57 protein-coding genes and 2 pseudogenes are annotated in these 56,284 nt (G+C 69.7%); 39 read left to right on the forward strand and 20 right to left on the reverse strand.

The window, feature by feature from the left end; genetic code table 11:
* Positions 1 to 478: 478 nt before the first annotated feature.
* The 6 genes from MTF69_RS24785 to MTF69_RS24810 all read right to left on the reverse strand — a co-directional run bounded on the left by MTF69_RS24785 (position 479) and on the right by MTF69_RS24810 (position 5,743).
* Positions 479 to 928, reverse strand: coding sequence for a hypothetical protein (locus MTF69_RS24785; RefSeq protein ID WP_243337864.1), 450 nt, complete (start codon positions 926 to 928; stop codon positions 479 to 481).
* Positions 929 to 1,027: 99 nt separating this feature from the next.
* Positions 1,028 to 1,591: a helix-turn-helix domain-containing protein gene (locus MTF69_RS24790; RefSeq protein WP_243337865.1), complete on the reverse strand. Its 564-nt coding sequence runs from the start codon at positions 1,589 to 1,591 to the stop codon at positions 1,028 to 1,030.
* Positions 1,592 to 2,083: 492 nt separating this feature from the next.
* Positions 2,084 to 2,302 carry a DUF397 domain-containing protein gene (locus MTF69_RS24795; RefSeq protein ID WP_243337866.1) on the reverse strand — a complete coding sequence of 73 codons (219 nt, stop codon included), beginning with the start codon at positions 2,300 to 2,302 and terminating at the stop codon, positions 2,084 to 2,086.
* 174 nt (positions 2,303 to 2,476) lie between these two features.
* Positions 2,477 to 3,340 carry a helix-turn-helix transcriptional regulator gene (locus tag MTF69_RS24800; RefSeq protein WP_243337868.1) on the reverse strand — a complete coding sequence of 288 codons (864 nt, stop codon included), beginning with the start codon at positions 3,338 to 3,340 and terminating at the stop codon, positions 2,477 to 2,479.
* Between the two features lie 450 nt (positions 3,341 to 3,790).
* Positions 3,791 to 4,285, reverse strand: a complete 495-nt coding sequence (locus MTF69_RS24805) for a TrmO family methyltransferase (protein ID WP_243337870.1) — start codon at positions 4,283 to 4,285, stop codon at positions 3,791 to 3,793.
* A 72-nt stretch (positions 4,286 to 4,357) separates the two neighbouring features.
* On the reverse strand, positions 4,358 to 5,743 hold the full coding sequence (locus MTF69_RS24810; protein WP_243337872.1) for a Tat pathway signal protein: 1,386 nt from the start codon (positions 5,741 to 5,743) through the stop codon (positions 4,358 to 4,360).
* Between the two features lie 354 nt (positions 5,744 to 6,097).
* On the opposite strand from MTF69_RS24810, the gene MTF69_RS24815 reads away from it, so the two are divergent.
* From MTF69_RS24815 to MTF69_RS24955, 30 genes are all read left to right on the forward strand, one after another.
* The gene (locus tag MTF69_RS24815; RefSeq protein WP_243337873.1) at positions 6,098 to 6,490 is read left to right on the forward strand and encodes an ATP-binding protein; all 393 of its coding nucleotides are present in this window, start codon (positions 6,098 to 6,100) and stop codon (positions 6,488 to 6,490) included.
* Between the two features lie 202 nt (positions 6,491 to 6,692).
* Positions 6,693 to 6,836: a hypothetical protein gene (locus MTF69_RS24820; protein WP_243337874.1), complete on the forward strand. Its 144-nt coding sequence runs from the start codon at positions 6,693 to 6,695 to the stop codon at positions 6,834 to 6,836.
* A 30-nt stretch (positions 6,837 to 6,866) separates the two neighbouring features.
* Positions 6,867 to 7,790: a Scr1 family TA system antitoxin-like transcriptional regulator gene (locus tag MTF69_RS24825; protein ID WP_243337875.1), complete on the forward strand. Its 924-nt coding sequence runs from the start codon at positions 6,867 to 6,869 to the stop codon at positions 7,788 to 7,790.
* A 267-nt stretch (positions 7,791 to 8,057) separates the two neighbouring features.
* Positions 8,058 to 9,263 carry a hypothetical protein gene (locus MTF69_RS24830; protein ID WP_243337876.1) on the forward strand — a complete coding sequence of 402 codons (1,206 nt, stop codon included), beginning with the start codon at positions 8,058 to 8,060 and terminating at the stop codon, positions 9,261 to 9,263.
* A gap of 170 nt (positions 9,264 to 9,433) precedes the next feature.
* Positions 9,434 to 9,994: a hypothetical protein gene (locus MTF69_RS24835; RefSeq protein ID WP_243337877.1), complete on the forward strand. Its 561-nt coding sequence runs from the start codon at positions 9,434 to 9,436 to the stop codon at positions 9,992 to 9,994.
* 974 nt (positions 9,995 to 10,968) lie between these two features.
* Positions 10,969 to 11,349: a hypothetical protein gene (locus MTF69_RS24840; protein WP_243337878.1), complete on the forward strand. Its 381-nt coding sequence runs from the start codon at positions 10,969 to 10,971 to the stop codon at positions 11,347 to 11,349.
* A complete protein-coding gene (locus MTF69_RS24845; RefSeq protein ID WP_243337879.1) occupies positions 11,346 to 12,446 on the forward strand; it encodes an HAD family hydrolase in 1,101 nt (366 codons plus the stop codon). The genes MTF69_RS24840 and MTF69_RS24845 overlap by 4 nt, the downstream gene beginning before the upstream one ends.
* Before the next feature lie 4 nt (positions 12,447 to 12,450).
* The gene (locus MTF69_RS42995; RefSeq protein WP_279346213.1) at positions 12,451 to 12,573 is read left to right on the forward strand and encodes a hypothetical protein; all 123 of its coding nucleotides are present in this window, start codon (positions 12,451 to 12,453) and stop codon (positions 12,571 to 12,573) included.
* Positions 12,574 to 12,708: 135 nt separating this feature from the next.
* Complete coding sequence (locus MTF69_RS24850) at positions 12,709 to 14,532, forward strand: glycoside hydrolase family 15 protein (protein WP_243337880.1); 1,824 nt, start codon at positions 12,709 to 12,711, stop codon at positions 14,530 to 14,532.
* Positions 14,529 to 14,720 carry a hypothetical protein gene (locus tag MTF69_RS24855; protein ID WP_243337882.1) on the forward strand — a complete coding sequence of 64 codons (192 nt, stop codon included), beginning with the start codon at positions 14,529 to 14,531 and terminating at the stop codon, positions 14,718 to 14,720. The genes MTF69_RS24850 and MTF69_RS24855 overlap by 4 nt, the downstream gene beginning before the upstream one ends.
* Positions 14,717 to 15,169 carry a hypothetical protein gene (locus MTF69_RS24860; RefSeq protein ID WP_243337883.1) on the forward strand — a complete coding sequence of 151 codons (453 nt, stop codon included), beginning with the start codon at positions 14,717 to 14,719 and terminating at the stop codon, positions 15,167 to 15,169. Before MTF69_RS24855 ends, MTF69_RS24860 begins: the two co-directional genes overlap by 4 nt.
* Before the next feature lie 14 nt (positions 15,170 to 15,183).
* Positions 15,184 to 15,486, forward strand: a complete 303-nt coding sequence (locus tag MTF69_RS24865; RefSeq protein WP_243337884.1) for a helix-turn-helix domain-containing protein — start codon at positions 15,184 to 15,186, stop codon at positions 15,484 to 15,486.
* 92 nt (positions 15,487 to 15,578) lie between these two features.
* Positions 15,579 to 16,109, forward strand: coding sequence for a DUF6624 domain-containing protein (locus tag MTF69_RS24870; RefSeq protein ID WP_243337886.1), 531 nt, complete (start codon positions 15,579 to 15,581; stop codon positions 16,107 to 16,109).
* Positions 16,110 to 16,395: 286 nt separating this feature from the next.
* Positions 16,396 to 17,250, forward strand: a complete 855-nt coding sequence (locus tag MTF69_RS24875) for a 2-keto-4-pentenoate hydratase (RefSeq protein WP_243337888.1) — start codon at positions 16,396 to 16,398, stop codon at positions 17,248 to 17,250.
* Entirely contained in the window at positions 17,240 to 18,166 is a 927-nt protein-coding gene (locus MTF69_RS24880; protein ID WP_243337890.1) for an NAD(P)-binding domain-containing protein, read from the forward strand. Before MTF69_RS24875 ends, MTF69_RS24880 begins: the two co-directional genes overlap by 11 nt.
* Before the next feature lie 7 nt (positions 18,167 to 18,173).
* Positions 18,174 to 19,178, forward strand: coding sequence for a 4-hydroxy-2-oxovalerate aldolase (gene dmpG, locus MTF69_RS24885; protein WP_243338203.1), 1,005 nt, complete (start codon positions 18,174 to 18,176; stop codon positions 19,176 to 19,178).
* Positions 19,175 to 20,203: a beta-ketoacyl-ACP synthase 3 gene (locus MTF69_RS24890; protein ID WP_243337892.1), complete on the forward strand. Its 1,029-nt coding sequence runs from the start codon at positions 19,175 to 19,177 to the stop codon at positions 20,201 to 20,203. The genes dmpG and MTF69_RS24890 overlap by 4 nt, the downstream gene beginning before the upstream one ends.
* Positions 20,200 to 20,427 carry a phosphopantetheine-binding protein gene (locus tag MTF69_RS24895; RefSeq protein ID WP_243337895.1) on the forward strand — a complete coding sequence of 76 codons (228 nt, stop codon included), beginning with the start codon at positions 20,200 to 20,202 and terminating at the stop codon, positions 20,425 to 20,427. The genes MTF69_RS24890 and MTF69_RS24895 overlap by 4 nt, the downstream gene beginning before the upstream one ends.
* 5 nt (positions 20,428 to 20,432) lie before the next feature.
* Positions 20,433 to 21,320, forward strand: coding sequence for a CoA ester lyase (locus tag MTF69_RS24900; protein ID WP_243337897.1), 888 nt, complete (start codon positions 20,433 to 20,435; stop codon positions 21,318 to 21,320).
* Positions 21,317 to 21,862: a MaoC family dehydratase gene (locus tag MTF69_RS24905; RefSeq protein ID WP_243337900.1), complete on the forward strand. Its 546-nt coding sequence runs from the start codon at positions 21,317 to 21,319 to the stop codon at positions 21,860 to 21,862. The genes MTF69_RS24900 and MTF69_RS24905 overlap by 4 nt, the downstream gene beginning before the upstream one ends.
* Before the next feature lie 14 nt (positions 21,863 to 21,876).
* The gene (eis, locus tag MTF69_RS24910) at positions 21,877 to 23,061 is read left to right on the forward strand and encodes an enhanced intracellular survival protein Eis (protein WP_243337903.1); all 1,185 of its coding nucleotides are present in this window, start codon (positions 21,877 to 21,879) and stop codon (positions 23,059 to 23,061) included.
* A gap of 120 nt (positions 23,062 to 23,181) precedes the next feature.
* The gene (locus MTF69_RS24915) at positions 23,182 to 24,582 is read left to right on the forward strand and encodes a sporulation associated protein (protein WP_243337905.1); all 1,401 of its coding nucleotides are present in this window, start codon (positions 23,182 to 23,184) and stop codon (positions 24,580 to 24,582) included.
* A 151-nt stretch (positions 24,583 to 24,733) separates the two neighbouring features.
* Positions 24,734 to 25,636, forward strand: coding sequence for an aminoglycoside phosphotransferase family protein (locus MTF69_RS24920; protein ID WP_243337907.1), 903 nt, complete (start codon positions 24,734 to 24,736; stop codon positions 25,634 to 25,636).
* A gap of 70 nt (positions 25,637 to 25,706) precedes the next feature.
* Positions 25,707 to 26,810, forward strand: coding sequence for an Ldh family oxidoreductase (locus MTF69_RS24925; RefSeq protein ID WP_308401447.1), 1,104 nt, complete (start codon positions 25,707 to 25,709; stop codon positions 26,808 to 26,810).
* Between the two features lie 35 nt (positions 26,811 to 26,845).
* Complete coding sequence (locus tag MTF69_RS24930; protein WP_243337912.1) at positions 26,846 to 27,973, forward strand: LLM class flavin-dependent oxidoreductase; 1,128 nt, start codon at positions 26,846 to 26,848, stop codon at positions 27,971 to 27,973.
* Positions 27,970 to 29,508 (forward strand): Gfo/Idh/MocA family protein, encoded by a 1,539-nt coding sequence (locus MTF69_RS24935; protein WP_243337915.1) that lies wholly within the window; start codon positions 27,970 to 27,972, stop codon positions 29,506 to 29,508. Before MTF69_RS24930 ends, MTF69_RS24935 begins: the two co-directional genes overlap by 4 nt.
* On the forward strand, positions 29,505 to 30,518 hold the full coding sequence (locus tag MTF69_RS24940; protein ID WP_243337918.1) for an aminoglycoside phosphotransferase family protein: 1,014 nt from the start codon (positions 29,505 to 29,507) through the stop codon (positions 30,516 to 30,518). The genes MTF69_RS24935 and MTF69_RS24940 overlap by 4 nt, the downstream gene beginning before the upstream one ends.
* Complete coding sequence (locus MTF69_RS24945) at positions 30,515 to 31,819, forward strand: hypothetical protein (RefSeq protein WP_243338225.1); 1,305 nt, start codon at positions 30,515 to 30,517, stop codon at positions 31,817 to 31,819. The genes MTF69_RS24940 and MTF69_RS24945 overlap by 4 nt, the downstream gene beginning before the upstream one ends.
* Entirely contained in the window at positions 31,816 to 32,475 is a 660-nt protein-coding gene (locus tag MTF69_RS24950) for a PIG-L deacetylase family protein (protein ID WP_243337919.1), read from the forward strand. The genes MTF69_RS24945 and MTF69_RS24950 overlap by 4 nt, the downstream gene beginning before the upstream one ends.
* A gap of 313 nt (positions 32,476 to 32,788) precedes the next feature.
* Positions 32,789 to 34,585 (forward strand): IS481 family transposase, encoded by a 1,797-nt coding sequence (locus MTF69_RS24955; protein WP_243337921.1) that lies wholly within the window; start codon positions 32,789 to 32,791, stop codon positions 34,583 to 34,585.
* Between the two features lie 558 nt (positions 34,586 to 35,143).
* On the opposite strand, the gene MTF69_RS24960 is transcribed toward MTF69_RS24955, so the two are convergent.
* Positions 35,144 to 36,640, reverse strand: coding sequence for an FUSC family protein (locus MTF69_RS24960; RefSeq protein ID WP_243337923.1), 1,497 nt, complete (start codon positions 36,638 to 36,640; stop codon positions 35,144 to 35,146).
* Position 36,641: 1 nt separating this feature from the next.
* The gene (locus MTF69_RS24965; protein ID WP_243337925.1) at positions 36,642 to 37,214 is read right to left on the reverse strand and encodes a hydrolase; all 573 of its coding nucleotides are present in this window, start codon (positions 37,212 to 37,214) and stop codon (positions 36,642 to 36,644) included.
* A 547-nt stretch (positions 37,215 to 37,761) separates the two neighbouring features.
* Here MTF69_RS24965 and MTF69_RS24970 point away from each other — a divergent pair.
* The 4 genes from MTF69_RS24970 (at position 37,762) to MTF69_RS24985 (ending at position 42,705) form a co-directional block, all read left to right on the forward strand.
* On the forward strand, positions 37,762 to 38,655 hold the full coding sequence (locus MTF69_RS24970; RefSeq protein WP_243337926.1) for an RNA polymerase sigma-70 factor: 894 nt from the start codon (positions 37,762 to 37,764) through the stop codon (positions 38,653 to 38,655).
* A gap of 59 nt (positions 38,656 to 38,714) precedes the next feature.
* On the forward strand, positions 38,715 to 39,194 hold the full coding sequence (locus MTF69_RS24975; RefSeq protein WP_243337928.1) for an NAD(P)H-binding protein: 480 nt from the start codon (positions 38,715 to 38,717) through the stop codon (positions 39,192 to 39,194).
* Between the two features lie 377 nt (positions 39,195 to 39,571).
* Positions 39,572 to 40,198 (forward strand): nucleotide disphospho-sugar-binding domain-containing protein, encoded by a 627-nt coding sequence (locus MTF69_RS24980; RefSeq protein WP_243337929.1) that lies wholly within the window; start codon positions 39,572 to 39,574, stop codon positions 40,196 to 40,198.
* A gap of 554 nt (positions 40,199 to 40,752) precedes the next feature.
* Complete coding sequence (locus MTF69_RS24985; protein ID WP_243337937.1) at positions 40,753 to 42,705, forward strand: ABC transporter permease; 1,953 nt, start codon at positions 40,753 to 40,755, stop codon at positions 42,703 to 42,705.
* 240 nt (positions 42,706 to 42,945) lie between these two features.
* Here MTF69_RS24985 and MTF69_RS24990 read toward each other — a convergent pair.
* From MTF69_RS24990 to MTF69_RS25010, 5 genes and pseudogenes are all read right to left on the reverse strand, one after another.
* A pseudogene (locus tag MTF69_RS24990) lies at positions 42,946 to 43,311 on the reverse strand (LLM class flavin-dependent oxidoreductase); the annotation flags it as partial.
* Positions 43,312 to 43,445: 134 nt separating this feature from the next.
* The gene (locus MTF69_RS24995) at positions 43,446 to 43,769 is read right to left on the reverse strand and encodes a hypothetical protein (RefSeq protein WP_243337939.1); all 324 of its coding nucleotides are present in this window, start codon (positions 43,767 to 43,769) and stop codon (positions 43,446 to 43,448) included.
* Positions 43,766 to 44,134: a DUF6247 family protein gene (locus tag MTF69_RS25000; RefSeq protein ID WP_243337941.1), complete on the reverse strand. Its 369-nt coding sequence runs from the start codon at positions 44,132 to 44,134 to the stop codon at positions 43,766 to 43,768. Before MTF69_RS25000 ends, MTF69_RS24995 begins: the two co-directional genes overlap by 4 nt.
* A gap of 34 nt (positions 44,135 to 44,168) precedes the next feature.
* Complete coding sequence (locus tag MTF69_RS25005) at positions 44,169 to 44,366, reverse strand: type II toxin-antitoxin system prevent-host-death family antitoxin (protein ID WP_243337942.1); 198 nt, start codon at positions 44,364 to 44,366, stop codon at positions 44,169 to 44,171.
* A 759-nt stretch (positions 44,367 to 45,125) separates the two neighbouring features.
* A complete protein-coding gene (locus MTF69_RS25010) occupies positions 45,126 to 45,407 on the reverse strand; it encodes a hypothetical protein (RefSeq protein WP_243337944.1) in 282 nt (93 codons plus the stop codon).
* A 669-nt stretch (positions 45,408 to 46,076) separates the two neighbouring features.
* Here MTF69_RS25010 and MTF69_RS25015 point away from each other — a divergent pair.
* The gene (locus MTF69_RS25015; protein WP_243337945.1) at positions 46,077 to 46,439 is read left to right on the forward strand and encodes a helicase associated domain-containing protein; all 363 of its coding nucleotides are present in this window, start codon (positions 46,077 to 46,079) and stop codon (positions 46,437 to 46,439) included.
* A 273-nt stretch (positions 46,440 to 46,712) separates the two neighbouring features.
* Here the strand turns inward: MTF69_RS25015 and MTF69_RS25020 are convergent, their stop codons facing one another.
* The 7 genes and pseudogenes from MTF69_RS25020 to MTF69_RS25050 form a co-directional block, all read right to left on the reverse strand.
* Positions 46,713 to 47,966 (reverse strand): Vps62-related protein, encoded by a 1,254-nt coding sequence (locus tag MTF69_RS25020; protein WP_243337946.1) that lies wholly within the window; start codon positions 47,964 to 47,966, stop codon positions 46,713 to 46,715.
* A gap of 488 nt (positions 47,967 to 48,454) precedes the next feature.
* Positions 48,455 to 48,658: a hypothetical protein gene (locus MTF69_RS25025; protein ID WP_243337947.1), complete on the reverse strand. Its 204-nt coding sequence runs from the start codon at positions 48,656 to 48,658 to the stop codon at positions 48,455 to 48,457.
* A gap of 409 nt (positions 48,659 to 49,067) precedes the next feature.
* Positions 49,068 to 50,156, reverse strand: a complete 1,089-nt coding sequence (locus MTF69_RS25030; RefSeq protein ID WP_243337948.1) for a TerC family protein — start codon at positions 50,154 to 50,156, stop codon at positions 49,068 to 49,070.
* A gap of 212 nt (positions 50,157 to 50,368) precedes the next feature.
* Positions 50,369 to 50,638, reverse strand: coding sequence for an STAS domain-containing protein (locus MTF69_RS25035; protein ID WP_243337949.1), 270 nt, complete (start codon positions 50,636 to 50,638; stop codon positions 50,369 to 50,371).
* Positions 50,639 to 50,796: 158 nt separating this feature from the next.
* Positions 50,797 to 51,245: pseudogene (locus MTF69_RS25040) on the reverse strand (SRPBCC family protein).
* 203 nt (positions 51,246 to 51,448) lie between these two features.
* The gene (locus MTF69_RS25045) at positions 51,449 to 51,628 is read right to left on the reverse strand and encodes a hypothetical protein (RefSeq protein WP_243337950.1); all 180 of its coding nucleotides are present in this window, start codon (positions 51,626 to 51,628) and stop codon (positions 51,449 to 51,451) included.
* A 159-nt stretch (positions 51,629 to 51,787) separates the two neighbouring features.
* Positions 51,788 to 52,063, reverse strand: coding sequence for an isoamylase early set domain-containing protein (locus MTF69_RS25050; protein WP_243337951.1), 276 nt, complete (start codon positions 52,061 to 52,063; stop codon positions 51,788 to 51,790).
* A 209-nt stretch (positions 52,064 to 52,272) separates the two neighbouring features.
* Between MTF69_RS25050 and MTF69_RS25055 the strand changes: the two genes are divergently transcribed.
* The 4 genes from MTF69_RS25055 to MTF69_RS25070 all read left to right on the forward strand — a co-directional run bounded on the left by MTF69_RS25055 (position 52,273) and on the right by MTF69_RS25070 (position 56,063).
* Positions 52,273 to 52,479, forward strand: coding sequence for a hypothetical protein (locus tag MTF69_RS25055; RefSeq protein WP_243337952.1), 207 nt, complete (start codon positions 52,273 to 52,275; stop codon positions 52,477 to 52,479).
* Between the two features lie 155 nt (positions 52,480 to 52,634).
* Complete coding sequence (locus tag MTF69_RS25060; protein WP_243337953.1) at positions 52,635 to 53,195, forward strand: hypothetical protein; 561 nt, start codon at positions 52,635 to 52,637, stop codon at positions 53,193 to 53,195.
* A gap of 53 nt (positions 53,196 to 53,248) precedes the next feature.
* Entirely contained in the window at positions 53,249 to 53,761 is a 513-nt protein-coding gene (locus tag MTF69_RS25065) for a hypothetical protein (protein WP_243337954.1), read from the forward strand.
* Between the two features lie 754 nt (positions 53,762 to 54,515).
* On the forward strand, positions 54,516 to 56,063 hold the full coding sequence (locus tag MTF69_RS25070; RefSeq protein ID WP_243337955.1) for a sodium:alanine symporter family protein: 1,548 nt from the start codon (positions 54,516 to 54,518) through the stop codon (positions 56,061 to 56,063).
* Positions 56,064 to 56,284 lie beyond the last annotated feature (221 nt).

Here is a 56,284-nt window from a genome sequence, read left to right on the forward strand (position 1 = left end):
CTACGTCTACCTCGGGACCGTCACGGTCGCAGCCCTCACGATCTGGCTCCGCACCTGATCCAAGAAACAGAACCTAGGCCGTTTCCTTCGGATCAGGCGGATGCGGACTGCTCCGTCTCTCTCTTCGATGTGGTCGACGGTGAGGCGGGAGATCGCTGCGGGCCACTGGGCATAGAGGAGCAACAGCAGGTCGGCGAGGCGATCCTCGGACTTGATTGTCTCGTCATGGAGCAGGCGGCGGGCTGGGGCCCAGCGTGCCTCACCGTCGCCGGAGATCGACAGCGTGGGCCGAACTCGATTTCGTCGAGCGGCATGCTCCGAAGTACAGCCGGCCGCTGGAGACGATCGAGGAGTACCGGGTGCAGCAGGCTTCAGGAGTAGACGTCAGAGGCTTGACCAGCCTAGGAGAGACAGAACCCCGTGAACGCGCTGTCCACGAGGTTCTGCCTTGCTAATTCGGCCGAGCGCGACGTCGACGCTACTTCCCACACTTGTTTTTGAAGCCGTCCAACAGAGCTTTGCCAGCTGCGGAGTTGTCACGCACGTACGGGCTACCGCTGATGCTGATCGAGGTGTCGCTGGTTGAGATGGACTCGCTGCCCGTCCGCTTGTTGCGGCTGTCCTCTCCTGCGACCGTCCAAATGATCTGGGACTGATCTTTGTTGAACTCGCCGGTGCTGGTCACGTCCGGCTTCTCGTAGACACCATCGCAGGTGTACTCATGATGCGAGACACTGTTGCCCTTGACGACCAGCTGGCCAAGCTCGGACGTGCCGTTGACGTCCTTGACGTAGTAGGTACCGTCGAGCTTGCTGCCGCTGTCGCTGCTTCCGCTGCAGGCGGTGAGTATGAGTGAGACCGCGGCCAAGGCTGCGATGGACACGGCCAACTTGGCCCGCGTCCTATGTGCGGTCCTGGTGATGCTCATGACGTTCCCCCCTTCGTTCGTTCTGGATAGTCGGTTTGAGATAGAAGGTCAGTCAAAATAACCTACGTATAGGTGACTTTGGCTGACCGGCACCGCCTGTCAGGCGCCTTCCCGGAGGCTGTCGAGCCGATGCTCAGTCAGCGCCAGCGCGACCTCGGATTGGTTGAGCGCGTGTTCGCCGTCCTGAATGCGCCACTGCAGAAGCTGCACGGGCGGGGCGTCTGCTTCTTGGTCTGCCAGGTCGCCGAGCTCGCGCAGTTCTGCGTATGCACCTTGCAGCTGTTCTTCGTGGTGTGCTGCACGGACCCGGAGACGGGCGAGTCGCTCTTTCCACCAGCTCACCCGCGACTGGTGGTCGAGCGTCGTCTTCCCCTCGAGCCAGGCACGGAGCTCGGTCTGGTCGACATCGCTCGGAAGCCCGGTGGCAAAAGGCCCCTCGGGTTCCGGCATGTCGATGGGGATGTGGGACAGCAGCACGGCGGGGGTCGTGTCGAGCACATAGGCGATCGCGACGAGGTCGTCGACGGTCACGGAGCGAGTACATCGCTCCATCTCCGCGAGTGCGCCGGCCGAGATCGGGTGACCGAGCATCAAGAGCACGTAGGCCAGCTCGTCGATGGTCAACTCGCGCAGCTGGCGGTAGTGCGTGATGGCGTCGGACACGGCAAGAGATGTGGGAAGGGGCGACGGCATGCATCGATCATAGGCGTGCTCGGCGCGGCCCCAGGTGGGTTGTCGCGTACTCCCTAGGCGTCGCCACATAGACAGTCATAGAGGCCCGGGGCAATGCTCGATGCGGCGAGGTCAGCGGGCTTGCGGATACCTGTGACGATTACTAGCTCGGCCCTGACCGGCAGCGCACGGCGGACGCTGGGCACGACAGCGGCGAGAAGCGGTCAATGCCGGATCTCGAAGGCTCACGCAGGGCGCTGCGCTCCCAGGACCCAGGTGCCGTTGCTGGGACTGTGGACGCAGCCTCGCCAGCCCAAGGGCCCTACGCGGTTGCGCAGTCGGGCTGTGGGTTCGCTGAGGCTCAGGGCCGCCCTGTTGCCACAAGGGTCAGCGGAGGTAGAAGGTAGAACCGAAAGCGTCCCTCCTCATCTGGGTTGAGGAGGGACGCTGTCGCGTTGTCAGTTCGCGCGTCTGCCAGGCGGGTTAGACGACGGGACCGAAAGAGTTCGCGGTCACTGCCCCGACGAAGTCCCTCCACGTCTGCGCTGTGAAGCCGAGGTGTGGCCCGTCAGCGTTCTTCGAGTCACGGACGAGGACCTCCCGAGAGACCCGGACGGCGCACTCGATGCAGTCACCTCCGTTCTGACCGCTGTAGCTGCTTTTCCACCAGATCAGCTCATTCTCCAAGGGGGACGCTCCCATCAACTTGTTTCACATCCGCCAGGACGGCGGCTACCAGGCATCGGACCTGGAGGTCTTACAGTCAGAGTCTCCCCTAGGCCCATGCAGGGCCATAGCCGAGGCGGTCAGGGCCGGCGGGCCTGCGACCCTGCTGTACTTGCCTCCGGCACGCCCCATTTGATGATCGCTTCGGACTTATAGGTTCGATATGGCCGACTGGATCATCTGCTCAGACTCCTCTGCGGAAGCGGCAATCTCGCGGAGCTTCTGGAACGCGGCGCTGAACGGAGCAACGGCTGAGATGTCCGACAGCACGCCGCCATCTACGAGGTTCTCCAGGTAGGCAAGGTCCCCAACCGTCTCATCCTCGAAATCGAGGAGGGTGAAGGGGCCATGCATCGCAGGGTGGGCTCCAACGCCGAACGGCAGGACGTGCACGCTGACATGATCAGTGGCCCCGAGTTCGAGCAGTCGCCCGAGCTGTCCCTGCATGATCTCCGAGCTGCCCACCGGCCGTCGGATCACTGCTTCATTCAGGACGATCGTTACGGAAGGAGGCTGCGGTCGACCGAGGATGCTCTGACGCTTGAGCCTGACTTCAGCCTGAACTTCCTGGGTCTTCTCGTCGGCATCCGAGAGGCCCAAGATCACCCGTGCGTACTCGGGATCCTGGGCAAGTCCAGGGACGAACTCCGACTGGTAGATGCCGATGGTCTTAGCGGCGGCCTCCAGACCCAGGTATGCCTGGAACCAGGCAGGGATCGTGCCCTTGAAAGGCTTGAGATCCCACCAGTCCTTCCGCGTCTTCGTGATCTTGGCGTAGTTCTCCAGCTCCTCACGCAGCTCGAGTGGAGCCTCGTACAAGTCGCAGAGGAGCCGGACGTCGCCGATCTCGACTGCAGTGTCCTTGGTCTCCAACCGCGTCATCCGGGCCGTCGACCAACCGAACTGCTTGGCTACCGACGACGCTGTCAGGCCCCTGGCATCCCGCAGCCTGCGAAGCTGCAGCCTGAGCAGGATGCGGCACAAGGCGACCGACCTGTCGTCTGTCCCAGCCATCTTGTCTCCCTCATCCGTGACTTGTCGTCAGTCTGACGGTTCATGAGGCGTCCATCAACGCCCGGCGGTTCGAAGTGACGATAGTCGCCACCCTGAGCGCCAGACGCCAAGAAGAAAGCGACTCTGCGAAATTTTCGCAGAGTCGCTTTACGGAGCGAAGAAACCGCTGCAATACTCCAGATGTCGCAACAGTTGGCAGTTGATCGCTCACGGTTGGTAGGCGCTGACGTGCGCCGACCGTGCCATCTCGACGCGAGGACTCCCGTCATGCCCCTCAGCTTGCATGCCCCCGCTCAGTGCGGTGAGCGGACGTCGCCCACTGAGTTAGTCCGCCTCACGGACTCGGCAATCGGACATCAGCGTTCCGTGCGCTTGGCCCCGGAGGCGCCCGGCGTAATGAGTATGCGTGCTGACCTTTTGGATCCGCTGGCGCCAACCCCCCCTCCGGGGCTACGGGCGGGTACGATCGTCCGCACTCCGCCAGTAGTCCTGAAGCATGTCGGTGGGCCAGGCCGGCTGATGGACCGGGCCGCGGGGCAGCATCTCGCGGAAGACGGGCGCCAGGTCGATCACAGGAGTGCCGTCGTCGGCGTCCAAGTCTGTGACGTGCAGATCTCGCCCTACGACTCGGAGCAGTCGCGGGTAGGAGATGCCGATCCGGGCCGGGCGCCGGTGGTTGCGGTGGACAAGGCCCCCGGTGGCCGGCCAGTCCGGATTCCCCCGGGGGCTTCGCGGCTCGAGCTCAATGTCCTGGTCCGATCCAAGGCTGAAGTGCCACACCACTTCCAGGTGACTGAACTCCGCAATGCCCTGCATGGCACTCTCCGGGATGCTCGACGCCAGGCGGATGATCGACTCGACTCCGCCCTTGAAATCGTCAAGACGCCCGGTCTGGCCTCCTACGACTACGGCGATCACCGGCAGCTGGATGTGCTGGTCGAACACGCGTCACCTCTCCTGGGGCTTCCCCGGCGTCAGCGAAGTCGCCCTCCGCTCCGGGCTTCCTTACCGTACGGGTCACCTGTCTGCGAGGACCGCCCGGGCCCGGGCGTCGAGGTCGGCAGCGGGGCCGCCTCCTCGGCGGAGCACAGGGCTCAGCGCGCGGCGCATCTGAACCACGGTCTCTCGGGCTCGCCCGGACTGAACACCGGTCACCGTGTCGAGTGCCTGATGCCACGTAGCGCAGGCCGCGTCGAGCTGCCCCTGCCGGACCTGGACCTCGCCGAGGTATCCGAGGGTGACGGAGTGGGTCCGCTTGAACGGCGTCTTGCGGGTGCGGACGCTCCGTTTGAACTGCTCCTCAGCACCCTTCAGATCACCCATGTCCCGCAGCGCGGCGGCGGTCTCATGCGCGAGGCTCGCCTCGGCGAAGAACCACACCCGGCCGGGCTCGTCACCGTCCCCGCTAGCGCGGGCAAGATCGGCCTCGGCACGGTTGAGCGCTTGCGCGGCCTGCTTCTTGTAGCCGGCGGCAGCCAGCCCGCGGGCGTGGACGACGCCGAGGAGGGCCTTCTCCCGCCAGCAGGCTTCGGCGTAGCGGCGGCTGGAGAGGGATCCCTCTGCCAGGCGTACGGCTTCTGCCGGCTGGTGCAGGTCCACGGCCTGGTGGGCCATGGCCCTCAGCACGTGCCCGGCGAGCGGCGCGTCTCCGGCTTCCTCGGCCAGTTGGGTCGCGAGGGTCAGCCATTGCAGCGCGATCGGGTGCTCGCCGGCGTCGAAGCTCGTCCAGCCCGCGAGGTAGGCAAGTTCGGCAGCGGCCGACGTCATGTCCCGGCGCAGCACGTCGGACGGGAAGCGTCCGCCCAGGAGTTCGGCGACGTCGGTTCGCAGGTAGGCGACCAGGGAGGCGCGCCCCACGCCGCGGCCGCCGCGCTGCTGGTCTCGCTGGGACAGGAAGGCGGTCATCTCGCGCACGCTCGTGACGTCCTCGTGCGTGACCGTGTGCTTCGACAGGGGCTTGCGGGTGCGGGCACGTTCGGCGGCGTCCTGCCACCAACCTTCGGTGGGCAGGGCCAGGCCGGCGACCGAGTAGGCCGACCGTGCCAACACCTGGCGCCGAGCTATGTCCATGTCCGTACTCCCGAGGGTCGCCAGCGTCGCGAGGGTGTCGATGCTCCACGCCGGCGTCTGCGGGTCTGCGGCGTCGTCCGGTGTCAGCCCGATGTCGGTCAGCGTGATAGTGCGACCGAGGCCGCGAGAGAGCGTCTCGGCCAAGATATGCGCTGCGCGGCCTTCCGGTGTGGCGCCGCCGATCCAGCGGGCGATGCGGGATTGGTCGTAGCGCAGGAGTTCGGTGGCGCCGTTCTCAGCGGCGACGGCGCGGAACCGAGCAGCGAGTTGCCGCTGCGACAGGCCCCATTCCTGGATGACGGCTTCCAGCCGGGTGTTGCGTGTGCGCGCCATGGGTGTGCGCCCCTGTCCCTGAAACGATCTCGCATCACGTGCATCGCATCACTGCGCCTGCCGGCATTCCCGTCGGTCCTCGCACGCGGTTGTCTCGTACGGACGATATTCCTCCAACCCCCGCGCGGCGTAACGGAATCGGGCATGTCTTGCCCACGAGCTCGGTTGGTGACCGGAATTGGCTCCCTCGGGGGCCGGGAAGGGCAGCTGATGAACATGCAGTACCCGATGGCCGGCCTTCGGTGGGCGTGCACAGTGCCGTTGGTTCGCCGTGACCGAGGACCGGGCGGTCGTCCGCCCGGAGAGGGCGCCGTTGCGGTCTGTCGTCCGCGTGACTTCCAGATGGCGGCGGAGGTGTCCGCTCGGCCGGAGGCAGTTGCTGGAGCCCGCCGTCAGCTCGTCTGCCTGCTCGAGAGCTCGGGGCTGTCCGAGTGCGCGGACAGGGTCATGCTCGTCGCGCAGGAGCTGATGGTGAATGCCATGACGCATGGGTGCGAGAACAGGCCGGAGGGCTTCTTCTCCGTCAGGGCGATGCACGCGTGGGGGCACCTGCGGGTGGAGGTGGAGGACCCGTCGACCAGGCAGCCTCTTCCCCGGTCGGCGAGCGCGGATGAGGAGGGCGGCCGAGGGCTGCACCTGGTCGACGCCCTGGCCACGCGCTGGGGAACGGACCTGCCGGCGCCGGGCAGTACGGGCAAGACGGTGTGGTTCGAGCTGGACCTGCTCGGAGAGGCGGTGTCGTCGTGAGTCTCGTCCGTGTCCGCTCCGGCCGACTCCGGGCCCCCTCTGCTTTTGCTGCCCGGCCTGTCATCTTCTCCACGCAGGAAACCGTGTCGATGGTGCTGGCTGACGGCGCCCCCACCCCCGAATCCGATCAGGGCATCCGAGTTCCGACGTTCGTCCCCGCGGTGATCACCATCCCTTATGGCGGATCCGTGCTGAGGCAGTGGTGACCGCCACCGGACTGGTCTTCACCGTCCTGATCGTGCTGGCCATGGCTGCCCTGGTGCTCCTCGGCCCCCGGCTGACCGGTCGGCTGTCCCCGCCGGCGACGGATGACCCAGCTCCGTCCCTACCTCACAACCTGCCCTGACCACCCGTAGACACGCGAGGACCTTTCCCCATGCTTCACGCTGTTCCGTCGCCGCTGACCGAGGTGCTGCAGGCACCGGCCCGGATCCTGACGGGCCTCTACCTGCGGTGCCTGCGCGAGGCGCAGTACATGGGGCTGGAGCACGCCGCCCGCGCCGTCCGGGTGTCCGCATCGGCCGTCAGCCGGTGGGAGCGGGCTGAGTCCCCCATCCGGCCGGACGCGCTTGGCACGCTGCTCCGGCTCTACGGCGTGGCAGACGACCATGCTTTCTTCCTGGTGGGGAGTCTGCCGCCGCAGGGCTACGACCGCAGGGAGCACGAGGAGCGGGGTGAGGGCCGGCGCGCCCCGCACGACTGTTGGGTGGACGTGGCCTGCGAGGAGGCGACGGCCCGCCATATCGCTGTGATGCGCTTGGCGAGCGAGGTCGTCCAGTACTGCCTGCTGGTGCCCGCCGGTCTGCGCACCCAGGCCTACCAGCGGGTCGTGCTGGACCCGGGTGTGTGCGGCGACCCTGATGAGCCGGTGCTCGGGCTGCCGTCGTGGGTGCACGGCGTGGACTGGGCCGAGCGGCAACGGCGGACCGTCCTGCTGGACGAGACCGTGCTGACCCGGGGCCGGGGCGATCACCCCGCGACGATGGCTGGCCAGCTGCGGCATCTGGCCGATCTCGTGAGCCGGGAGAGTTCCGACGGGTCGGGCCTGACCATCCGCATCCTGCCGCTGGGCGAGGTGCTGTTCGTCCACACGGTGGGTGCGGCCGCCGAGGTGAATCTCCACGGGCACCGCATGGTGGTGCGGGTCGGCCTCTTCCCTTGCTACGAGACCGGCTCCGGCGCCGCCCGGGTCATCAGCGCCGGACTACGCGAGGCCGTCGACGCCGCGTGGAGCCGTGAAGCGACGTACGAGGCGCTCGTGAGCGCGGCCGAGGGCATGGAGCGGAGGGCTGCCTCATGATCGCCGTGTTGCTCGCGCTCCTGCCCGGTGCCACACCGCCGGAGCAGCCCATGACCCAGCTCCTCGCTCTCGACGCAGCGGCCTTCACCCGCCGAGCCCGGGTCAGGCGGCAGCCCGGCGGCACGGGCCACGCGGTCTCGGTCACCGGACACGACTGCGCGCGTACGGGGGGCGAGAAGGTGAACTCCGGTTTTCCCGAGGAGTACTTCAAGCAGCCTCCAGCTCTAGGTCCCGCGATTTCCCCTTCAACATCTGTGAGGAGCTGACATGGCAGTCCTGAGCGACGTGATTCTGGCCGTGGCGCCTGCCGGTGCAGCTGTCGCATCCATGACCGCCTGGCGCTTTCGGCGGGCCGCGATCCGGGCCAACACCGACGTCCAGCAGAGCCGGGAGCAGAACGCGGTCCTCGGCCTGCAGATCGAGTCCCGAGACCAGGAGGTGGCCCACTTCGCGGCCGTCCGCCTGCCCGCCCTCACCGCGGTCTCTTCCGGAAACCCGGCACAGGCTGGGGCCTTACGCCACCCGCACTTGGCCACCACAGACTTCGGCCGCTCCCTGCAGGCGGCGCTGCGGCACAGTGCCGACTTCGTCACCGACTTCCGGGCCCAGACCGAGGCGTCGGCGAACGCGCAGATCCAGGCCCTCTTCGCTCCGCTGGCGGCCCATGCCGCAGTGCAGCAGAGCGCGATGGTTCAGCTGCTGCGGAAGGCCGGAGACGAGGAAGTCCTCCAGCACGCCTTCGCCGTCGATCACGGCGTGATGCTGCTGGTCCAGCGGATGCAGATCATCGGGGTCCTGGCGGGGCGGGAAGTGAGCAGTCGCCGCCCGGATGCCGCCCTGATGGAAGTGCTGGTCGGTGCGCAGTCGCGTGTTCAGGACTACACGCGCGTCAAGGTCACCAACAAGGCCAGGGGCCTCGTCAAGGGTCCGGCGGTTGAGCCGGTCGTCGTCGCTCTGGGCGCGCTCGTGGACAACGGGGCTCGGCACTCGAGCCCGGCGAGCACCGTGGCGGTGTGGAGCATGCCTGTGCAGGGCGGCATCAACATCGTCGTCGACAGCGTCGGCCCGATGCGGGATCCGGGCGGGTACGCCCACGCGGCCGCGGTACTGCCGGGGCAGCAGCGGGTGTTGCTCACGTCGCTCGGTGCGCAGCTGGGCCTGGCCGCGGTGGGTGTCCTCGCCCGCCGCAGCGGCTTTCAGGCGTGGCTCGACCCCCACCAGCAAGACGGCGTCCGTGCCGTCCTCCACCTTCCCGCGAGGCTCCTTCTCCCGGAGCCCGTCGCCGATGAGCCGCAGCACCATGACCAGGCCGGTGACGCGGTCGTGGCCAGGGCCGGTAGTGCGGGACGGATGGCGGCATTCAGTCACGGGGTTCGCGCGGGCGGCCAGGCGGGCACCTCCGACTTCCGGGGCTCGCTCGGCGCCACCATTGATGCCGAGTCGACGGAGCACGGTCTGCGGAGCTCGCGATGACCGGAGGACACCGGCGTCGACCGCACCACAAGTCCATGCGGGCCTCAGGAGGATTGCGGCCGTTCGCCTCTCAAGACTGCGGGCTGCCTGTAACCGCACGACCGGCAGCGCCCCGGCCTCGCGCTGCCGGGCCGGAGGACAACGAGGGCCACCTTCGCGCGCGGCGTGCGGTGGAGCTGCGCCGTCAGCTGGCGACCGTGCTGTACTCCATCGACACGGTCCTCCCGCTCCTCACGCCGGAGGTGACCCAGGCGGTCGACGGGGCTCGGCAGTGGCTGGACGAGATCACGCCGGCCAATCCCGTAGACCCCGCGGACACATACATCCGGGCCCTGGAGCACACGGTGCGGATCACCCGGGAATTCCTGGCCCGGCACACGGTCGCGGCCACCTACCTCCACCTGGACAGTGAGCGCCCCCCATGGGCTGACCATCAGCGGCTGGAGATCGCGAGTGCACCGTACTGCCGGCATGTAGCCGTACGTCAGCACGACGTGGCGACCGGCGGCTGGACTCTGGAACAGCGCCCCGGCTTCGCACGGCTGCGCGGCGACATCGAGGACGGACGGGTGCAGCTCCTCGTGGTCCGCTCAGCCGCCGACCTCTCGCCCCTCGGCACCTCGCTGGCCGACCAGGGCCAGGCAGCCGAAACCCTCACCGCGTGGTTGACCCGGCGCCGGGCCCGGCTGCTGGTTGTCGACCAGGTCGCCCGACCGCCGGGTACCCCCTAGAACGCCGGTCCCGTGCGGTTGACCTGACACCGCCGCACGGGACCGGCACCCACGATGCTGCACCCCGACGACGGCCCGCAGCCCGGCGCCACCGTGCCGCCCCGGCAGCACCGACTCGCCACCCCCGCAGCCCCTTTGACCGACGCCCCGGAGACCCTCATGCCCGCGATCGCGACGTCCCACCTCAACCTGCTGGACGAGCGGGTCCTTGAGGACCCCTACCCGGTGTACGAGGCGATGCGACGGATGGGTCCCGCGGTCTACCTGGAGCGCCACGGCGTGTGGGCGGTCCCGGGGCACCACGAGATCGCCTCGGTCCTGGGTGCCGCCGACGTCTTCCGTACCGAGGGGCCGCGAGCCCTTACGCCCCTGGCCGGGGCGATCCTGCCGTTCGACGGTGAGCAGCACGCACGGCTGCGTCAGGTCCTGGCCCACCGGCTGGGAGCCCGGGCGATCGCCCGCCTGCAGAGGGACCTCGATGTGAGGGCGAGGCGGCTGATCGCGGAGCACTGCGAGGGCGGGTTCGATGCTGTGGCGCTGGCCCGGGACATGGCCGCCGACACGGTGATGGACCTGATGGGCCTGCCGCAGCACGCCCAGCCGGCTGTGCTGGAGGCGATGACCACGACCCTGGCCGCCTCCGATGCCCTGGGGCCGCCCGCCGCCGGGGCGTTGGCGTCGTTCCTCGCTACGGCCCTCACCCGCGACAACGTGCAGGGCGGGTCGTGGATGGAGACCATCTTCCAGGCCGTCGACTCCGGGAAACTCGATGAGCGCGAAGCGATACCGCTCGCCGCCGTCTATGTGTCCGCCGGGATCGACTCGAAGGTCCTCGGGCTGGCCCAGGTGATCGTCCAGCTCTCCCGTCACCCCGAGCAGTGGTCCGAGCTCCGCTCGGTGCCCGCCCGTGCGGAGGCGGCCTTCCACGAGGCGCTGCGGCTCGACGCCCCGATCCAGGCACTCGGCCGGCTCGCATGGAGAGGGTCGACCTCGACGGTGTCCAGCTGGAGGCCGGTGAGCGGGTGTGGCTGCTGCTCGGCTCCGCCGGCCGGGACCCCAGCAAGTGGGGGCTGCACGCCGACCGCTACGACCTATGGCGGCCCGGCGCCGACAAGCACCTCGCACTCGGCGCGGGACAGCACCGGTGTCCGGGCACCTATCTCACGCTCATGCAGGCCCGCGCACTGCTGCGGGCCCTCGCGGAGCAATGCACCACCCTCGCCCCAGCCGGAACCCCGACAGGCGGCCACACCCACATCATGCGCGGCTTCACGGCAGCGCCCATCGCCACGAGCTGCTCGCGCACCAGAGCGCGCCGTCCAGTACTCGTATCCCCTTCGGAGAGTCCTCGTTGAACGTCTCCCACGGCGGAGCCGCCCTCTTGGCGGACACCCTCACGCTGCCCGGCCCCGGGCCGGTACGCCTCGACGGCGTCGACGTCGTCCTGGTGGACCAAACGCGCGCGCGTCAGGCCGTTGCCCGCCTTGATGCCCTGGACGGTCTGCACGCGGTCGGTTCCGTCTTCACCCATCACGATGCCTGGGGCTTCTTCCTCCCGGAGGGGTCCGGCGAGCCGGCCTGGCCCGCGCCCGCCCGCTACGTCCGGGCAGGCTCCACTCTCACCCTTCCTCCCGCACCCCGCCCTCGTTGCGCCACGGGCTGGATCCGTTGGAGCCGGGGCCCGATCTACACCGCCCCTCTGCTGCTCCACGCCGCCCTCACCGGCGCCGCGGCCAGACGTCACCTGGACGAACGCCAGCCCGCCCCGTCTTATCTGGAGCCCGCCATGCCCTCTTCCAGGGTCGCCTTCTTCGACCTGGACTCCACCCTCACCGACCACGCGACGAGCTTCCAGCGGTGGGCCGACGAGTTCAGCGCGCGCTACGGCATCACCCCGCAGGAGCTGGAAGAGGCCGAGGTCCGCTGGGCCGGACAGCGAGACCAGTTCTTCGCCGACCTGAAGGACACGCACAAGATCCCGGCGTCCCTCGCCGGCCTCCACGCCCAGTACCGGAAGCGGACCGCCGAGCTCGTCCCCCACCGTCCGCAGGTCTGCACCGCGCTGCGGTCGCTGCGCGAGAGGGGGTGGCGCCTGGGCGTGATCACGAACGGCGACCCGGCGGCGCAACGCCGCAAACTGCGCAGCGCGCGGCTCGATGATCTCTTCGAGGCCGTCGTGATCTCCGGGGAGTACGGGATCCGTAAACCGGATCCGCGCCTGTACCGCATCGCCCTCGACGCCCTGGACACGAGCTTCGGCTTCATGATCGGCGACGACCTCGACGCGGACATGTCCGGTGGTGCCCGCGCCGGGCTCCGGACCGTGTGGGTGTCCGGGGGCCGACAACTGCCCGCCTCCTCGCCGGCGCCCGATCACACCGTCCACACCGTCCTCGACGCGGCCGCGGTGCTGCACCAACTCTCCGATGCCAAACTCCCGGCCGGGAGGTGACGGGGTGCAGTCCCCGCCGCCCCGCGCACGCGCAGACCGGCGTATCTCCACCCTGAACCGCTGGCGAATCCTCGTCTTCGTGCTGTTCCTGGCGGTCTTCATCGTCGCCTCCGAGATGCCCCGCTGACCGGCCGCACGCCCACTGGGCGCGCTGACCGAACCGCGGAAGACAGCCTCCAGTCTCATCCGCATCGCCTTCCACCGCTCACCCACGTCGGCCCGGGCCTCCGGCCCAGTCGGCGCTCCGCAAAAGGACACCCCTATGCCTGCGCGTATCGAGGACTACGCCCTGATCGGCGACATGCAGACCGCTGCACTCGTCGCCCGCGACGGCTCCCTCGACTGGATGTGCCTGCCCCGCTTCGACTCCGCCGCCGTCTTCGCGCACCTCCTGGGAACCGAGGACAACGGCCTGTGGCGCATCGGCCCCGCCCACCCCAGCCACCGTCCCGCACCGGCCGCGACCCGCCGCCGCTACCGGCCCGACACCCTGAGCCTGGAATCCGAGTGGGACACCCCCACCGGGGAGGTGCGCGTCACCGACCTCATGCCACCGCGCGACGGCGCCCCCCAGACGATCCGCATCGTCGAGGGCCTCGCCGGCACCGTCACCATGCGCAGCACCCTGCGGATGCGGTTCGGCTACGGCCTCGTCGTGCCCTGGGTCGACGCCACCACCAACGGCCGTCTGCGCTCGGTGGCCGGTCCCGACTCCCTCTGGCTGGACACCGACGCCCCCACCTACGGCGAAGAGCAGACCACCTACGCCGACTTCACCGTCCGCGCCGGCCAGCGTGTGACCTTCGCTCTCAGCTGGCAACCCTCCGACCAGGACCCGCCCCCCATCCCCGACGCGGCCGAAGCGATGGAGAGCACCGAGAAGTTCTGGCAGCAGTGGAGCTCCCACTGCACCTACCAGGGCCCACACCGCGAAGCCGTCATGCGGTCCCTGATCACCCTGAAAGCCCTCACCTACGCCCCAACCGGCGGGATCGTCGCCGCCCCCACCACCTCGCTGCCCGAAGAGATCGGCGGATCCCGCAACTGGGACTACCGCTATACCTGGCTTCGCGACGCCGCGATCACCCTGTCCACCCTGCTGCGCACCGGCTACCGCGAGGAGGCCCGCGACTGGTGCGCCTGGCTGCTGCGGGCGGTCGCCGGCGACCCCGAGAACCTCCAGATCATGTACGGCATCGCAGGCGAACGCTCCCTCGGAGAAACCGAACTGGACTGGCTGCCCGGTTACGAAAACTCCGCCCCCGTCCGGGTCGGCAACGGCGCCGCCCACCAGCTCCAACTCGACGTGTACGGCGAGCTCGCCATGGCCCTGCACGCCGCCCGCCAGGCCGGGCTCGCCGCATCGGAAACCGCCGCACACCTCCAGATCAAGCTGTGCGCCTACCTGGAAACCATCTGGGAGCGGCCGGACGAAGGCATCTGGGAGATCCGCGGGCCCCGCCGCCACTTCGTCCACTCCAAGGTGATGGCCTGGGCCGCCGTGGACCGCACCATCCTCCTCGTCGAGTCCGGCGGCGCCACCGTCGAACCCGGAGTCCTGGAACGCTGGCGGACGCTGCGCGACACGATCCACCACCAGGTGTGCACCAGCGGCTACGACCCAGTCCGCAACACGTTCACCCAGTCGTACGGATCCACCGTCCTCGACGCCTCGCTGCTCCTCATCCCGCAGACCGGCTTCCTCCCCTCGGACGACCCGCGGGTCATCGGGACGATCGAAGCGGTCCAGCGGGACCTGTGCACCCCGGACGGGCTCCTGCTGCGCTACCCGACCGCCGGCACCGCACCGGGTAGGGACGGGCTCCAGGGCGATGAAGGCGCGTTCCTGGCCTGCTCCTTCTGGCTGGTCGACGCGCTGCTGATGCTCGATCGCACCGACGAGGCCCACCTCTTACTCGAGAAGCTCCTCGCGCTGCGCAGCGATGTGGGTCTGCTCGCCGAGGAGTGGGACTCCACGACGCAGCGGCAGGTGGGCAACTTCCCCCAGGCGTTCTCCCACGTCGCGTTGTGCGACAGTGCCGCGCGCGCGGCGTCCGTCGCCGGATCCCGGGGCAGCGCGCGATGACCAGCAGACTGACCGAACTCCTCTACATCTCCTACCTGCTCGCGACCGGGCTCCCAAGCTTCTCCGCGGCAGCGCATCGGGAGAGCGCGGCCTTCACCTTGGCGGCCGGATTCCGCTCCGGCGACGTACATGTCATACCGGCCCGCTGGACGCTTTCCGGCCAGCCGAACGCCGGGAGCGGATCATGAACGCGGTCACCCTGGCTCGGCGCGGCCACCTGTCCCGGCAGTGCCACGACCAGGCGGGCAGCGCCAAAGCGCTGCAGCAGCTACGCGAATCCCGGCTCCACGCGCTCACCGAAGGAGTCGACGGCCCGCTGTACGTGGACATCTACGTGCTGACCGCCCCCGACCAGGCCCCTGGAACCCGGACCGAACAGGCGCTCCAGGTCGCCGCATCCCAGGACTGGCACATCGGGCTGACCATCTGCGACACCACTGGCGGAGGCAGCACTCCCGCCCTACGCCCCTACCTCAGCCATCTCCTCGGCCGCATCGCTCGCGATGAGTGCGCCGGGCTCATCGCGGTCTCCCGCACCGACTTCACCCCTTTCGATGACGAATACGAGGCCTTCCTCCACCACCTGAATGACCTGGGCGGCTTCCTCGCTCTCGTCTCCCCCGAAACCGGCCTCTGACCAGGAGCACCCGCATGCCCGTCACCCGCACTCGCCGGACCGCCACCAGAACGACCCGCACGAAGGAGCCCGCAAAGCCGTCCCTGGGCCTGCCCCGGCACAAGAAGAACTCGCGTCTGTCCGACAAGGAACGCAGGAAGTTCGCCCAGCAGGCCGTGGCCGCCTACAACGGCAAACAGCAGGGCTCCATCCGTCAGATCGCCGACGAGACGGGACGCTCCTACGGCATGATCCACCGCCTCCTATCCCAGGAAGGCGTCTGCTTCCGCCCCCGCGGCGGGAAGCCCGCCGGCGCCGCGGCTGAGGCCGCGGAGTGATTGCGACACCTCCATCCACAGGGAGCACAGGCACAGCCACCGCCACCTCCGACACGCCGCCGTCCGGCGCGCCCGGGCGCACGCCAGCGGTGGTGACGGCCGGGATTGGCAAGGCCGGCGCACTGCTGCAGGCGATGGGGCTCGCGGAGAGAAACGCTCACGCAACCGCCTGCCGGATCCCCGCAGTCCACCTGATGGTCCAGTTGCGCGAGGTCCGGCGGGCCAATGCCGAACAGCTCCGGGAGATCGTCGAGGTTCACGGTTGGCCCACCCCCGGGCTAGTCGGCCCCCAGGCGGCCGCCGACGCCGTACGGATCCTGCTGGCCTGCGACGACCCGGGCCTCCAGATCTGCTGCCGCAACCTAATGAGGTTGGCCCTCGACAGCGGGGAACTCCCGGAGATTCTGTACGCGTACGTCGCCGACACCTGCGATGTGGCGCTGTCGATTCCGCAGACCTACGGCACCCAGGTCAACCCGCGGACCCTGCGCCCCTACCCGATCAAGGACCGGGAAGCCGCCGAACGCATGCGAGCCGACATCGGACTGGTCCCGCTCGACCAGCAAACAGGCTCCTACCTCAGCGGCGCAGCCGCAGTCCCCGCAGACCAGAGTCGGCCGTGATCTTCCCGCAGCCCATCAGAGGCGCACCGTGGGCAGGTGTCGGCCTGCCGCCTCGTCATGGCCGGCTCGTCCTGCTCTAACGCCGCCATATCGCGGCGCGAGAGTTCACCGCAGTCACGAGGGAGAAGGCGGCAGCGTGAAGAACCAGCAACACGTGACCGCGCTTCGGGCGCAAGCCCCCGCGCGAACCGTAGGCCCCTACGCAAGCCCTGCCAACGAGGCCAGCCAGGCGGTGGGATGTGGCTCCGTCAGCGATACATGCCCGCCTCAGCAGGGAGTGCCACGAATGAAAACCGATATCGAGCCGGAGATCCTGGAGGCGCTCTTCGCCTCAGCGGCTACGCGGCCTGGGACGGCCAGCCGGATGCAGCCGTGGGAGCACGAGGAGGCGCAGCGGCTGCGGACCGCGGAGACGACGCTAGAACCGGTGTCCCTGCTCAGCAGCCGCCAGTCCGGCGTTTCGCTGGATGGCGCCTACCGGATCCAGTGGCACGGGGCGGCACTTCGCGTCGGGGAGGGGGCGCGGGTGGTCGGCCACAAGGTAGGACTCACCTCACCGGCCATGCAGCAGCAGTTCGGGATCGACCAGCCCGATTCCGGGATCCTGCTGGACTACATGTCGGTCGCAACGGAAGGTGTCCTGTGTCTCGGTGATCTGGTGGCGCCGCGCGTCGAGGGCGAGGTCGCGTTCAGGCTCGGGTCGGACCTGTGCGGCACCAACGTGGGCGAGGAGACGATCCGGGATGCGGTCGCGGAGACGTTCCTCGCACTGGAGGTCATCGACAGCCGGTACGGGTTCGAGGGGTTGACGCTTGCGGACAGTGTCGCGGACAACGCGGCTTGTGGGCGTTTTGTCCTAGGCGCGCCCGTGGCGGGAGTGGTGCCGGAGCTGGGTGACGAGTTTCTGACCCTCACCGTGGACGGTGCCGTCGCCGGGACTGGGTTCGGCCGGGAGATTCTGGGTGACCCGATCCGTGCGGTGGCCTGGCTGGTGAACCGGCTTGCTTCGCTCGGCGCGGGGCTGCGGGCCGGTGACATCGTGCTGGCCGGAGCCGTCCACGCCAGCCTCCCTCTCGTCGCCGGTCAGACCGTGGCGGTCAGCTCGCCCCGCCTTCCCCAGGCGGTGCTCCATGCCGCCTAGCGCCATCGCTCCCCGCTCGGCCGTTGCCGACGGGCAGGCCACCGCTCCCATCCTGAAGGCGGCCGTGATCGGAGCGGGCCTCCTTGGCCTGGATCTGGCGGAACGCCTGACGGCTTCGCCGCTGCTGGCCTGTGTCCTGGTGGCTGGCCGCCGGAGCAGCACGAGCGCGTTGCGCCGAGCCGCCCAACTGGGCTGCGAGGTCTCCACTGAAGGTGTCGCGGCGGTGGTCCGCGCGGGTGTCGACGTGGTCTTCGATGCGAGTTCGGCTGAGGCGCACCCCGCGCACTGGGCGGCTCTCGCCTCCGCCGGGGTGCTGTTGGTGGACCTCACTCCGAGCAGCGGCGGCAGCATGCTCACTCCGACGGTCGACGCCGGCCGGGCGGAGTCCGACCGTCACCTGAGCCTGGTCAGCTGCGGCGGGCAGGCCGTACTGCCGGTGCTGGAGGCGGTGGCGGCGACCAGCACGCGGGTCGAGGACGTCGAGGTGGTCACCACCGTGGCCTCCGCCAGCGCGGGCCCTGCCACGCGGGACAACCTAGACGAGTACCTCGCGACCACTGCCTACGCGGTGGAGCGCCTGACCGGTGCGACGCGGGCCAAGGTGCTGGCCAACATCAGCCCGGCTTTGCCGGCACCCGCCTTCCGTGCCCAGATCACTGCCCGCGCGAGTGGCATCGATGCCGGCGCGCTGCGCAGCGCGGTCGCGGTCGCGGCCGTCGCTGTGCGCCGGTACGCCCCCGGCTACGAGGTGAGTGCCCTGTCCGTATCCGGTGACCTGGTGCGGGCGACGGTGACCGTCACCGCCTGCGGAGGACGGCTGCCGACCTACGCCGGAAACGTGGAGATCATCAATGCCGCCGCCGTGACGCTGGCCGAGCGCTTCGCGCGTTCGCGGAAGGGAGGACACCGTGGGTAGCAGCTCCATCGGGCATCTGATCGTCCATGATGCGACGCTCAGGGACGGGCAGCACGCCGTGCAGCATCAGCTGGACGTGCCGCAGCTGCGGGCGTACGCGCAGGCCGCGAGCGCCGCCGGTGTGCCGGTGGTCGAGGTCGGTCACGGCAACGGGCTCGGCGCGTCCTCGCACCAGATCGGGTACGCGCGCCTCGACGACACCACGATGCTGGAGACCGTCCGCCAGGCCCTGACCGGCAGCACCCGGATGGGGGTGTTCATGGCTCCCGGCTGGGGAACCGGCGCGGACATCCGCCAGGCCGCGTCCTGTGGTGCGCAGGTCGTGAGGGTCGCCGCGCATTGCACCGAGGCCAACGTGATGCGCCGCCATTTGGGCATCGTCCGTGAACTGGGCCTGGAAGCCCAGGCCGTGCTTCTGATGAGCCACATGACCGGTGCCGAGCGCCTCGCTGAGGAGTGCCAGCGTGCCGCATCCTACGGGGCGCAGGCGGTAGGGATCATGGATTCGGCCGGGCACTACCTGCCCGCTGATGTGACCGCCCGCATCGGTGCGATCGTCGCCGCGGTGGATGTGCCGGTGATCTTCCACGGGCACAACAACCTGTCGATGGCGGTGGCGAACTCGGTCGCCGCCGTAGGGGCCGGGGCCCGCGTCATTGACGCGTGCGCGCGCGGCTTCGGAGCGGGCGCGGGCAACACGTCCCTCGAAGCCCTCGTCGCGGTACTGCACCGGATGGGCCACGAGACGGGCATCGCCCTGCCGGCGCTGCTGCGGGCGGCGGATGTGGCTCACGAGCAGTTGATGGACGCACCGCCGGTCATCGACTCGGTGAGCGTGGCGTCGGGCCTGGCCGGGGTGTTCTCCGGGTTCAAGCCGCGGGTATTGGACGCTGCCCGTGCCGCGGGCGTCGACCCGCTGGAGGTCTTCACCGAGCTGGGGCGGCGCCAGATCGTGGCCGGGCAGGAGGACCTGATCGACGAGGTCGCCCGCAGCCTCAGGGCGGCGGCGTGAGCGCGCCCGCAGTCGACGGCCACGGGCGCTTTCCGGCAGCTGTCCTGTGCGGTCTGGGCACCGCTCCGAGCGAGCTGCTGGTTCCCAACGCGGAGATCTCGAGCCGTCTGGGCATCGCCGACGACTGGATTGCCACCCGGACCGGGATCGTCGAGCGGCGGCGGGCGGGCGCGGACACCTCCACAGCTGATCTCGCCGTCCGGGCGGCCGAGGCCGCGCTGAACTCCGCGGGGACCGGCACGGTCGACGTCCTGGTCCTGGCGACCGTGACCCCCGACCACCGGATCCCGGCCACCGCGCCGGCCGTCGCCGCCCGGCTGGGCCTGCACGGCATCGGCGCGTTCGACATCGCCGCGGCGTGCACCGGCCTGCCGTACGCCCTCCAGGTCGCAAAGGGCTTCATGGCCACCGGCACAGCACGGCGGGCGTTGGTCATCACGGTCGACCGGATCTCGCATCTGACCGATCCGCACGACCGTACGACGGCCCCGCTGTTCGGGGACGGAGCCGCCGCGGTCGTGCTGCGCGTCGGAGAGCCGGGCGAGGCGGGAGCGGTGGGACCGGTGGTCCTGGGCTCGGACGGCCGGCACGCGGACGCTGTGGTCGTCCCGCACGGGGAGTTCATGCGCATGCGCGGCCGGGAGGTGTTCCAGCACGCGGTCACCCGCATGTCCGAGGCAGCCGAACAGGCAGCTGCCGCGGCCAGCTGGAGCCTCGGCGACGTCGACCGGTTCGTCCCCCACCAGGCCAACGCCCGCATCACCGACGCTGTGGCCCGCCGCCTGCACTTCGACGGTGGGCGGGTGCTGGAGAACATCGCCCACCTGGGCAACACCAGTGGCGCCTCGATCCTCTTCACGCTGGCCCGCGCGGCGTCCGACGGCGCGCTGCGCCCCGGGCACCGCGTCCTGCTGGCCGCCTTCGGCGCGGGCCTGACCTGGGGCGCCACCACCCTCATATGGCCGGACGTGTCCTGCGTGGCAGACCGGCCGGACCTCACCCACCGACCGGAGGCAACCCGGTGAACCAGATACTCGAAGACATCCTGACCGGCCCGCTGCAGGTGAACCCGCAGGCGCTGCGCCCGGAGGTGAGCCTGGAGGACGTCGGCATCGACTCCCTGGCCATCGCCGAGCTGGACCTGCTGCTGGCCGAGCAGGGAGTCACCATCGGCGAGGACCGGATCGCGTCCGTTACCACCGTGGGCGCCCTCGACCAGCTGGTCGACGAGCACCTCGCCGGCAGGTGACGGCCATGACCACGACCCGCACCTCGACGCCCGGCGGCACCTGGCTGATCACGCCGCCCTCGGACGGACGGCTGGAAGCGGCGCTGCGCGCGGAGCCCGACGTCGCCCTCCTGGACCTGGAGGACTCCGTCCCGCCGCAGGAGAAGGACGGTGCCCGCACCGCGGCCTTGGCCCATCTCGGCGCTCTCGGCGCCGCGCCGGTGCACGGTACGACGGTGCTCGGGCTGCGCATGAACCCGCCGGGCACCGTCCACGGCCTCAAAGACCTGCTCGCGCTCGCCGAAGCCTCGCTGCACGACACCCTCCTTCTCGTCCCGAAGGTGGAGTCAGCACGCGACCTCGAACTGGTGGCCCAGGTTCTTGAGGAGACCGTGACGGGCGTGCGCATCTGCGCTCTGATCGAGACGCCCCGCGCGCTGCTGCACCTGGGCGACATCGTCGCCTCGCCGGTGCTGGCCGGTGTGGTGTTCGGGGCAGCCGACTACGCGGCCGCGACCGGGTGCCGGCGCACCAGCAGGTCCCTGTGGTGGGCGCGCTCGGCCATCGCCGCGGCCGCCGCCGCACGAGGCATCTCCTCGATCGACTCGCCGTACTTCGACCTCGGTGACCCGGACGGCTTGCGCCGCGACGCGCAGGAGGCCCGCGACCTGGGGTTCACCGGGAAGGGCGCCGTCCACCCCGCGCAGCTACCGATCATCCGGGCGGCGTCTCGTCCCACCGAGGAGGAGGTGGCGCAGGCCCGCGCCGCCGTGAGCGCCGCTAACGGCGCCGATGGCCGTCCGGTGCGGGTCGGCAGCCAGATGGTGGGACCTCCGCTCGTGGCCGCGGCCCGCGCCGTCCTCGATCGGGCCGACGCCGACATCGAACCCGCAATCGGCGGAGGCGTCCGGTGACGGAGACGGAGACGACCGTGGTGCAGGGGTACCGGTCCGTCGGTGAGGGCCGGCTGCGTGAGGTGGTCGGCCGCGGCCTGGAGGAGTTCGGGGCCCTCGTCGGGCAGACCATCGAGCATCGGCCGGCCCGGACCGTCACTGACACCGACCACGCCATGACCCTGGCTCTGACCGGCAACGTGGCGCCCGTCCACTCAGACACCCAGTTCTGCCAGCGGACGGGAAGGGAGCGTCCGTTGGTGTGCGGGGTCGTCACGCTCGGTCTGGCCGTCGGCGCGAGCGTCCGCTCCACGAGTGGCCTGACCACCGCCAACCTCTCCCTGGACGAGGTTCGCTTCGAGCAGCCCGTTCATGTCGGGGACACCCTGCGCGCCGAGACCGAGGTCCTCTCCGCCCGCCCCTCGGCCAGTCGCCCCGGCCAGGGCGTCGTCACGGTCCGCACCAGCGCCTTCAACCAGCTCAACCAGCGCGTGATCACCCTGACCCGTGCCTTCCTCGTCCCCGCCGACGCGACTGCGGTCCGTACCGCCACCGCCTACTGAAGAAGGGAGTACCGATGCCGGGCAGCACACTGGTCGTCGTCGAAGCAGACGACGCGTTGTGGCAGGAGTACCAGGACTTGACAGTGCGCAGTTACGGGCACCGGGTCGAGGACGTCACCCGGCTGCGCGAGCACGCGGACGCCCGGGTCGCGGTCCGCGACGGCCGCGTCATCGGCGGGGGACTCGCCCTCGCAGTCCCCCAGTTCTTCGGCGGCCGCCCGGTTCCCGGCGCCTGCCTGGTCGGCGGCTGCGTCGCACCCGAAGCCCGCGGCGACCGGCTGTGGTCGACGCTCCTCGAAGAGCGGCTACGGCCGTTGAAGGAGCAGGGCGCCGTCCTGGCGACCGCGTGGACGACCTCCACCGGGTACGGCCGCCACATGGGCTGGGCCGCACCGGCTCAGGTGTGCTCCTGGAAGGTGCCCACCGCCGAACTGCGCGGCATCACCGACGGCCGCGGGTTCGACATCGTCCACGCTACCGATGACCAGGACCGGGACCGGGGGAGGCAGCGTGAGCTGGCCGCGCACTGGAACGGGCCGTGGCAGCGGCCGGTCTGGTGGCCCGCCTGGCAGCAGTCCGAACACCCCGGTATGACGCACTACCGCTTCGTCCTGCCCGGCCAGGCCCCGGGCGGGCTGCTCGCGCTCGCCTTCGACCGGGACCCGGCCGGCCGCCGCCTGGTCGTCCACGACTTTTGGGCGGCGACCGGTGAGGCGGCCACGGCCATGCTCGGCTTCCTCGGCCGTCACCACAGCCGCATCCCCACCGTCATGTTCCAGCGCACCGCGCTGCCGCCTGCCGGGCTGCTGCAATCCCATCTGCGCCAGGCCGGGGCTGCCTGCGCCACCTCCTGGCACCCTTGGATGCTGCACATCCTCGACCCCGCAGAGGCGGTGCGCCTTCGCGGCTGGCCCGAGGACGTCGACATCACCCTCCCCCTCTTGCTCCGCGCCACCGGTACCGGCCCGCCGGCGCCCATGGTCCTGCGCATCGCCTCCGGCGCCGCTGACCTGACGCCCCGGCCCGGCGGACGGCACGAAGTCACGCTCACCGCCCGGCAGTTCGCCCACTGGTACGCGGGCGGCTACCGCACGGCGGCCGCGGCCCTCCTCGACGGCGTTCACGGTGAGCCCCGCGCGGTAGCCCGGCTGGTCCGCGCCACGGCCGAGCGTGAGCCGTGGATGCCCGAGTACTTCTGACCCCGTCTCCACCCCAGACCGCCCGCCGCGCCAGGAAGCCGGAGTCCGGCTCCCGCCGACCCGGCACCTGGAGCCGTCCGCGGGCACCCCCCTTCTACGTTCCTCGATCCGGGAGGCTCGATGTCCGGCCGTCTGCCCAGAACGCCGAACACGGCGCTCGCCCTGCTCCTCAACGGGCACGGCATGAGCCACAAGGGCCTCGCGTTCCGCGTCAACCAGCTGGCCGAGCGGGACGGACAGGCCACGGCGTACAGCCACAGCAGTGTCGCCCGCTGGCTCGCCGGAGCAACACCGAAGGACCCCGTGCCCCAGTACATCGCCGCCGCGTTGACCGAACGGATCGGCCGGACCGTCATGGTGGAGGAGATCGGCATGGCAGCGGTCTTCGACCAGGCACCGCGCGGCTGGGACTTCCCGCGCGACCGCGAGGGCGCGATCAAGGGCGCGCGAACCCACTGGAGCGCCCCCGAGGCGCCGCACGGGGCGTTCGCCGCCCCCGGCTACGTGCTGCCCGTCACCCGCTGGCTCGCCGTTCCCACCGACTCCACCGACTCGGCGGACTCCCCCGGCCAAGAGGACCGGAGTACCGGACGGCTGATCGAGGCGGAAGACCTGAAGGAGTTGCAGGACACGGCCGAGCAGGCCCGTCTGTGGGACGCGCGGTTCGGCGGCGGGAACTGGCGGGTGAGCTCGATCCGGCGCTGCCTGAACGAACGCGCCCTGCCGCTGCTCAGCGGCCGCCACCACGAGGCCATCACGCGTGAGCTGTTCTCCATCACCGCGGAACTCTCCCGTGTCGCCGCCTGGGCGGCGTTCGACGCAGGGCACAGCGCGGCCGCCCAGCAGCACTTCGTACAGGCGCTGCGCCTGGCCCGCGCCGGCGGCGACATCGAGATGGGCGCCTACGTCCTGACCACCATGGCCCTGCACACCATCCTGGAGGGTGCACCGGACCAGGCCCTCGACATGGCCCAGGGTGCCTACCACCGCGGCCGCCATCACGCCTCCCGCCGGGTCCTGGCCTTCGCGAAGCTGGCCGAGGCCCGCGCGCTGGCCCGCATGGGGGACGCGACCGGGGCGAGCACCGCGCTGAGCCGGGCGGAAACCTGGCTCGACAAGATCACCCCCGGGTCCCAGGACTCCCCGCGGCTCTCCTACGTCACCCACGGTCGGCTGGCGGCGGACGCCACCGAGATCTTCCGTGACCTGCGCAAGTCCAGGGCCGCCCTCGGCTGGAGCCAGCAGGCAGGAGAACTGACCGACGTCCACCAGAGCCGCGCCGTGGGCCTTCGCATGGCCGTCGCCGCCACGGCCGCCTGCCAGGCACGCGACCTCGATGCGGCACTCGACCACGGCGATCGGGCCCTGTCCCTGCTGCAGCGAGTGGAGTCCACCCGCGCCCAGGCCCATCTCGACGACGTAGCAGTAGCGCTGGCGCCGTGGGCCGCCGAGCCTCAGGTCGGCGCCTTCCTCCAGCGCCTGAAGCAGGCCGAGCTGACCACGGCAGCAGGAGCCCGGTGATGAGGCCGCCGCGTACGCCGGGCCGGAGCCCTCCAGGTGTCCGGGACACCCCCGCACCGGGGCGGCTGCTGCATAGATTCGACCTGCCCCAGGGACCGCCCGCGTCCCCGCGAATCACCACGCCCTTCGTATCTCGTGAAAGAGCCGCGCCATGACGCACGCCGCCTCGATGCCTCCGGACCTGCACCAGTGGGTCGCCCGTCACCTCCCCGCCATGGATACCGCCACCGTCACGGATGCCTCTTGGCCGCGCGGGGACTCTCGGGTCTGGCGCGTAGTGACGGACCGCGGTGAGGTCTTCGTCAAGCTGTACCCCTCCACCGAGACGTACGAGCGGGAGGTCCGCGGGTGCGAGCACGCGGCGCGGGCGCTCGCTCCGGCCGAGGCACCGCAGTTGCTGGCCGGCGATCCGGACCGTCCGGCGGTCGTCCTCTCCGCTCTTGCGGGCCGTGTCGTACGGGGACTGCCCCTCGGGCAGAGCGAAGAGCAGGAGGTTCACCGGCTCGCCGGAAACGTGCTTCGGCGCTGGCACGACGTCCCGGAGCCGATCAGCGACCACGAGCACCAACGCATCATGACGTCGGTGCAGACACAGGCCGACGAGGCCGCCGTGATCCTTGAACGCATCGATGACCAGCTCGCGCCCGCCGAGCGGGACCTCGTCCGCGACGTCGCCCGTGACCTGCCCGGCCTCGCCCGGAGCCTCCCGCTGGTCTACCGGCATGGCGACTATTCTCCCCGCAACTGGCTGTGGAACCCGGCACCGGAACCGGGTCAGTACGGTCTGATCGACTTCGAGGAGTCCGCGCCGGGCCTCGCCATCGAGGACCTCGTGTGGCTCTGCGGCGCCGCGTGGCCTACCCGCCCCGACCTTCGCGATGCCTTCCTCACCGGATTCGGACGGCTGCTTTCGCCGACCGAGCAGCGAGGCCTCGTGCTGCTCACCGTCCGACTCGGTGTCTCCTACCTGAGCACCGGCCTGGCCAAATCCGACACCGTCCTCATCGAACGCGGCCGGACCGTGGTCGAGCACATGGTCCGCGCCCCGCGCTGACAGCCCCGAGCCCGGTACCGCGGCAGCCGCCCGGTGCCCGGCATCGTCCATCCCCTCGTACGGAGATACCGTGATACGAGCCCACGAGCCCGCCCCTGCACGCTTACCCTCCGGCATCGGGCCGGCCGGGTGGAACAGCCCGGCCCCGGACCACCACGTCCCCGCGGATGCGAACCGACTGGACGTTGCTCTCGACGACATCCGCACGCTGATGACGACCGCCTGCAACCGGGCCGGCGTTCCGGGTTCCGGGGTCGGCCGGGTTGTTGAGCACTACCTGGACGGAGAGCTGCGCGGCAAGCCGTCGCACGGACTGGCCAAGTTCGCCTTCGAGTCGCAGTTTTTCTCCCAACGCACCGGTCCTCCCCGCATCAGGCATGAGCGCGGTGCCATGGCGGTCGTGGACGGCCAGCGTGAGATCGGGCCGCTCAGCGCCGACTTCGCCGTCAGCCTCGCCGTCCGCAAGGCCCGCCGGCTCGGCGTGGGCGTCGTCGGCATGATCAACACCCAGCGGTACGGCATCCTCGCCACCTGGAGTGAGCAGATCGCCGCCCAGGGCCTGGTTGGCCTGGTAGCGAACACCTCCCGGCCGGACGCCACGGTGCACGGCGCCCAAAGCCCCTTCCTCGGCGTCAATCCGGTCAGCTTCGCTTTCCCGACCGGCACCGACACCGTCAGCGCGGACATGTCGACCACGCTGGCCCCCATGGGCGTGCTCTGGGAAGCGCGACGCGGCGGCTCCTCGCTGCCCCCTAACTGCTTCGTCGACGAGCACGGCGCGTTCACCGAGGATCCCGATACCGCCCGAGCGGCGATGGTCTTCGGGGAACACCGCGGCTACGCCCTCTCCCTGCTCATCCAGATCCTCACCGGATCGCTCTTCGGGTTCCCCATGGGCGACGGCGTGGACTCCACCTGGAACACCGGCTACATGTTCATCGCCCTCAACCCAGCGTTCGCCGGCCAGGGCGACAGCAGCCACCTCGCGGCCAACAGCCGCCTCGCCGAGACGATCCAACAGACGCCTACGCGCGAGGGTGGAGCCGTACGGCTGCCCGGTCGGGCAGGCCGGGACCGCGCGGCGCGCGCCCGGCACGACGGCCGCATCGCCATCAGCGAAGCCCTCTACCGGCGGCTGCGGGCCCGCGCCGACGGCGACTTCACCTCCGACTGAACATCTCCCTCACCTCGTCGACTTCTGGAGTACCGATGCGTTTCCACTGGTTCCTGCCCACCGCCAGCGACGGCCGCACCCTGACGACCGGGATGCACGGCACCCACGGCCCCGGCCACGACAGCGCCCTCGCCGACACCGGCTCCGACCGCCACCGTGCCCCCGCCCTCAAGTACATGACGCAGATCGCGCAGGCCGCCGAGCACATGGGCTTCGATGCGATCCTCACCCCCGTCGGCACGTACTGCGAGGACGCCTGGCTGACCTGCGCCGCCCTCGCCCAGGAGACCGAACACCTCAAGTTCCTGGTCGCGCTGCGCCCCGACGCGATATCCCCCACGCTCGCCGCCCAGATGACCGCCACCTTCCAGCGCCAATCGCGGGGCCGCCTGCTGCTCAACGTGGTGACCGGCGGCGAGGCGGCCGAGCAGGCCCGCTTCGGCGACCACCTGGACAAGGCGCAGCGCTACGCGCGGACCGCGGAGTGGCTCACGGTCCTGCGCGGCGCCTGGTCCGGTCCGTTCGACTACACCGGCAGCCACTACGACGTGCGCGGCGCGGCCGTCTTCGCCCCACCCGACCCGCTGCCTGGCGTGTACTTCGGTGGCTCGTCCACGGAGGCTGGCCCGGTCGCGGCCCGGCACGCGGACACCTACCTGACGTGGGGCGAGCCGCCCGCCCAGGTCGCGGCCAAGCTGGAGCGGATCCGGTCCCTGGCCGCCGAACAGGGCCGGACCGTGCGGTTCGGGATCCGCTTCCACGTCGTGGCCCGCGACACCTCCGCGCAGGCGTGGGCCGACGCCGAGCGCCTGGTGGCCGGTATCGACCCGCGTCAGGTGGAACGGGTGCAGGCCACGCTCGCCACCAGCCAGTCCACCGGTCAGGCCCGCATGAGCGGCCTGCACGCCGCCTACCGCGGCAGCGGCCGCACCGCGGACTTGGAGGTGCACCCGAACGTGTGGGCCGGGGTGGGGCTGCTGCGCGGTGGCGCCGGCACCGCGCTGGTCGGCTCCCACCGGGAAGTCGCCGACCGGATCACCGAGTACGCGGCCCTGGGCATCGAGGAGTTCATCCTGTCCGGGTTCCCGCACCTGGAAGAGGCGTACCAGGTCGGCGAAGGCGTCCTTCCGCTGCTCGGCGCCGGCACGGCGGCCCGCCGGTGAGCGCCGTCAACATCATGGTGATCGGTGTCGGCCCGCACACCCGCCTCAACCACCTTCCCGCGCTCGCCGCCGCCCAGGATGTGGGCCTCGCGGGCACCCTCACCGGCGTCGACCTCCCCCACATCGGCGGCACGCTCGTCCAGTACGGCACGCCCCGCCAGCCCCGGCGGATGCCGGTCGTCGCGGTGGAAGCCTTTCCCGCCGTTCGCAGCGTCCTGCCTGGCCGCGTGCGCGGCGTCCTGGACGATGTCGTGGCCCGTGAGCGGGTCGGCGCCGTCGTCGTGGCGACGGAACCGTCCGTCCACCTGCCGTACGCGCTGTGGGCGATCGAGCGGGGCCTGCCGGTGCTGCTGGACAAGCCGTTGACCATCCGCCCGGGTGCCTCCACCGACCCGGCGGCCGCCCTGGGGATCGCCGACGACTTCGACACCCTCCTGGCCGCCTACCGCAGGGCCTGTCGCCGTGATCCGCGGATGGTGGTCAGCGTGTTGTCCCAGCGCCGCTGGCACCCGGCCTTTCGCATCATGCGGGATCTGATCGCCGAGGTCGCCGAGGCCACGAACTGCCCCGTCACCTCGATCCAGTCCAGCCACGGCGACGGCCAGTGGAGGCTCCCGGACGAGCTCGTTGACATCGGTTACCACGGGTTCGACCGCGGGTACGGAAAGGCGGGGCATTCCGGCTACCACCACTTCGACACCGTGCCGTGGCTGCTGTCCGCTGGCGAGCGCCCCGGCAAGGAGCTCGACGAGGTCGAGGTCCACGCGGCGTGCACCCGGCCAGCCGACAGCCTCGCCCAGCTCACCATCGCCGACCACGAACGGCTCCTGCCGGGCTTCGCCGACCGCAACCCCTACACCGAACAGGACTTGCACCAGCTCACCCACGGTTTCGGCGAGATCGACGTGTTCCTCAACGTCGCCTACCGCAGCCGGGGACGGCTGCTGACGCTCGCCAGCAGCAACCTCGCGCACAGCACTTTCTCCCAGCGCGGCAACCTCCGCCCCGTGACGAACGGCCTCTACAAGGGCAACGGCCGGATCGGGCAGGAAGGCCACATCGTCCAGCAAGGCCCATTCCAGGCACTGCACCTGCACGTCCTGCAGACCCTTCACGGCGACCAGGACGGCACCGACCGGCGGGCCGCGGGCGGTGCCGACCACATCGAGCTCCACGTCTTCCGCAACGACCGGCTGCGCCCCGACTGGGAACGCCACCGGGCGCTCGACTTCGCTGACCTCGTGCAGGGCAGCGGTGACAGCACGGTCCTGCCGACCCAGCGCTCGGCCCGCGACTGCGCCGTCACCGAGTTCCTCTCCTACCTCACCGGCCGTATACCCCGCGAGCGGATGGCCTCTGACCTGGCCGATCACCGCCGACCGGCCCGCCTGATGGCCGCCGCTTACCTGTCGATGGCCCGCCGCTGGGCCGACGGAGGCAGACCCACCGCCCCCGTCGTCCTCGACTTCCACCCCACCACCGTCCCGGCCGCACCTGCCGGCCGCACCCTCACCGCCCTCGGGGCCACGTCATGACCGCCCCACCCACCACCGGCCCCACCGATCCCGGCCTGGCCGAGGTCCTCGGCCCCCACCTGCACCAGGTTCTTGCCGCGTGCCGCCGCCACACCGGGCGCACTACCCGCATCGAGGTGTGCAGTGGCGGAAATGTCAGCCACGTCTTCCGCGTCCGCGGCGAGGCGGGCAACGTCATCGTCAAGGTCCGCGGCCACCGCTTCGCCCGGATCCCGCACATCGCCACCGACCCGGCGCTGATCATGGTCGAGCACAGGGCTCTGGCAATCCACCACGGCCTGTTGCCCGACCTGTTCCCGAAGGTCCTGGCCCTCCTGCCCGAGGCCCACTCCATGGTGATGACCGACGTCTTCCCCGACGGCCGCGCCTGGCGCGAGCACCTCGACCAGCGCGCGGCCACTACTGAGGAGTGCACGCGCCTGGGCAAGGCCCTGACCCGCATCCACCACGCCACTGCCGGCCTGCCGCCGCTGCGCGACGGCGACGGCGACGACCTCTTCCGCGCCGAACACGCTCATGGCTACTGCCTGCGCGCCTGCGGCCACCGCGCACTCGACGAGGCGTGTCGCCGCCTTGACGATCTGCCTGGCCAGCAACTGATCCTCGGCGACACCTGCCCGAAGAACCTCAGCCTCCACGCCGGGCGCACCGCGTTCGTCGACCTCGACAACGTGCACACGGGCGCTCCACTGTTCGACCTCGGCTACCTCCTCGCCCACCTGGTCCTGCACCACATCACCCGGTCCACGCTCCTGCCTCCCCTCGCCATCGCGTTCCTCGACGCTTACACCCTCCCTGGCCCTGCCCGGCCCTGGCACGACGACGACCTTCTCGCGACGGTGGCCGCGGGCGTGATGCTGTACCGGCTGGAGGCCCGCACCGTCCCCTACCCGGCGACCGCCCCGCCCGCGACGGCCGACCAGCTGCGCCGCAGCCTGCGTCGTCTGCTGGATGCCGGGCCGTTCACCGTCCCCGACCTGCTGGCCGCCGCCGGACCGGTGGCGAGATGAACGTCCCCATGGCCCCGCCCGGTGACCATCCCGCCCTGGACGCTTTGGCGGAACTGAGCGCCCGCGGCATCCACGCGCCCAGCATCCAGTCGCTGTCCCGCGACCAGAGCCCGTTTGCCCGCCCTACGCCAGCATGGACCCGATACCTCGCACCGGGCGTCGTCCTCGCAGCCCGCCCAATCGACCTCGGCGACGGCAGCCTCACCAACGCCTACACCCTCACCCTCGACCTCGACCGCGCCGCGTGCCGACCCGTCTCCTCCCCGGCAGGATTCCACCTGCGCCGCCTCGTCACCGGCCCCACCGTCGCCGCGACCTCCGGCGCCTTCGCCTACATCTCCGACGACCCCACCTACCAGCCCGCCGAACCTTGCCTCGACCTCGCCGTCCGCGACCACACCGCCGCCAGCCTGCCCACCGTCACCAAACCCGCCCTTCTCCTACACCAAGGCCGCCCGGCCGTACGTACCTTGGCCGCCACCGGCACCCTGACCGTCGCCGGCCGCCCACATCCCTGGACTGGGTCCAAGGACCCCACGCCGTACCCGGCCCCACCCGGGAACCTCACCGTGTTCGGCGCAGCGAACTGCCACATCCGCTATCGCGACGACCCCCGCACCGGGTTCCGCCGCGACGTCGACCGGGTCGCCAACACCACACCCCGCGACCCGGCTGTCCTCGACTGCGTAGTCTCCTCTGCCCCTGCTGGGGCGCGGATCACCGCCTTGCATCCCGGCGGCGGTGCCGACCTGTTCGCCGGCGCCTACGTCCTGCGTGCGCACCGGCCTTGGCCCACCCACCTCGTCGCGAACGCACGCGTTCACGTCACTGCAGTCGACACCCTCTGCACCACCGACATCGAAAGCGCCCTGTCCTTGGGGCCCTCGGCCGCCGACGCCGCGACCGGACGCACCGCAGCCTGGGACCAGAGCCTCGGCACGAATCCCTTCCGCCCCGACGTCCGCTACGCCCGCACCCTTCTCGCCCTCGACGGTCGGCAACTGACCCTGACCGTTCTGGACGGCGCGCCCCTCGCCCCCACATTCCAGGGCGTCACCGTCCAGGAGACCGCCGAACTGTGCGCGCGGGCGGGCCAAGATCCAGCGACGGTGTTCCACCTCGACGGCGGCCAGACGTCCAAGATCGCCTACCGGCACGGTCGCGGACCGGCAGACGCCGTCGGCAACCTCCACTACCTGCGATGGCCCCGCCAGAAGCACGAGCCCTTTCGCTGGCAGGGCCTCGACGGCCGCCGCGCTCACAGCGCACTCGAGGTCACCCTCAACGAGGAGTCCCCTTGACCATCCCCCGGTCTGTCCTGGTCATCGTCGCGCACCCAGATGACGCCGAGCTGGCCATGGGCATGCGTATCCGCGACCACGTCCTTGCCGGCGACCGAGTCCGTGTTCACTGCCTGAGCACCGGAAGCACGCAGAAGGACGCCGTGGCTGTACGCCGCGACGAATGCCTGGCCGCCTCGAAGATCCTCGGCATCGACGGCTACACGTTCTCTCCCATCCCCGACACCCGGTTCACCGACCACCGAGGCGCCATCAACGCAGCCCTCTTCGACGCCTTCGCCACGGAGCGCCCCGACGTCGTCTACACCCACTACCCCGACGACCAGCACCTCGACCATGCCGTTACAGGCGAGGAGGCCACCACCGTCGCGATGCGCGAGGCTGCCGACCTGATCCATTTCCGCTCCCCCTACAGCCGCAACTTCGAGCCGAACCTCTACTTCGTCGGCACCCCCGACCTACTGGCCGCCAAGCAGGAGGCGTTGGCCTGCTTTAGCTCGCAGCAACAGCTCGACATGGCGGTCTTCGGCGGCCTGACCGTGCTGGCATACCGGCAGCACGTGCACCACCGCGTCGTCGAGCGCTTCCCAGACGGAGCCCACGGCGCCGAGACGTTCCGCACTGCCCGTCAGATCGTCCATGCCTCCCGTCCGTAGACGAGGCACCACCCACACCCTTCGGCACGCTGTCGACCACACGATCAGGGAGGCACAACCTGATGATTACCGTCACGTACGACGGCCAGGCGACTCTGCCCGCCCTTCGAGAGGCATGCCTCCGCGCAGGCTTCGACGCCGCGGAGGCACAGCTGATCCGCGCCCTCGACAACGGCATCTGGCACCTGCCCGGCGGTGTTGTCGCCCGCGTCTGTGGTGTGTGGCCTCAGGAGATAGTTGACAGAAGAGTCTCGGAACATCCTGGACAGCAGTCTCAGGACACTCTTGACGGCTCTCCTTCGACTCCTCGACCATGGTTGCCGTGGTCGAGGGGGCGGATGCCGGGCGGGGCCCGGCTTGGTTGGTAGAGCAGCGCTACCGAGCAGTTCTTGAGGTCCTTGACGGATCACCGGTCAGCGAGGTGGCCATCCGGTACGGGGTGTCTCGGCAGACGATCTACGCATGGAAGGCCAAGCACGAGGCCGGCGGCCTGGACGGGCTGAAGGAGAGATCCCGGCGGCCGCACAACAGCCCGAACCGGCTGCCTGCCGCGGCAGAAGCGCTGGCCTGTGAGATGCGCCGGGCCAACCCGCGTTGGGGCGCCCGCCGAATTGCTTACGAAATCGCAAGGACCGGAATCCCCGCGGCGCCATCGCGGGCCACTGTGCACCGGGCCCTGGAACGCAACGGCCTGATCCGGCACCAGAAGCAGCAACACCGCCGCAAGTACAAACGCTGGCAGCGCGAGACGCCCATGCATTTGTGGCAGATGGACCTGGTCGGCGGCATTTTTCTGTCCGCCGGCCGCGAGTGCAAGATGCTCACCGGGATCGACGATCACTCCCGGTCCGTGGTCGTCTCCACGGTTCTCGCGGTGCCTTCGGGCAGGGCGGTCGCGGACGCGTTCGTGCGCGCGATGCGCGTCTACGGCGTGCCGGCAGAGGTGCTCACCGACAACGGTAAGCAGTTCACCGGGCGGTTCACCAAGCCTCGCCCCGCCGAGGTGCTGTTCGAGCGGGTCTGCCGGGAGAACGGCATCACAGCCAAGCTGATCAAGCCCTACTCGCCGACGACGACTGGGAAAATCGAGCGATGGCATCAGACTCTGCGGCGGGAGCTCCTGGACGTCGCCGGCGCATTCGCCGATCTGCCCGCCGCCCAAGCGGCGGTCGACGCCTGGGTCCACACCTACAACACCGCCCACCCACACCAGGCGCTGAAGATGGCCGCCCCGGCCAGCCTCTTCCGGCCCAACCCGCAGCCCGAACCCACGACCGTCGTCCCCGTCCGGGCACCCGACGCGGAACCCGAACTCGTGGCCGAACCGCAGCCAGCCGCCCTACTCATGGCAGGGACCGGACCGGCCATGGAGTTCGAGACCATCGTCACCGCCAGCGGCCACGTCGGCGTTCTCCCGCGGATCCAGCGCGTCAGGCTTAGCAACGACCACGCCGGACGCAAGGTCCGCGTGTGGGTTGACGAACTCACCATCCACATCAGCCTCGACGGCGAGGTACTCAAGAGTGCTGCCTCCCGCCTGGACGCCGACAACCTGCGCGAGTTGTCGATGCGCGGTGCGGTCAAGGCCGGGCCGCCCCCGGCCGCACCGGCGGTGGTCCAGCGAGGGCGGCTGGAGCCCGGTGCCGTCATCGAGGTCGACCGGAACGTCGATGGCAGCGGTATCGCCAGGCTCGGCAGCACTCCGGTGAAGATCGGCTACGAGCTGGCCAACCGTCGGGTCACCCTGAGGCTGGACGGACATCTCATGCACGTCGTCCACGACGCCGTACTCGCCAAAACGCTGCCCGCCCCCATCGAATCGGACCAGCGGGCCAACCTCCGCGGCGCCAGGCTCGCCGCCGAGGAACTTCCACCGCCGGTCGTCGGCGCGATCCGGGTCGAGCGCAAGGTCCCCGTCGACGGCGTCATCATGGTCGCCCGCCAGCGGCTACGAGTCGGCCGCACCTACGCCGGCGAGACCGTGACGATCCACGTCGAGGACACCTACTTCCGAATCACCCTCAACGACGCCGAGCTCGCCCTGCACCCTCGCAAGAACCGGAACCCGGTCACGCGATTCAGGGCAAAGATCCACGCTCCCAAGCTCTGACCCACTGTCCACCATCACCTGAGGCCGTCAACCATGTCCTGATGCAGTGATGTCAACAAAGTCCCGAGACCTCACACCCAACCACCCACATCTCGCACACGGCACTGGGATCGTGACCCACATGAACACCACCACCCGCCCGCGGCCGGCTACGGACCGACCGGGCGCCGGGCGTTTCCGGGTCTGGCTGCGGGTCGGTGAGACGCGTATCCGGGCGGACAAAGTCACCACCATCACTCCCTGCATCGACCAGCTCCTCGGCCCAGTTCTCGTATAGCTAATCCGCCAGGTGGCGAGTAACGCTGAGTAACTACATGGGGCTGCGGTCGCGCTGCAGAAGGGCGGCGAAGTCGCCTCGCGCGGTCTGGACGGCTTCCCGGTAGGCGGGGTCCGCCGCGGGCCACGATCTCTTCTCGTTCGGCATCGTCGAGGGTTGTGTCGTTGAGCGCGGCCAGGACCTGCCGCCACGGTGTCACCGCTCGCTGACACGGTCAGTCTCTGAGGTCGTGCCGGCGAGGAGCCGGCACGGTGTCGTGCCGGGTTGAAGTCCTCGTTGTCTCAGTGGGGAGCGCGCTGTGCGGGCCGGAGGCACGCGGCGGCAGCGGCGGCTGCGTGTTCGATGAGGTCTGCCGCGGCGGCGGTGATCTCGCCCCGGCCGTTCATTGGGCGCTGTGTGGTGTCGTCGATGCCGTCCACCCGGTCGGCTGTTCCGCGCAGTTTTCCCGCGATGACGCGTAGTTCACCGGGGGTGAAGGGCAGGTGGGGGGCGTCGTACGGGAAGTGCGCGTGGACGAGTCCGCGTAGCCGGCCGGCCGCGGTCGAGGTGGCGTCCAGCTCGGTGAGGACGTCTCGGGAGGGGTGTGGCTGTATGGCCAGCCGGCCTCGGGACGCGGTCAGTTCGGCTTCGGCGGCTTCGACGGCCTGGATCGTGTGGAGTCGCTCCGTCGGGGGGTGGCCGATGGCGGAGGCCACCCGGTCCAGCCAGCGGGCCTGCGTGCTCAGCAGCAGTGCGAGCCGGCCAGGGACGTCGGTTTCCTCGTTGTGCGGCCACAGGATGAGGGTGGCCGCGACTGCGAGTGCTGCCCCGAGGGCGTTGTTGCCGACGCGTTCGGCGGCGTCGATCCAGCTGGGATGCGATCCGAAGGTGAGGAGGAGCAGGGTCGCGGGGGCCCAGAAGATGGGCCAGAGCCCGTAGTTGACCTGCCGCAGGGGCCGGGCGATCCCGGCCAGGACCGCGGTGATCACGGCGAGCGGAACCGGCGGGATCGCCCCGGACATCGCGAGCAGGGCCGCGCCGATGGCCGAGCCCAGGATCGTGCCCCCCATGCGCTTGACGACGCGCCGGGCCGTCTGGCCCCAGCTGGGCCGCATCGTGGTGACGATGCCGATCAGTGCCCAGGTGCCGTGTGGCAGGTCGGCCGCGGTCACGGCGACGAAGGTGAGGATGAAGCAGACGGCAAGGCGCACCGCGTACCTGAACGGGGGCGTGCGCCCGGAGATGGCCGAGCGAAGGGCGGTCCAGGACTGCCGTACGGACAAGGGTGCGGGGCGCGGTCCGTCGGGGGGCGGGCCGCTGATGAAGGGGAGCAGGGCGAGCAGGGAGCCCCATACGGTGCCGAGGGCGAACAGCGCGATGTGCTCGGCGCCGTCGATCCGTCCGGCGGGCTCCGCCGTAATCACCAACGTGACCAGTGCGGAGGCGCCGATCGCCCGCACGGGCACCAGCAAGGCGACCACGGCGATGGCGAGCGTGGTGGCCGTCAGCTGGCCGGCCACCAGGATGCCCAGGGCAGCGGCTGCCGTGATCATCAGGCTGCGCTGGGCCAGCGCGGCCATACGCTCGGTGGTCGAGCCGGACGGGAGGGCCAGCCCCAGCAGGACCGAGGACAGTGCGACCGTCGTGCCGTGCTCCACACGATCGGTGGCGATTCCGATGAGCATCGGCACGAGCATGCCGGCCATCGTGACCAGGGCCAGCTGCCAGGAGTAGCGGCCGTTTTCCTCCCGGGCCAGGAAGAGGTCCGTGAGGCCGCCGGCGAAGTCGCGTGCGGACATGTCAGCCGGCGAGGAGTTCGATCACCCGGTCCGTGGTGTCGACCTCGCAGAGCCTTGGGAAGATGCTCTTGAAGCTGTTCGCGTGGGCCTCAGCATTGGTGTCGGTGGTGGCGTCCTCGACGATCGTCAGGTGGTAGCCGAGCTCGTAGGCGGAGCGGGCGGTGGACTCCACGCCGATGCTGGTGGCGATGCCCGCCAGGACGATCTGTGTGACACCCCTGCGGCGCAGCTGGAGGTCCAGCTCGGTGCCGGTGAAGGCGCCCCAGTGCCGCTTGGTGATCACGATGTCGCCGTCCTGCACGCCGAGTTCGGAGGGGAACTCGGAGAACGCCGCGGGCGGCGCCGACTCCAGCCGCCCCGCGTCGGACCGGCCTGCCGGCAGATCGCCGCCGTCGGCCGACCAGCCGACCCGGACGAAGACGACAGGCAGCTCCCTGGCCCGGAAGGCCCGGGTGAGGCGGGTGCCCTGCTTGAGGATCTCGGCCGCGGGGGTCAGCGTCGGCATGGCGAGGATGCCGTTCTGCAGGTCGATCAGGACCAGCGCCGTGCGCGGATCCAGAGAGCTGGCGGGCATGGAGTTCTCCTGGTCTGCGATGGGTCGTCAGTGCGGCCGCCCTGGACGTGGACGGGCACTGCGGCGCCATGCGCAGGCCGGCCGACTGCGTGGCCCCAGTGTGCGTCACCCACCGAATGAACAGCAGCACGCTCAGCATGCGCGGCGCGGCGGGAGCCGGAAGCTCACCGCCGCGGGCGTGCATGACAGCCGTGGCGCGACCAGCCTACGCCGGGTGAACGTCCGCCCTCGCCGCGCGAGGCAGAGCCACTCCGCTGCCGCCCGATCGGCGGCATCCGGTCGGGCCGAACTGGCCAGGCGGCCAGGGCGCGGGTAGGGCGGGCAAGTTGATCCTGCGACCACGAGGAGAAACCGTTCCAGGCAGGGGTGATGTTGCTCGCTCCGGCAGGATGCGTCCAAGATCATTCATGGCGTTCCGGTCCTACCTGCTGGTCTCATCACTACGCCGCGGCCGCCCGCGAGGCCCGGGGACGGATGACACTCACCAGGCTTGGCTGTCGGAAGTGGAGTCTGACGATATTGGGGCCAGTTCTACTAGCGTGGGGGCATGGATGCGGCGCAGGAGTTTGAGGACCATCGATCGCGGCTTTTCTCGCTGGCGTACCGGATGCTCGGCTCGGCGGCCGAGGCCGAGGACGCCGTGCAGGACGCGTACCTGCGCTGGCACGGGGTCGAGCCCGGTCAAGTGGTCGCGCCGGGGCCGTGGCTCGCCAAGGTGGTCACCAACCTGTGCCTGAACCGGCTCACCTCCGCCCGAGTGCAGCGCGAGGAGTACTTCGGGCCCTGGATCCCCGAGCCGGTGGGGACCGGCGCCGGGGCGCTGGGGCCGATGGAGACGGCGGAGCAGCGGGACTCGGTGTCGTTCGCCGTGCTGACGATGATGGAGCGGCTGTCGGCCCCCGAGCGGGCCTGCGTGGTGCTGCGCGACGCCTTCGACTACAGCCACCGGGACATCGCGGGCGTACTCGACTGCTCGGAGGCGAATGCGCGCCAGCTCTACCGCCGGGCCAAGCAGCACCTGGCCGACGGCCGGCCGCGGTTCACCACCTCGCGGGAGCAGGACGACGAGCTGCTCGCCCGGTTCCTGGCCGCCGCGTCCGAGGGCGCGATGGACGGGCTGGAACAGCTCCTCTCCGAGCAGGTCGTCGTCTGGTCGGACGGCGGCGGCAGGGCGAGCGCGGCGAGCCGGCCGGTGGCCGGGCGGGACAAGGCGGCCCGCTTCCTCCTCGGTCTCTTCTCCCGGTGGGTCAACGGCGTGGAGATCGGGTTCGCCGAGGCGAACGGCGTTCCGGCGGTGGTCAGCTGGGCGGACGGCCAGCTGACCGCGTTCGGGGCGCTGGAGCTCGGCGAGGGCGGGATCACCGGCGTCAGGCTCGTCCTGAACCCGGACAAACTCGCCTTCCTCGCAACTCAGCTCCGAGAGCTGTCACAGAACGGCTGACCCGTCGGTTCTTCATCGGTGACGGCGCGATCCACGAGGGATTCGGAAGGCTGGGACTGATGGAGAACGACACGATCATGGTGACCGGAGCGACGGGCACGCTCGGCCGCGAGGTGCTGGAACGGGTCCGCCGCACCGGCCTCCCGGTCCGCGCGCTCACGCGCCGCACCGCGCTGCCCGACGACGCCGGCGTGGACTGGTACACCGGCGACCTGACCACCGGCACCGGGCTCGACGAGGCACTCGCGGGCGTCGTCACGGTCATCCACTGCGCGAGCGACATCCGGCACTTCAAGAACGACGTCCCGGGCTTCCGACACCTGCTGGAAGCCGGGAAGCGGGCCGGCGTCGAGCACGTCGTCCATACGAACCTGCCCCACCGCCCCGGACACCCCGGCGCCCGCCTCGTCCACGTCATCGGATGCCAGCCCGGCGGCGCCCCTATCAATCTCGACCAGGCCCTCGACGCACTTCAGCAACCCCGCACCGTCCCCTGCCTCCAATGCAAGACCGCCACCTCACTACCATCGGCCGGCTGAACCACCAGTGCCACCACACCGAAGGGAACTCCCCTGACTCCCCCGACCACTGCGAAGTCGGCCGAGCTGGCCGCATGAGCCGGTCACTACGCGGCTGAGGTTCCCCGGGATGCGGAGCGTGGTGACAGCGGGTCAGATGGGTTTCATGAGGGGAAGTCTGGCTATGGCTGCACCGAGAAAGTACCCGCTGGAGTTGCGTGAGCGTGCGGTGCGGATGTGCCGCAGCACCGGCCCGAGGTCGCGGATCAGGAAGCTGGGGGCCGATCCCTGAGGGGAGTTTGCCGTCCTGGCCGGTCAGCGGCCCCTACCTGGGCCCCTACTGTGCCCCACCCTGGCCGTCGTGGCCGAGCTGGTCTCCCGTGGACACCGCGTCAGTTATGCGATCACCGAGGATTTCGCACCCCTTCCGAACCACGACAGCTGACGCAGTACCGGCCCTCGGCAACCGCTCGTACCAGGGAAGCTGGAAGGCCCCGCAGGACGGGCGCCCGGTCCTCTTCGTGTCGCTCGGCACCCAGTTCACCCGGCGACCTGAGTTCTATCGGGCGTGCATCGAGGCGTTCGCGGACACGGACATGCACGTCGTCATGACCGTCGGGCACAGCGTCGATCCCACCGGCCTCGGTCCCGTACCGGACACGATCGAGATCCACTCCAGCGTGCCCCAGCTCGACGTGCTCGCCCACGCGGCGGCCTTCGTCACCCACGGCGGGATGGGCAGCGCTATGGAAGCACTGGCCCACGGGGTCCCCCTCGTCGTCGTCCCGCAAATGGCGGAACAGCAGGCCAACGCCCGCCAGATCGAACACCTCTCGCTCGGCCTGCACCTGCCACGTGAGCAGGCCACTCCCCAGGCGCTGCGCGACGCGGTCCGGCGTGTCACCACCGACCCGGACATCGCCCGCGGCGTCGTCGAGTTCCGTCAGGCGATCCACGATGCCGGCGGAGCGATCGCCGCGGCCGATGCCGTCGAGCGGGCCCTGGCGCTCGAAGCGACGCGCTGAGCGGTCCGGTCGGCGTCCGTCTTCTCCGAAGGCACATCACGAGCGATTCGATGGGGACGGCATGGTTCTGCTGAGGATCGCCGTACGGAGCGTCCTCGCCCACAAGGGACGGATGGCGTGCTCCCTGGCTGCCGTCGTGCTGTCCGTGGCGTTCGTCGTCGGTTCGCTCGTCTTCTCGCGCACCGCCACAACCACGTTCGAGGGTCTCTTCGCCACCAGCGCTTCCGACCTCTCTGTCAGGCGCGCGGGGAACGGCGGAGGGACAGCGAACGGGATCGCCCCCGGCTCCGTACCACCCCTTTCGGTGCGGACCGCCGCCCGCATCGCCGCGCTGCCCGGCGTGCGGACCGCGGTGGGAGACCTCACGGCCGACGACGTGGCCCTGGTGAACCCTGACACTCAACTGCCGGTCGGACATCCGGATCGGCGACCGGCTGCGCGTCATCGCCCGGACGGGCTCCCACGACTTCACCGTCTGCGGAATCGCCCGTTTCACCACGGTCAGCCCCGGCACCGCCCTGGCCCTGCTCGAACCGGTCACCGCTCAGCGGACCTTGCTGGGCACCCCCGGGTTCACCTCGATCGAGATCCGTACCGACGGAACCCGCGATGTTGATGTCACCAGTCTCAAGGAGGACATCGCACATGCCCTCGGCTCCGGCTACCGAGTGCTCACGGCGGCCGAGCAACGCCGGCAGGACATCACCGAGCTCCACTCCATGCTCGGCTTCCTCAACTACGCCCTGCTGGGCTTCGCGGGCATTTCGCTCGTGGTCAGCGGCTTCCTGATCATCAACACCTTCTCCATGCTGGTCTCCCAGCGGACACGCGAATACGGCATGTTGCGCGCCGTCGGGGCCGGCAAGGGACAACTGTCCCGCGCGCTCGTTCTGGAAGCGGCAGCCCTGGGCATCCTGGGCTCGGCCCTGGGCCAGCCAGCCGGACTCGGTCTCGCCATGCTGCTGACCCGCCTCATGACCACCTTCGGCATGGACTTCACCAAGACGCCGCTCGTCTTCCCGGTGGCCGTCCCCCTCGCGTCGATCACCCTCGGTGTCGTCGTCACCATGCTCGCCGCATGGGCACCCGCACACCACGCCGGCAAGGTCTCACCGCTCGCGGCGATGCACGACCACGGAGTCTCCCCGGATCGGGGAGCGGGCAGGCTCCTGGCGCCCGTCGCCCTGGTGTCGGCCCTTCTCGGCACCGCGTGCCTGGTCACCGCCCCCTCCGTGACGGACACCACTGGCCAAGGTCTGGTACTGGCCGCCGGCGTTCTTCTCACGCTCACCGGAGTCGTCGCGGGCGGGCCGGTACTGGCCACGGGAGCCATGCGCGTCCTCGGAGCAGCACCGGCAGCCGTCTTCGGAGTAGCCGGCCGCCTCGCCCAGCGCAACGCCATGAGAAGTCCTCGCCGTACCGGAGCCACGGCCGCCGCTCTGGTGATCGGCATGTCCGTGGTGACCTTCGCCGGCGTGGTCACCGCCTCGCTGATCCGCTCGGTCGACTCCCAGATCGACCGCTCGATCGGCGCCGACTACGCGGTGATGACCCGGCAGGACGTACTGCCGCCGCCCGCCGTCGCCGCCGTGCGCGCCGTCCCGGGCTTGCGGCACATCACCGTGGAGAAGGAAGTCGCGGCGGTCATCCGAACGCCGGACGGGCAGCGGACCAGCACCCCTGTCCGTGCCTGTTCGCCCTCGGTACTGCACGATCTGCGCCTGCCGATCACGGCGGGCACCGCGGAAGGCGCCTTCACAGGCGGAATCTCCGTGGACGCGGAGTTCGCCGAGGCTCACCACCTCGAACTGGGCTCGCACCTGACCGTCACCTACGCCGGCGGCCAGACCCAGTCACTGCCGGTCGCCCTGATCACCACGGTCGGCAACGGGCTGTTCAACGGCGCGTTCTTCACGGGACTCCCGACCTACACGCGAGCCGTCCCGGAAGCCGAGCAGCCCGGCCCCCGCAGACTGTTCGCCCAGGCGTCGGCCGATGCCGACGAGCGGAAGGTGATGGCACGCCTCAAACGCGCGGTCAGGCCCTACCCTCAATTGTCGGTCCAGGACCAGGCCGGCTACAAGAGGAGCGTCCGAGAACAGATCGGCGCAGTCGTATACCTGGTGTACGCCCTCCTCGGCTTCGCCATCACCATCGCGGTGCTCGGCGTGGTCAACACCCTGTCGCTCTCGGTGGTCGAGCGCAGGCGCGAGATCGGCTTGCTCCGGGCCATCGGTCTCTCACGGCGACAACTTCGGCGGATGATCCGCCTCGAGGCCGTGGTGATCAGCTTGTTCGGCGCGCTGACGGGCACCGCTCTCGGCCTCGCCTGGGGGATCTGCACCTGCAAGGTACTGGCCGCCCAGGGCATGGACCGGATCGCCGTCCCCGTTGCCACCCTCACCTCCACCCTGGCCGCCTCCCTCCTGATCGGCCTCCTTGCCGCACTCGTCCCGGCCTACCGAACGGGGCGGATGAACGTCCTCAGTGCGGTGGGTGCGGACTGACCCCCGGATTGCGGCACGTCGCACCGCCGCTCTCCTGGGTTGCGCTTCCAGGCAAGCAACACCTCAACTCCGCTGCGGTTCGCGGCGGGTACCGGCGGCCTTGGCCTCGATCAGCCCGCCCATCACCGGCGCCGACCCATCGAACCCCCTGGGCCCCACACCCGAGGCCGGCTCCCGCCCTGGGGTGGAACCCGAGCACGGGAAGCGGCAATCCACTGCTCGTGGGAGCAGACACGAGGGTCAGTCGCGCAGCACCGGGATGACGTGCTGGCCATGGGCGTCGATCGTGGCTTCCCGGGCTTCGTGCATGTCGTAGACGGCGAACTGGTCGACGCCGAGGTCGCGCAGGGCGCGGAGCTTCTCGATGTGGGCCTCGGCGGGGCCGAGCAGGCAGAAGCGGTCGACGATCTCGTCGGGGACGAAGTCGGCGGAGGGGTTCCCGGTGCGGCCGTGGTGGCTGTAGTCATATCCCTGGCGGGACTTGACGTACTCGGTGAGCTCGTCCGGGACCATCGAGGAGTGCTCGCCGTAGCGGGAGACCAGGTCGGCGACGTGGTCGCCGACCATGCCGCCGAACCAGCGGCATTGGTCGCGGGCGTGGGCCAGGGTCAGCATTCTCATCGCCCCACATGCTCATCGCGAGTGACAACCTCATGCTCATCTTGAACGGCAAGCAACAGTACAGCGCATGCGGCGGCCCAGCTCCGGTGTCCTTCGAGTTCCCTGCTGGAGCGTGCCGATCAGGCCCAGAAGGCGTCGGTGACGGTGATTTGCGGTTCGGCGTGGCGGCGGATGAATGTGAAGATGAGCCAGCCGCGGCCGCCGGCGAGATCCGCGATGTGCGGCCCGCCCGGGCTGGTGGAGGCAAGCGGGCGGACGGTGATCCAGTGGGGGAGGGAGGCGTCTGCGTCGACTCCGCGGTAGTACGGGTCGAGGGCGGTGACCAGCTCGGCACGGGCTGCGAGAATCAGCTTCTTCGCATCAGCGGGCATGTGCTCGAACTCCTGGTGGGCTTCGGCCGTCCAGTCCATCTGCCAGGGAGGGCGCGGGAGCTCATCGCTCACCGGCCGGGCTCCGCGGAGGCTGCCTGGCGACGCAGTCGGCTGTACTCGGCCAGAAGGGCTGCGGACTCCTGCGGGTCTTCACACTTCGCTGCGCGCTGTTCGAGGTCGAGGAGGTGAGCATCCAGGCCGGGATCGCGGGCGATGGCGTACTGCGTCCACCACAGGCGCATGAAGGCCGGGACGGGGGTGAGGTTGAAGGTGTCGCCGATCGCGCGCCGCCAGTGAGCCTCGAAGTCCGGCAGAAGGTGCGGGGCATGCTCCTGGATGGCCAGACGCAGGGCCTGGGGGGTGCGGTCGGGCATCGGCGGCACTGGGCGGGGCCGGTTACCGCCGGGGCCGTCGAAGTGGATGGGCTGCGCTGTCATGACGAGGGGACTCCTGGTCTGGGGCTGGCCCGTTTCAGGCCGCGGCACGGTCCGTGCCGGAGGCGTCGGGGTGCTGTATCAGGCACTGCTCGAACCACTCGGCCGGCACGAGGTAGGCGAGGGTCTTGCCCTTGCGGGTGATCGCAGCCGGCTCACCGGCGATCCTGGTGCGGTCGAGGATCTCCCCCATCTGCTTGCGGAGATCGATCGTCGAGTACGTCTTCGGCTCCATTCCTCCAGCCTACTCCAACTATCATAGTTGTGATACACCGGCACCGCGTACCGGACCATCACGCCACCGGTCGTAGTCGATCCCGCCTGCCCGAGCGACGTCGCCGCGTGCATCCGCGTGTACGCGTGGCGATTCAACCTTGAGGGCCCCCTCAGGCTGGAGGTTGGGGCGGCCCGGTGGTTCTGCTGCCCCAGAGCGCTCTGGGCACCTGGCACCGGGCCTCACCCACGCACGCCACATCGGCGCGGGCTGGCAACGACCCTAGCCGCGCCGCGGGCCAGCACCCGCCCGGCTCAGGCAACACGGGTTATGTGACTGGTCCTGACACCTCACGCTGACACCGCCGCTCGCGGTGAACCCGTCCCCCGACGGTAGACCGGGCAGAGGCGGAGCATGTCAGGTGCCAGGACCCGGGCCCACCCCGGGACAGACCCGGGGGAACGATGATTCATCCCGGGGCGGTGTGGATCCCGCCCCTTCAACGACCCAGTACGCCACCGGTTCCGGGCCGCCGGATGGAACTTCGCCGTCTCGCGGCGCGCAGGATCAGCCCATGGACACCGCCGCCTCAAGTCCGACGACGAGCCCGGCTGGGTAACCCCTGATCAGTGACGATCCGTCGATACCCGCGCGCGGGCCCTCGGGCGTACCGCCGCTCATCTCCTCGTAGTCGGGGCCAGCACCGACAACGCCCCCGCGCTGATCGACCCGCGCCCCCTCACCCCCTTGCTGGCGGTCGCTCCTGCCGGGTTCTACCGACTAGTAGCGGCTGTCCCACTTGGCGATGGGAGCCGGGCGGGTGACCTCATCCTTGGCGTGGTTGTTCTGCCATATCCGCAAGACGTCCCTGTAGAGGTCTCCGCCACTGCCACCCTTGAAGAGGCCGGATCCCTCGCCGTCGGTGGAGTCGGTGGTCACGATGGTGGCGGAGTGGAGTGCCGCCGGGGCGGCGCACGCTGTGGAGGACACCGAAACGGCTCCTGCGGCCAGGGCGGTCGAGGCGGTCAGCACGGCGAGACGTCGGATGCGGTTGCGGATCATGGCGGATCTCCTTGGGAGGGGTCGCGTGGCTCGATCGGGACGGGCCCATTTCTGGCTGGGCAGGGTCTCCATTGAGCCCGGCGCGGCCCGACCGCGACATGCCGCTTGATGTCGGGGCTTGACACCCGCACACCTGTGGTGGCGACGGGCCCCGCAAACGACCGACCGCCCCGGCAGAGTGCGCTGTGGGCTTCCAGGCGGGGCCGCGTGGGGCCGGATCCTTCCCGCCAGGGCCCGCTCGCCCCGTTGGGAGAGGCTCCGACTGATGTTGCGCCATGCGGGCGGTCGTGTTGTCAAGCCCCGAGATGCAGGGGCATGACGCGCACGAGGTGGTCGGGCCCAATGGATACGCGGGCCCTGGCTCACCAGAACCGGCCCCTCCCCCTTCCGTAAGGAGCCCCCTCATGTCCCGCACCCGGCGCCTGGTCCTGCTCACCGCTTCCACCGCTCTGGCCGCAGGAGCCCTCTCCATGTCGTCGAGCGCAATCGCCGCCCCGCGACGCCCCGCCCGGCCAACTTCACGACGCAGGACCGCGGCCACGGCGGCGAGGCCCTCCTCACCGAGAACCCCTTCGGGGCCAGGAAGATGTGGGACAGCTCCCAGGGACACCTTGTCCACTGGGACAAGCGCTACTGACAGCACCCACCTCAGCCGGGGTCGTTGTCCTGATGACGATCTCCCGTGTTCCTGAAGCAGTAGGCGACCTGGCCAAGCTCCTGGCCGCCGGCGCCCGCCTCGAAGACGTGCCCGGAGTCACTCACCGCGGCGAGGACATCGGACGCTGGCTCACCACCCAGCGGCGCGACTTCGTCCGACTGGACGACGAGCAGCAGGCCCGGCTCGGGGTACTGGGCGTGAAGGCTGCCGTACGCCCCCGCAGGACCGCGACGAAGACGCCCGCGACGTTCCACGTCCCGGCGGGACGCAGTCGCCTTCCAGACGGGCGTGCAGGCATCGCGCAGTACCGGGATCGGGAGGGCGGCAGGATGCCGGGGCTCGGCCACGTCGAACTGCTCCCCGACGGCGGTTAGCACCAGACCGGGGTGTGGATCGCCAACCAGAAACAGCGCGCGACCGGCTCCACCCTGCCCAGCTCGCAGCCCTCGCCGACCTCGGCATCGACTGGGCATAGCCGGTCATCCTGGAGGGCAATGACTTTGGCGGCCGTTGCCCTCCAGCAACAGCCGCCAAGGCAGCCAAGGCATGCTCGACCAACCTCCACGGCTGACGCCCCCGCGGCGTGCCCAGATCCGGACGATGCTCTTCCGGCGCCTCGGGCCGTACGGGTGAGCGTCAGCGGAGGGTCACGCCTTGTCGGGGTACTGGTCGTAGTGGTCGGTCTCGCCCTTGAAGGTGAGCGGGACACCGACCCGGCTGTTGTCGGCACGGACGACCTGAATGGTGCTGGACCCTACCCACATAGCGGCGGCTGTGCCCGGCACTGCGACCAATTCCTTCGACACGGTCCGTGACTCGATCTCCTTGAGTCCGGTCGAGGAGCCGAAGCCCAGCGACAGGCTGTACGTGGTGGACAGCTCGGCACTGGCGAAGCCGGTGCTGACGCCTGCCGTCGCCGTGACGGAGATACCCGTCGACACCTCGAACGTGGAGATCTGTTCCTTCTCGATCCCGATGGTCACCGACTCCGTCACCTTCTGTGTGACCTCGGTGTTGTTGTTCAGGTGGCGCACCAGCGACCAGGCGGCCTTGCGCTGCAGCTTGTAGAACGGGGAGTTGGCCAGCTTCCAGGTGGTGGGCTTCTCGCTGTCGTTGATCGCGGTGAACGGCACCCACACCGCGTTGGCGGCGATCTCCGGGGTCCGGGGCGCCGGGACGGTCCGGTCGGCGAGCTCCGGGAACTGGCTCAGCGCGGGCGTCTCGATGGGCATCGGTAGACACAGCACGCGCATCTCCGGGAGGAACTGCGGCTGCTCGTAGGACTTGAACGCGGCGAACGTGTTCGCTGCGATCAGGGCACGGGTCAGGCCCTCGGTGTTGTCGACGTACGACGGCGGCACCACGTTGCGCCACACCGACAGGTCGTGCTTGCCCCCGGCGCCCTTGTCGCTGTAGACCCACTTCGTGTTGGAGATGAACGTCAGGTCCTCGCGGACACATGCCACCGCGTCCAGCGCGGGCTTGTCGTACGAGTCCTTCGGGGTGACACACCCCATGGCCACGTAGCCGTCCGGGGCGACGGGCCGCCAGATACAGCCCTTGTACTTGGCACCGGTGCCGGCGTCGTCCCACACCTTCACGTAGTCCACCGGGTTGGCCAGCGCCGGCTTGCCCGTGGCCGAGGGCACCTCCGGGTTCTCCTTGACGACCAGCGCGACGACGTGCTCCTTGACCTTCTCGTTCGGCGTCGACGGATTCAGGTTCGCCGACCCCCACGCCGGGATCACGACCGTACCCAACACCTTGAACCCGGCAGGGGCGACCGGCTGCCAGAAACTCACCCAGTGCTTGCCGCCGGAGTCCTCATCGTCCCAGCACCAGTCCATCTTGTCGGTGAACGCCAGAGTCAGTTCACCGAAAGCCATCGACTTCTCAGCCATTGCCACGCCTTCCCTGTCCCCGCAACCGGGGAATCTTCCCGCACGCACACGCCAACAGGGCAACCACGAAAAGTGACGCCCCGCTCACGAAACGTTACGGATCCGGAGAGCCCTCGACCCACGAACAACGGACACAGGCCATAAATTGACTGGAGATCATCCAGCCGGTTTACCAACCGCCACGGCGGCAACCGGCCAGCTCATCCCCTCCTGTAGCGGTGAGGAGACCTTCCGCTTGGTCGGCACGGACACCAAGTACTGCCCCGACCAGGCTGGCGGTCCAGAAGGCCTAAGCTCTGATCACCAGGACTACCGGGGCACCCCGGCTCCCTCTTCTCACATGAGGCCTGCAGCGGTGACCACGGCCTGGACGATCGCGGCCGGCAGCGTCTCCCACGCCACACTTCCCTCACCCTCTCCAGAGCTTGGCGCACCCTGCCCGGGACTCCGAAGCACCACCGCGAGCGGGCCGGTGACCCTGCGCCTCGTCACATGCGCCGGTACCGGTCCAGGAGTTCCTCGGCCTGGTCTCCGGTGACGCCCAGGTCGGTACCGAATTCGTCGGACTCCATCGACCACGCGGCGCCGACCGCGTGATGCCCGATGACCCGCGCGAGGATCTCCAGCCGGCCCGCCGCCGTCAAGGCCGCGGCGGGCGGCTCTCGATATGCCGGTCCCAGTCGTTCCGGCACTTGTAGAACGGCTGCCCGCTGTCGCCAGCCCAAAAGGAGCTCGTGTGCCCGTACGTCGAGTTCTCGTCGAAGTACACCGACCCCGGCACCGTCCCGACTTCCAGGAGCACGCCCACCCTGCCCTGGTGCGCCTCCAGGAAGGCGGTTCGTCGGCGCGCAGTTGATCTCACTACGGGGCCGGATGGTGCTTGTGGCTGGGGTCCAACCGGTAGTCGGGACAGTCGCGGTTCTGACATGGACCCGGGCCCCACACGGGAACGAATACCCCGAGGGTCTTGTGGCGGTGGGCTGCGGCCGGCACGGACTGCTCGCAGGTTGGACACACGTACGCTTCGGGCTTGCGTTTCATCTTGACCATTTCTTTACGATATGCCCGTATTGCCCTGCCGGGAAGTGGTCGGCTTCCTGACTAATCCGAGCGCGGAGGGTCTTCACCGTCCTGATCTCGTGAACCGGTGGGCGGCGTCTCCGGGTCATCCATCACAGGTGGTGCGTTACGCGCCTCGACCTGATCGGTGGCCTCGGAGGCGTCCCTCTGTTCGTCGGCGTGTTCCAGATCGCCTTTCGGGGCCGGCCTTCTGAGGCTGAGCACCACGGAGCCTGTCAGGACGAGGACGATGACCGCGAGGCTGATCGGTGAGGGGATTTCGGGGATGCTCGGGCTGATCAGCTTGTGGGATGCCTGGAGGATGAGTTTGACGCCGATGAAGGCGAGGATGATCGCCAGGCCCTTGTTCAGGTAGTGGAAGCGGTCCAGGAGGCCGGCGAGCATGAAGTAGAGGGCCCGCAGACCGAGGATGGCGAACGCGTTGCTGGTGTAGACGATGAACGCGTCATCGCTGACCGCGAGGACGGCGGGGACACTGTCTACGGCGAAGATCAGGTCGGCAGCCTCGATCGCGGCGACCACCGCAAGGAGCGGGGTCGCCACCCGCTTGCCGGCTTCCCTGACGAAGAACTTCGCCCCGGCGTATTCGTCGCGCACCGGGATGATCTTGCGGAGCAGCCGCACGGCGAAGCTCTTACCCGGGTCGAAGCTGTCCTGCTCCTCCTTGAGGAGCTTGTACGTGCTGTAGAAGAGCACCGCCGCGAACGCGAACAGCACGGCGGTGAAGCGGCTGACGACGGCCACGCCGAGGGAGAGGAAGATGCCGCGGAAGACGAGGGCGCCGATGACGCCGAAGAACAGCACGCGGTGCTGGTAGGCCCTGGGTACCTTGAAGTAGGCGAAGATCACGGCGAAGACGAAGAGGTTGTCGACCGACAGGCTCTTCTCCAGCAGCCAGGCCGTCGTGTACTCGGTGCCGGCGGTCGTGCCGAGGACGAGAAAGACGACCCCGCCGAAGATCAGGGCCAGGCTCACCCACAGACCGCTCCAGGCGGCGGCCTCTTTGAAACCGATGACGTGCGCGGTGCGGTGGGACAGCAAGTCGACCGCCAGCGACACCACCACCGTCGCGGCGAACGCCCCCCACAGCCAGAGCGGGACCTCAAGCACACCGAACACCCTCACCTCGGCCCGCGCGAAATGCGCAGGCCCTTTATCGCAGTGTGCGGCTATTTGCTCGATGGAGCACGCGGAGCGGTCGTGGTACCCGTTTCCGTGCAGCGTGTGTCCGCCCCGGCCCGCAGGGTCAGGGCGGACATCAGCATGATGAGGGTGAGTTAGCGGTTCCTCAGGGAGACACACGATGGCAGGAAGTCACCACTTCACCTTGCTGCCGGGGCCACTAGCGGCGGCCAGTTGTAGGCGAAGAAGGCGATCCCGTCCGCGTCCAAACAGCGGGCGAAGGCAGTCAGACCGTGCAGGCCGCAGACATCCATGAACGTCAGGTGCCGCAGATCGCAAGCCACCACCTCAACACCCTCGAGGCAAGCCTGCACCTCGTCGAAGACGGCGCTGGTCTCCACGTCGAGCTCACCGGTCGGGGTGAGGTGCACGGTCGGCCCGTACCGCCTCATCATCATCTGGAAGTCCATGCGACTCACCTCGCCGCGATCGGCCCGGCTCACGCCGCGCCCCCAGACCCGGGCGCAGATGACCTGAACCGATAGCCCCCCGCCCAGGAATCCTTGGCAGCCCGCCCAGGGGCAATCGTGGCCGGACGGGCTCCGGCACAGCGGGAGACGTGAGCCGGTCAGACGCTGCCGCGCCAGGATCCGGTCGCGGTGCCGCGGTCTTCGATGAAGTGCTTGAACCGCTTCAGGTCGCCCTTGATCTGGCGGTCGACGAAGCCGAGCTTGTCGCCGATGTTCTCCGCCATCCCCTCCGGGTCGAAGTCCATCATCAGCGTCACCTCCGTGTGGGCCGGGTCGATCGGCCGGAACGTGACCAGCCCCGACTGCTCGGCCTCCCCGCCCACCGTCACCCACGCGACCTTCTGGTCGGGGACCTGCTCCGTAATCTCCGCGTCGAACTCCCGCTCCCCCCGGCGACCTTCGTCACCCAGTGCGAGAGCGTGTCCGTGCGCTGCTCGATCCGCTCCACACCATCCATGAACTGCGGGAACGACTCGAACTGCGTCCACTGGTTGTAGGCCGTCGTCACCGGCACATCAACCTCGATCGATTCCTTCACCTGCGACATCGAGAAGTCCTTCCACCTCGGAAAGCCGTCGGCAGTCGCCGGCCAGGAGTAGCCCTTCCCGCCCGGCCACGCCTGCCCACCGCACCACAGCCACACCACCCGACCGGGGACAGCCGCACAGGCGTGTCCCCGGCAACCGGCCCCACCCACTCTCAGGTAGGAACACCGCACGCCCGATCACCCCACTGCCCAGGCGCGTCAGGTCAGTGCCCGGCTTCTTCCGGGCGGTCGTCCTCGGGCCGCAAGCCGAGCATGTCCAGCAGAACGTTGAGGTCCGCGGTACCGACAGCCCTGGAGGCGACCGCGCGGCGGGCGGCAGCCCGGTCCACGGCCCCCGACCGGGGCAGGAACGCCGACTCATCACAACCGAATGGATCCTTCATTCCACCGATGCCACCACGACCCCGGCGCATCCGCAGCCCCCACTAGTCCAACCACGAACACAGCAGGACGCCGGGCGGTGCCCGACCGCGTCGTCCCACTTGGTGCGCGCACCGCGGTCCCCTCGCATTTCTCCTGTGGCGAAAGAGGCAGTGCCGAGATCAGGTGTGCAGGCGGCTGTTGGAACCGTCCTGGTCGCCGGCGGTGTCGTCGTTGAACCAGTAGTCACCGGCGGCCAGATACCGGAAGGAGTGGACGCCCTTACTGGGCAGCTCGACCGTGACCGCGCGCTTGCCGTCCTTGCGGGTCTTGAGGGTGTGGACACCGGGCTGCCAGCCGTTGAAGTCGCCCACCACGCTGACCGGGCCGGGCGGAGTGTCCGCGGGGAGGACGAAGGTGACCTTGGTGTGGTCCTTCTTCAGAATGCGCTCCAGCATGAAACGGGGGCTCCTGACCATTGCAGCAGGTGTGACAGGGGCGCCCATCGTCAGTCCTGGACGCGCCGGGCCGCGCTCCGGCGCCCGGACACTTCCCGGACATCACCCGCCCACCAACCAAAGTGACGCAAATGATGCATCTTGTCACTCTGTGTGTCAGCTTGGTGCGGAGAGAACTTCAGCCACGCGTCACTGAGGGAGTCACCGTCATGGGCGGTAAGCAAGACAAGCACCAGCAGCAGCCGGGCAAGGGCCGTGAGGAGCAAGACTCCGTGGAACGCACCGGCCAGGATCCCGTCCACCCCGGATCCGGGGAGCGCGCCTGGGGCAAGAGCCCGGAGGAGATGAAGCGCCGCCGCGAGGGTGACACGGCGCGCGAGCGCGCCGGCGACGAGATGCGCGACGAAGAACTCTGACCACAGTCAGAGCCGTCACGCCCACGCACACAGGACCCGGCCAGGCCCGACAGTCACCGGCCGGGTCCTGTCATGCGCCCCGGCACCACGGGTGTGGGCACCCCCGTGCCGGCGCCTCGCTGGACCGGCACCGAGTTGCCACTGCGGCGAACACCATGTCGGCGCGGACACTGCCCCGCTGCGGCGCAGCGAAAGATCCGGTCACCGGCAAGGACACCTCCGTCGACCAGGCCGCGATCGGCCCCAACCCCGCCGGACGCACCACAGGCTCCACGGCCGGTGCGGGCACGGTGCTCTTGCGGACCACGGGCGCGGTCGCCTCCGGCGGGGGCTGCAGGAGCGCGGCCAGGGTGTCGGTCATCTTCCCCGTGTGCTTCGCACCCGAGGCAGCCGCCGCCTTCGCCACACCCCCCATCTCCCGCACGGAACGGCCCAGGACGACCGCGGCCGCCTCCAGCCCCGACGGCGTCAACGACCACAGCTTCTCCGTGATCCGCCGGCCATCAGCCTCCAACCGCGACGTCCACCTCGCCGATGTCCGGGCTCTCCAGGCGGAGCCGTTCGGCGGCCTGCTGCGCAAGCGCCTGGACGTGGACGCCCGTCGGCCGGGCCGGGGGCGGACGAGCGGATGCCGCCGGAGCCGCTGGGGCAGGTCAGGTCGGCACATCACTGAGAGTCCCGTGTGCGGGGTCCGTGCACTGGTGACGATCGGTTGATATGGGCATGATGCAGCCACACGGTCCGGTGACGACAGAACGGGGGGGAAGACGTGAATGGCGGGCTCAGGCGCAACCTCAGACGACGAGCGGACGCATTCTGGTACTCCCTCGATGCGCCTCGGACGTTCGTGCTGGTGGGTGATGTGGCCCTGCTGCTGTGTGCCGTAGCAGGGGTCGTGTACTTCTGGCCGCGGGAAGTGACGCTCGCTGGGTATGCCGTGCTGCAGGTGGCTTGCCTGTTCTGCCAGGCCGTGACCCTGGCACCGGCGGTGTGGGACGGTGTCCCCGACCTCCATCACAACGCGACACTGGCCCTGGTGGCGGGTATCGGGGTTTTCGGCGTGCCCGCAGCGATGATGGCGGTGTTCCTCACGGGCAACGCGGACGGGCCCCCGTTGGCGGCCGTACTCATGGCCGGAACCGCTCTGTTGATGGCGTGCGTAGCGGGACTGATCAGCGGAACATTCCTCTCCAGCCGGGACGGGACGGGTGCGAGGGGTACCGGATCCACCGGTCACAGCGGTGACGAGAGCGTCGAAGACTTCGGTGGCGGCGGCGACTGAGCAGCAGAGCCGTTCCGACTCTCCTGCCGGATCGGCTCCCACCCGCACTGGGGTGAGGGGGACCCGGGCCGGACGGAGTACGCGGCTGCGGCAGGCCGCTCAGGGGAGATCTCCCGCGCTCCTCCCGTCACCGACCTGCGGATACGCCAACGGCCCAACCCAGGACCAGGCTTCACAGCGGCTGCAGGCGGGTCTCGTTCGTGCGGCACCACCGCAGCGCTGTCCGAGGGTGGCGCCGACCCCGGCGCGCGGGGCGGTGGATCAGGATCACCTCCCGGGCTGTCTCCGGTCGCGAGCGCGTCGACGAGCTCGTCGTGGGTCATGGAGGAGCGGCCGGGCACGTGTGCGGCCTTCTTGTAGAGCTCGGCTTTCGTCAGACCTGATGCGCCTCTTCGCGGTCGGCGCCTTCTTCAGACCGCCCGCCGCGTTCGCTCAGCGGAACCTCAGATCCGGATAACGATCCGATCACCGAACCTGGCGAAATGCGGCAAACCGGCCACCAATGTGACGTGGGCCACTAAAGATCACGTAAAGACCGTGCTAAGAATGCGCAACTCCGCTTCCGGCCCACCCCTCGCCGGACCTCGGAGCGCCGGCACGCACCGGCTTTGCACGGCCAGGGAAGTCACGGTCCGAGTCCGCGGACCGGGCCAGCCAGGGCCATCGATCGGACAACGGATTTCGCTCCATGCCCGCCCGCACTCACACCGTCGCACCGCACTGCGCCGGTTCTGCGCCATCGAGGTAAAGCCTGATGTCACTCGACACCATCACCACCTCCGTAGACGAAGCCGTCAGCGGATTCTTCGAGCCCATCGCCAAGTGGCTCGGAGACATCGTCTTCTACTCGGTCCCCGTCAACGGGACACAGATTCCGCTGATCGTGGCCTGGCTGGTCGTGGCCGGTCTGGTCTTCTCCGGCTGGTTCGGCCTGGTGCAGATACGCAAGTTCCGCCTCGCGGTGAACGTGGTGCGCGGGAAATACGACGAGGACGGTTCGGCGGGTGAGGTCAACCACTTCCAGGCCCTGACCGCGGCCGTCTCCGGCACCGTCGGCCTCGGCAACATCGCTGGTGTCGCCGTCGCCGTCTCCATCGGCGGTCCGGGCGCGACGTTCTGGATGATCCTCTGCGGCCTGCTCGGCATGGCCACGAAGTTCGTCGAGGTCACCCTCGGCGTGAAGTACCGCGAGGTGCACGCCGACGGAACGGTCTCCGGCGGCCCGATGCACTACCTGCCCAAGGGCCTGGCCGACCGCTTCGGCGCCAAGGGCCTGAAGCTGGGCAAGGTGCTGGGTGTCCTCGCCTCGGTGATGATCCTCTTCTTCGGCCTCTTCGGCGGCAACCTCTTCCAGGTCAACCAGTCCTACGCCCAGCTCGTCTCCGTCACCGGCGGCGACAGCGGCCTGATGGGCTCCTCGGCCGGCGCGCTGTTCTTCGGCATCCTGATCGCCGCCCTGGTCGGCGTCGTCCTGCTCGGCGGCATCCGCTCCATCGCCTCCGTGACCAGCAAGCTCGTCCCGGCGATGGCCGGCATCTACATCGTCGCCTGCCTCGTGGTCATTCTGGTCAACGTCTCCGCGGTGCCGTCCGCGCTCTCCTCGATCATCGAGGGCGCCTTCAACCCGCAGGGTGTCGCCGGTGGTGTCCTCGGCGCGCTGATCGTCGGCTTCAAGCGGGCCGCGTTCTCCAACGAGGCCGGTCTCGGCTCCGCCCCGATCGCGCACTCCGCGGTCAAGACCAAGCACCCCGCCAGCGAAGGCCTGGTCGCCCTGCTGGAGCCGTTCATCGACACCGTGGTCATCTGCACGATGACCGCCCTGACGATCGTCATCGCCAACCCGGCCAGCTGGGGCGAAGCCCGCAAGGGCGAAGGCCCGGGCGGCGTGACCATCACCTCCGACGCCTTCGCCACGGTCCTGCCCTGGTTCCCGTACATCCTCACCATCGCGGTGATGCTGTTCGCCATCTCCACCGTGCTGACCTGGGGCTACTACTGCATGAAGGCGTGGACGCACCTCTTCGGCCGCAGCAAGACCAGCGAGCTGACCTTCAAGGTCTTCTACACGCTGTTCGCGGTCGCCGGTTCGCTGCTCACCCTGCAGACCCTGATCGACATGGCCGACGCGGTGCTCTTCATGCTCGCCGTCATCAACATCATCGGCCTGTACCTCCTGGCCCCCGTGGTCAAGCGGGAGCTGAACAACTTCCTCGAGTTCGTCCGCCGCCGCGACGCCGGCCTCGACACGGACACCGAAGCGGACGAGGACGACGACCAGGAGCTGGTGAAGACCACCGTCTGACCGCCCCCGCGGCCCGACTCCTGAGCGGGCTCGTACACACCTCGCGCCTTGGTGTGTACGAGCCCGCTCGCATGCGTTCCTGCAGGTCAGGACCCCTCTAGCGGGATCCTGACATCTCCCCTAGGGTGTAAGGAACGCGTCAAGGGGGCGGCTGAGCCGCCCGGGACGCGCGGTGTGCCGGGAAGTCTGGTCGGCGTCCTAGGGGCCGTATGCCCATCTCC

The sequence above is a fragment of the Streptomyces sp. AP-93 genome, assembly GCF_022808175.1.
GTDB lineage: Bacteria > Actinomycetota > Actinomycetes > Streptomycetales > Streptomycetaceae > Streptomyces.

Excerpts from the sequence above, each read along its gene's own strand:
- MTF69_RS24785 (WP_243337864.1), bottom strand. The coding sequence starts at position 928 with ATGAGCATCACCAGGACCGCACATAGGACGCGGGCCAAGTTGGCCGTG.
- MTF69_RS24795 (WP_243337866.1), bottom strand. The coding sequence starts at position 2,302 with ATGGGAGCGTCCCCCTTGGAGAATGAGCTGATCTGGTGGAAAAGCAGC.
- MTF69_RS24800 (WP_243337868.1), bottom strand. The coding sequence starts at position 3,340 with ATGGCTGGGACAGACGACAGGTCGGTCGCCTTGTGCCGCATCCTGCTC.
- MTF69_RS24810 (WP_243337872.1), bottom strand. The coding sequence starts at position 5,743 with ATGGCGCGCACACGCAACACCCGGCTGGAAGCCGTCATCCAGGAATGG.
- MTF69_RS24825 (WP_243337875.1), top strand. The coding sequence starts at position 6,867 with ATGCTTCACGCTGTTCCGTCGCCGCTGACCGAGGTGCTGCAGGCACCG.
- MTF69_RS24830 (WP_243337876.1), top strand. The coding sequence starts at position 8,058 with ATGGCAGTCCTGAGCGACGTGATTCTGGCCGTGGCGCCTGCCGGTGCA.
- MTF69_RS24840 (WP_243337878.1), top strand. The coding sequence starts at position 10,969 with ATGGAGAGGGTCGACCTCGACGGTGTCCAGCTGGAGGCCGGTGAGCGG.
- MTF69_RS24850 (WP_243337880.1), top strand. The coding sequence starts at position 12,709 with ATGCCTGCGCGTATCGAGGACTACGCCCTGATCGGCGACATGCAGACC.
- MTF69_RS24855 (WP_243337882.1), top strand. The coding sequence starts at position 14,529 with ATGACCAGCAGACTGACCGAACTCCTCTACATCTCCTACCTGCTCGCG.
- MTF69_RS24860 (WP_243337883.1), top strand. The coding sequence starts at position 14,717 with ATGAACGCGGTCACCCTGGCTCGGCGCGGCCACCTGTCCCGGCAGTGC.
- MTF69_RS24865 (WP_243337884.1), top strand. The coding sequence starts at position 15,184 with ATGCCCGTCACCCGCACTCGCCGGACCGCCACCAGAACGACCCGCACG.
- MTF69_RS24875 (WP_243337888.1), top strand. The coding sequence starts at position 16,396 with ATGAAAACCGATATCGAGCCGGAGATCCTGGAGGCGCTCTTCGCCTCA.
- MTF69_RS24880 (WP_243337890.1), top strand. The coding sequence starts at position 17,240 with ATGCCGCCTAGCGCCATCGCTCCCCGCTCGGCCGTTGCCGACGGGCAG.
- MTF69_RS24900 (WP_243337897.1), top strand. The coding sequence starts at position 20,433 with ATGACCACGACCCGCACCTCGACGCCCGGCGGCACCTGGCTGATCACG.
- eis (WP_243337903.1), top strand. The coding sequence starts at position 21,877 with ATGCCGGGCAGCACACTGGTCGTCGTCGAAGCAGACGACGCGTTGTGG.
- MTF69_RS24915 (WP_243337905.1), top strand. The coding sequence starts at position 23,182 with ATGTCCGGCCGTCTGCCCAGAACGCCGAACACGGCGCTCGCCCTGCTC.
- MTF69_RS24920 (WP_243337907.1), top strand. The coding sequence starts at position 24,734 with ATGACGCACGCCGCCTCGATGCCTCCGGACCTGCACCAGTGGGTCGCC.
- MTF69_RS24930 (WP_243337912.1), top strand. The coding sequence starts at position 26,846 with ATGCGTTTCCACTGGTTCCTGCCCACCGCCAGCGACGGCCGCACCCTG.
- MTF69_RS24940 (WP_243337918.1), top strand. The coding sequence starts at position 29,505 with ATGACCGCCCCACCCACCACCGGCCCCACCGATCCCGGCCTGGCCGAG.
- MTF69_RS24945 (WP_243338225.1), top strand. The coding sequence starts at position 30,515 with ATGAACGTCCCCATGGCCCCGCCCGGTGACCATCCCGCCCTGGACGCT.
- MTF69_RS24955 (WP_243337921.1), top strand. The coding sequence starts at position 32,789 with ATGGTTGCCGTGGTCGAGGGGGCGGATGCCGGGCGGGGCCCGGCTTGG.
- MTF69_RS24960 (WP_243337923.1), bottom strand. The coding sequence starts at position 36,640 with ATGTCCGCACGCGACTTCGCCGGCGGCCTCACGGACCTCTTCCTGGCC.
- MTF69_RS24965 (WP_243337925.1), bottom strand. The coding sequence starts at position 37,214 with ATGCCCGCCAGCTCTCTGGATCCGCGCACGGCGCTGGTCCTGATCGAC.
- MTF69_RS24970 (WP_243337926.1), top strand. The coding sequence starts at position 37,762 with ATGGATGCGGCGCAGGAGTTTGAGGACCATCGATCGCGGCTTTTCTCG.
- MTF69_RS24975 (WP_243337928.1), top strand. The coding sequence starts at position 38,715 with ATGGAGAACGACACGATCATGGTGACCGGAGCGACGGGCACGCTCGGC.
- MTF69_RS24980 (WP_243337929.1), top strand. The coding sequence starts at position 39,572 with ATGCGATCACCGAGGATTTCGCACCCCTTCCGAACCACGACAGCTGAC.
- MTF69_RS25000 (WP_243337941.1), bottom strand. The coding sequence starts at position 44,134 with ATGACAGCGCAGCCCATCCACTTCGACGGCCCCGGCGGTAACCGGCCC.
- MTF69_RS25005 (WP_243337942.1), bottom strand. The coding sequence starts at position 44,366 with ATGGAGCCGAAGACGTACTCGACGATCGATCTCCGCAAGCAGATGGGG.
- MTF69_RS25010 (WP_243337944.1), bottom strand. The coding sequence starts at position 45,407 with ATGATCCGCAACCGCATCCGACGTCTCGCCGTGCTGACCGCCTCGACC.
- MTF69_RS25015 (WP_243337945.1), top strand. The coding sequence starts at position 46,077 with ATGACGATCTCCCGTGTTCCTGAAGCAGTAGGCGACCTGGCCAAGCTC.
- MTF69_RS25020 (WP_243337946.1), bottom strand. The coding sequence starts at position 47,966 with ATGGCTGAGAAGTCGATGGCTTTCGGTGAACTGACTCTGGCGTTCACC.
- MTF69_RS25035 (WP_243337949.1), bottom strand. The coding sequence starts at position 50,638 with ATGGACTTCCAGATGATGATGAGGCGGTACGGGCCGACCGTGCACCTC.
- MTF69_RS25045 (WP_243337950.1), bottom strand. The coding sequence starts at position 51,628 with ATGAAGGATCCATTCGGTTGTGATGAGTCGGCGTTCCTGCCCCGGTCG.
- MTF69_RS25050 (WP_243337951.1), bottom strand. The coding sequence starts at position 52,063 with ATGCTGGAGCGCATTCTGAAGAAGGACCACACCAAGGTCACCTTCGTC.
- MTF69_RS25055 (WP_243337952.1), top strand. The coding sequence starts at position 52,273 with ATGGGCGGTAAGCAAGACAAGCACCAGCAGCAGCCGGGCAAGGGCCGT.
- MTF69_RS25060 (WP_243337953.1), top strand. The coding sequence starts at position 52,635 with ATGTCGGCGCGGACACTGCCCCGCTGCGGCGCAGCGAAAGATCCGGTC.
- MTF69_RS25070 (WP_243337955.1), top strand. The coding sequence starts at position 54,516 with ATGTCACTCGACACCATCACCACCTCCGTAGACGAAGCCGTCAGCGGA.